40 protein-coding genes and 3 pseudogenes (2 of these 43 running past the window's edge) are annotated in these 57,671 nt (G+C 45.7%); 19 read left to right on the top strand and 24 right to left on the bottom strand.

Features of this window, described 5'->3' with window-relative positions:
• The 7 genes from ABK01_RS07595 to ABK01_RS07570 all read left to right on the top strand — a co-directional run.
• Positions 1-1,172: the 3' portion of a hypothetical protein gene (locus ABK01_RS07595; protein ID WP_253675210.1), read on the top strand. 1,141 nt of this gene lie to the left of the window's left edge; only the last 1,172 of its 2,313 coding nucleotides appear in the window; the start codon falls outside the window, past its left edge; the stop codon is at positions 1,170-1,172.
• A 51-nt stretch (positions 1,173-1,223) separates the two neighbouring features.
• Positions 1,224-1,856: a TetR/AcrR family transcriptional regulator gene (locus ABK01_RS07590; protein ID WP_253675208.1), complete on the top strand. Its 633-nt coding sequence runs from the start codon at positions 1,224-1,226 to the stop codon at positions 1,854-1,856.
• 189 nt (positions 1,857-2,045) lie between these two features.
• The gene (locus ABK01_RS07585; protein ID WP_253675207.1) at positions 2,046-4,439 is read left to right on the top strand and encodes an efflux RND transporter permease subunit; all 2,394 of its coding nucleotides are present in this window, start codon (positions 2,046-2,048) and stop codon (positions 4,437-4,439) included.
• 92 nt (positions 4,440-4,531) lie between these two features.
• Positions 4,532-5,317, top strand: a complete 786-nt coding sequence (locus ABK01_RS07580) for an outer membrane lipoprotein-sorting protein (protein ID WP_253675206.1) — start codon at positions 4,532-4,534, stop codon at positions 5,315-5,317.
• Between the two features lie 455 nt (positions 5,318-5,772).
• Positions 5,773-5,898, top strand: coding sequence for a hypothetical protein (locus ABK01_RS11710; RefSeq protein ID WP_256481829.1), 126 nt, complete (start codon positions 5,773-5,775; stop codon positions 5,896-5,898).
• Between the two features lie 280 nt (positions 5,899-6,178).
• Entirely contained in the window at positions 6,179-6,694 is a 516-nt protein-coding gene (locus ABK01_RS07575) for a hypothetical protein (RefSeq protein ID WP_206181821.1), read from the top strand.
• Positions 6,695-6,785: 91 nt separating this feature from the next.
• A complete protein-coding gene (locus ABK01_RS07570; protein ID WP_253675205.1) occupies positions 6,786-8,372 on the top strand; it encodes a hypothetical protein in 1,587 nt (528 codons plus the stop codon).
• Between the two features lie 503 nt (positions 8,373-8,875).
• On the opposite strand, the gene ABK01_RS07565 is transcribed toward ABK01_RS07570, so the two are convergent.
• From ABK01_RS07565 to ABK01_RS07550, 4 genes are all read right to left on the bottom strand, one after another.
• Positions 8,876-11,164 carry a methyl-accepting chemotaxis protein gene (locus ABK01_RS07565; protein WP_253675203.1) on the bottom strand — a complete coding sequence of 763 codons (2,289 nt, stop codon included), beginning with the start codon at positions 11,162-11,164 and terminating at the stop codon, positions 8,876-8,878.
• A gap of 120 nt (positions 11,165-11,284) precedes the next feature.
• On the bottom strand, positions 11,285-12,052 hold the full coding sequence (locus tag ABK01_RS07560; RefSeq protein ID WP_253675202.1) for a hypothetical protein: 768 nt from the start codon (positions 12,050-12,052) through the stop codon (positions 11,285-11,287).
• A 24-nt stretch (positions 12,053-12,076) separates the two neighbouring features.
• Positions 12,077-14,062, bottom strand: coding sequence for a transketolase (tkt, locus tag ABK01_RS07555; RefSeq protein WP_253675200.1), 1,986 nt, complete (start codon positions 14,060-14,062; stop codon positions 12,077-12,079).
• Positions 14,063-14,077: 15 nt separating this feature from the next.
• Positions 14,078-15,079, bottom strand: a complete 1,002-nt coding sequence (locus tag ABK01_RS07550; RefSeq protein ID WP_253675198.1) for an AAA family ATPase — start codon at positions 15,077-15,079, stop codon at positions 14,078-14,080.
• Between the two features lie 189 nt (positions 15,080-15,268).
• On the opposite strand from ABK01_RS07550, the gene ABK01_RS07545 reads away from it, so the two are divergent.
• On the top strand, positions 15,269-17,302 hold the full coding sequence (locus ABK01_RS07545; RefSeq protein WP_253675197.1) for an InlB B-repeat-containing protein: 2,034 nt from the start codon (positions 15,269-15,271) through the stop codon (positions 17,300-17,302).
• 204 nt (positions 17,303-17,506) lie between these two features.
• Here ABK01_RS07545 and ABK01_RS07540 read toward each other — a convergent pair whose 3' ends face one another.
• The 12 genes and pseudogenes from ABK01_RS07540 to ABK01_RS07485 all read right to left on the bottom strand — a co-directional run bounded on the left by ABK01_RS07540 (position 17,507) and on the right by ABK01_RS07485 (position 30,590).
• Positions 17,507-17,650: a hypothetical protein gene (locus ABK01_RS07540; RefSeq protein WP_206181113.1), complete on the bottom strand. Its 144-nt coding sequence runs from the start codon at positions 17,648-17,650 to the stop codon at positions 17,507-17,509.
• A gap of 71 nt (positions 17,651-17,721) precedes the next feature.
• Complete coding sequence (locus ABK01_RS07535) at positions 17,722-18,861, bottom strand: vWA domain-containing protein (RefSeq protein WP_253675195.1); 1,140 nt, start codon at positions 18,859-18,861, stop codon at positions 17,722-17,724.
• Between the two features lie 19 nt (positions 18,862-18,880).
• Positions 18,881-20,761 carry a RelA/SpoT family protein gene (locus tag ABK01_RS07530; RefSeq protein WP_253675194.1) on the bottom strand — a complete coding sequence of 627 codons (1,881 nt, stop codon included), beginning with the start codon at positions 20,759-20,761 and terminating at the stop codon, positions 18,881-18,883.
• Positions 20,762-21,259: 498 nt separating this feature from the next.
• Positions 21,260-21,811, bottom strand: coding sequence for an Rpn family recombination-promoting nuclease/putative transposase (locus tag ABK01_RS07525; protein WP_253675193.1), 552 nt, complete (start codon positions 21,809-21,811; stop codon positions 21,260-21,262).
• Positions 21,808-22,245, bottom strand: coding sequence for a hypothetical protein (locus tag ABK01_RS07520; RefSeq protein ID WP_230974307.1), 438 nt, complete (start codon positions 22,243-22,245; stop codon positions 21,808-21,810). Before ABK01_RS07520 ends, ABK01_RS07525 begins: the two co-directional genes overlap by 4 nt.
• Positions 22,246-22,360: 115 nt before the next feature.
• Positions 22,361-22,759, bottom strand: a complete 399-nt coding sequence (locus ABK01_RS07515; RefSeq protein WP_230974308.1) for a class I SAM-dependent methyltransferase — start codon at positions 22,757-22,759, stop codon at positions 22,361-22,363.
• A 156-nt stretch (positions 22,760-22,915) separates the two neighbouring features.
• Positions 22,916-23,050 (bottom strand): annotated as a pseudogene (locus tag ABK01_RS07510) (peptide chain release factor 1); the annotation flags it as partial.
• A 381-nt stretch (positions 23,051-23,431) separates the two neighbouring features.
• On the bottom strand, positions 23,432-25,648 hold the full coding sequence (locus tag ABK01_RS07505; protein ID WP_253675192.1) for an Ig-like domain-containing protein: 2,217 nt from the start codon (positions 25,646-25,648) through the stop codon (positions 23,432-23,434).
• A gap of 487 nt (positions 25,649-26,135) precedes the next feature.
• Positions 26,136-27,224: a peptide chain release factor N(5)-glutamine methyltransferase gene (gene prmC / locus ABK01_RS07500; protein WP_253675191.1), complete on the bottom strand. Its 1,089-nt coding sequence runs from the start codon at positions 27,222-27,224 to the stop codon at positions 26,136-26,138.
• A gap of 4 nt (positions 27,225-27,228) precedes the next feature.
• The gene (prfA, locus tag ABK01_RS07495; RefSeq protein ID WP_253675189.1) at positions 27,229-28,296 is read right to left on the bottom strand and encodes a peptide chain release factor 1; all 1,068 of its coding nucleotides are present in this window, start codon (positions 28,294-28,296) and stop codon (positions 27,229-27,231) included.
• Between the two features lie 125 nt (positions 28,297-28,421).
• Positions 28,422-29,318, bottom strand: a complete 897-nt coding sequence (locus tag ABK01_RS07490) for an ankyrin repeat domain-containing protein (protein WP_253675188.1) — start codon at positions 29,316-29,318, stop codon at positions 28,422-28,424.
• A 39-nt stretch (positions 29,319-29,357) separates the two neighbouring features.
• Complete coding sequence (locus ABK01_RS07485; RefSeq protein ID WP_253675187.1) at positions 29,358-30,590, bottom strand: cation:proton antiporter; 1,233 nt, start codon at positions 30,588-30,590, stop codon at positions 29,358-29,360.
• A gap of 529 nt (positions 30,591-31,119) precedes the next feature.
• Here ABK01_RS07485 and chvE point away from each other — a divergent pair.
• The 11 genes from chvE to ABK01_RS07430 all read left to right on the top strand — a co-directional run bounded on the left by chvE (position 31,120) and on the right by ABK01_RS07430 (position 48,512).
• The gene (gene chvE, locus ABK01_RS07480) at positions 31,120-32,199 is read left to right on the top strand and encodes a multiple monosaccharide ABC transporter substrate-binding protein (protein WP_212564738.1); all 1,080 of its coding nucleotides are present in this window, start codon (positions 31,120-31,122) and stop codon (positions 32,197-32,199) included.
• 81 nt (positions 32,200-32,280) lie between these two features.
• Positions 32,281-33,840 (top strand): multiple monosaccharide ABC transporter ATP-binding protein, encoded by a 1,560-nt coding sequence (gene mmsA / locus ABK01_RS07475; RefSeq protein ID WP_305880057.1) that lies wholly within the window; start codon positions 32,281-32,283, stop codon positions 33,838-33,840.
• Positions 33,833-35,017 (top strand): multiple monosaccharide ABC transporter permease, encoded by a 1,185-nt coding sequence (gene mmsB, locus ABK01_RS07470; protein ID WP_253675186.1) that lies wholly within the window; start codon positions 33,833-33,835, stop codon positions 35,015-35,017. Before mmsA ends, mmsB begins: the two co-directional genes overlap by 8 nt.
• A gap of 47 nt (positions 35,018-35,064) precedes the next feature.
• Positions 35,065-36,549, top strand: coding sequence for a xylulokinase (xylB, locus tag ABK01_RS07465; RefSeq protein ID WP_253675184.1), 1,485 nt, complete (start codon positions 35,065-35,067; stop codon positions 36,547-36,549).
• Between the two features lie 48 nt (positions 36,550-36,597).
• Positions 36,598-37,935, top strand: a complete 1,338-nt coding sequence (gene xylA, locus ABK01_RS07460; protein ID WP_253675183.1) for a xylose isomerase — start codon at positions 36,598-36,600, stop codon at positions 37,933-37,935.
• Between the two features lie 3 nt (positions 37,936-37,938).
• A complete protein-coding gene (locus ABK01_RS07455) occupies positions 37,939-38,976 on the top strand; it encodes a LacI family DNA-binding transcriptional regulator (protein WP_212564742.1) in 1,038 nt (345 codons plus the stop codon).
• 143 nt (positions 38,977-39,119) lie between these two features.
• Positions 39,120-39,764, top strand: a complete 645-nt coding sequence (locus ABK01_RS07450) for a DUF4912 domain-containing protein (RefSeq protein ID WP_230974312.1) — start codon at positions 39,120-39,122, stop codon at positions 39,762-39,764.
• Positions 39,765-39,837: 73 nt separating this feature from the next.
• Positions 39,838-41,418: a 1,4-alpha-glucan branching protein domain-containing protein gene (locus ABK01_RS07445; protein ID WP_253675182.1), complete on the top strand. Its 1,581-nt coding sequence runs from the start codon at positions 39,838-39,840 to the stop codon at positions 41,416-41,418.
• Positions 41,419-41,460: 42 nt separating this feature from the next.
• The gene (gpmA, locus tag ABK01_RS07440; protein ID WP_253675181.1) at positions 41,461-42,204 is read left to right on the top strand and encodes a 2,3-diphosphoglycerate-dependent phosphoglycerate mutase; all 744 of its coding nucleotides are present in this window, start codon (positions 41,461-41,463) and stop codon (positions 42,202-42,204) included.
• A gap of 77 nt (positions 42,205-42,281) precedes the next feature.
• On the top strand, positions 42,282-45,164 hold the full coding sequence (gene uvrA, locus ABK01_RS07435; protein WP_253675180.1) for an excinuclease ABC subunit UvrA: 2,883 nt from the start codon (positions 42,282-42,284) through the stop codon (positions 45,162-45,164).
• A 21-nt stretch (positions 45,165-45,185) separates the two neighbouring features.
• Positions 45,186-48,512, top strand: a complete 3,327-nt coding sequence (locus tag ABK01_RS07430; protein WP_253675179.1) for an LPS-assembly protein LptD — start codon at positions 45,186-45,188, stop codon at positions 48,510-48,512.
• 25 nt (positions 48,513-48,537) lie between these two features.
• On the opposite strand, the gene ABK01_RS07425 is transcribed toward ABK01_RS07430, so the two are convergent.
• From ABK01_RS07425 to loaP, 8 genes and pseudogenes are all read right to left on the bottom strand, one after another.
• Positions 48,538-49,293, bottom strand: coding sequence for an ABC transporter ATP-binding protein (locus ABK01_RS07425; protein ID WP_253675178.1), 756 nt, complete (start codon positions 49,291-49,293; stop codon positions 48,538-48,540).
• Positions 49,294-49,552: 259 nt separating this feature from the next.
• Positions 49,553-50,446 carry an Rpn family recombination-promoting nuclease/putative transposase gene (locus tag ABK01_RS07420; protein ID WP_253675176.1) on the bottom strand — a complete coding sequence of 298 codons (894 nt, stop codon included), beginning with the start codon at positions 50,444-50,446 and terminating at the stop codon, positions 49,553-49,555.
• A gap of 222 nt (positions 50,447-50,668) precedes the next feature.
• Positions 50,669-51,434 (bottom strand): annotated as a pseudogene (locus tag ABK01_RS11815) (hypothetical protein).
• Positions 51,435-51,610: 176 nt separating this feature from the next.
• Complete coding sequence (locus tag ABK01_RS07405) at positions 51,611-53,779, bottom strand: InlB B-repeat-containing protein (RefSeq protein ID WP_253675174.1); 2,169 nt, start codon at positions 53,777-53,779, stop codon at positions 51,611-51,613.
• 183 nt (positions 53,780-53,962) lie between these two features.
• Positions 53,963-54,118, bottom strand: a pseudogene (locus ABK01_RS07400) (ATP-binding cassette domain-containing protein); the annotation flags it as partial.
• A gap of 359 nt (positions 54,119-54,477) precedes the next feature.
• A complete protein-coding gene (locus ABK01_RS07395; protein ID WP_253675171.1) occupies positions 54,478-55,917 on the bottom strand; it encodes a C69 family dipeptidase in 1,440 nt (479 codons plus the stop codon).
• Positions 55,918-55,968: 51 nt separating this feature from the next.
• Complete coding sequence (locus ABK01_RS07390) at positions 55,969-57,465, bottom strand: polysaccharide biosynthesis protein (RefSeq protein WP_253675169.1); 1,497 nt, start codon at positions 57,463-57,465, stop codon at positions 55,969-55,971.
• A protein-coding gene (gene loaP, locus ABK01_RS07385; RefSeq protein ID WP_253675168.1) for an antiterminator LoaP crosses the window boundary here: on the bottom strand, positions 57,449-57,671 show its 3' portion. The gene runs 338 nt beyond the window's last position; 223 of the gene's 561 nt are visible here — the last part of the coding sequence; the start codon falls outside the window, past its right edge; it ends in the stop codon at positions 57,449-57,451. The genes ABK01_RS07390 and loaP overlap by 17 nt, the downstream gene beginning before the upstream one ends.

The following is a 57,671-nucleotide window of genomic DNA, read 5'->3' as shown; positions in this document are numbered from 1 at the left end:
GCGAGGTATTGAAAAGCTATCCCGCGCGTTCGGCGCTGTTTGCAGGGAAGATTACGGATAGCCTGCCGGTATGGATTGAAAAAGGGGACGCACGGCGAACATGGCATTTGTGTCAAGGTGATAAAAAATCCCCCGCTTTTAGCCTTCCGCATCCGGCAGCAATTACGGCAGCGCGGCATGTCGATGCGGCGGTTGTAATCGGAACCGATGACGGTAGGCTATACCGTTTAACACAAAACAGCGATGCGACTGTTTCGCTAACGGAGCTGAACATCGACGCTTCAATTCAGGTCAGCGATATGTGCACGAAGGATTCCAAAATCTATATGCTGAGCGGTTCGACACTCTATGCCGCCGCTTCTCCGGCGGATAAGCCGGCGCCTGTTATCCAATCCGTTTCGGGCGAACGGTGTACCGTATACGGAAACGGCTTTTTGTTTTGGTCAGCGGAAAAAAATGCGCCGCTGTATTATGCAGAGGAAGGGCAAACGCCGACTATTCTCTACCGCCCGCGGGAACGGCTCAATTCGGTTTCTGTGTATAAAGATACCATCGCAGCTGTGCGGGCGTTTAGCGGACTCGTTCTATTGAACGGTAAAAACGGTGCACAGTTGTTCACATATCAAGCAGCCGGATTGCAAGATGCAGTACAAGTTGATGACACATTCGTGCTTATTACCAAAAGTACGGGCGGTGTTATCCGTCAACCGCTCCTGCTGATTGACATCAGAACGAGCGAAACCATCCCGCTTAATATGGACGGGGACATTGCGTTTTCCGCACAGGCAAATAACAAGGTACCCGATACATTTTCATGCTTTCGGTTAAAAACGGAGAAAGCGGCGCAAACCGATTTAATGACGATGAAAATCGATACGGCGCATCCCGCCCGCAGCGCTTTTACCGCGGCGCTTTCGTACGGTGATGAAAACTTACAAGCCTCGCTCTACGATGATGGATACGCCGTGCTCACCAACCTCGGGAAAAATCAACTGAGCTATTACGATAAAAAGCGGAGATCGATTCGGCAGCTTCCGCGGGACTATGCGTTATCCCGCAAGGCGTTGATGACGGATACATACATTGTCAGCGTGAATTATGACGGATCCCTTTCGTGGTTTAACCGCCGGACGATGCAGTTGTTGCAGCATATCCCGCCGACTAAGAATTGAGGTTGTGGAAGTTGCCTCTTAACAATTTGCAAATACTAACCTATACTATCAGTGATGAAAGAATCGAGAAAAAAGCGCAATACTTATACTGAAATTCTCAAAAATGCAAAAATGGAATTTTTGCGAAAAGGCTTTGGAAAAGCGTCGATGCGCTCAATTGCGGCAATGACAGGAATAACCGCCGGCGCTTTGTATAAACACTTTCCGTCAAAGGCTGCAATCTTTGAAGCACTGGTGCAGCCACTTATTGCGCAAACATTAAGTATCGGTACCGATTTTTCCGAAATCGTGATTGATCTATTCAAGGCAGAAAATAACACGGCAATAAAAGAGGTTATACGCACATCGATATGGAATTTATATAATCTTGTTTATAACCGCTTTGACGAATTTAAGCTGTTGTTTAATCGTGCTACAGGAACAAAATATGAAAATATCCGCCATGAATTTGTAATGGCGGATGTTGCAGCATGTAAAAAATTCATCGACGATTTTAAAAAACATGGAATCAATATCCGTCCTTTAAGCGACGACCAGCTTCATTTGATTTACAGCACTGCCTTAACGCCGTTTTTTGAGATTATAACCCATGAATATTCTTATGAAAAAGCTCAAGGATTTATCGATATATTAACCGATGTCATGTATTTCTGCTGGAATAAAATTATGCAGCCGGAAATATGATCAAGGTAATGGCCTCAGATTGTTTTAACGGATCCGAAGAATAACTAAATCGCAAATTCAATCGCACCTATTGACAATTTTTAAGGGAATTCTATACTAAAACAGTAAACAATGTTTACTGTTTTTTCATCATAGTATCTGCAAAACAACGGAACTGGTGTTGCAGGTCATTTATAAGAGGTTCATACTATGAAACTTGAAGGGATGCATCTATTCTTTAAGAAGATTGCAGAATTTCAATTAAAATACCGCTGGCTTTGTTTGGCTTTGCTTGCAGCGGTAACAGTTGTAGGGCTTTTAGGCGTAAAAAGTTTTAAGGTCGGCTCGGCTGATGAAGACGAGTTTTTAACCGTAAAAGAAAGCACAAAAAAGAATGATGCGCGGTTTAAGGAATTGTTCGGCAGCAATGATTCGATTGTGCTGCTCTTTGAATCAGACGATGTATTTAAGCTGGAGGTGCTCCAAGCGATTAAAGATATCGGCGCCGAACTTTTGGAAAAAGTACCGTATGCGGATTCCATTACCTCGATTACCGATACGGATATTACCGTTGGTACGGAAGAGGGGATAGAAGTTACCAATCCGTTTCGGGACGGTATTCCCGACAATCCCGAAGCATTAAAAAAAGCCAAAGACTTTATCCTGTCGCGCAAGTCGATTGTCAATAAGCTTGTAACGCAGGATGCTACGGAAACGTGGTTGGTGCTGTCGCTTAAAGCAACGCCGCCTGAAGAAGTGTGGAGTAAAACTTCGACCAAGGCGCCGATGTACGTTATCGGAGATGCTGCAATCGATATTGTAACCGACCCTAAATATCACAGTGCTGCGTACACAATAAAACCTGCGGGGCTTCCCTATACCGAAACGGAAGAAAAAGTAGTGATGAGGCGCGAGACCACAAAAAGCGTGGGCTTGAGTTTTCTCTGTATGATTATCTTGCTCATCATATTTACCCGCTCGCTGCGCGGAACGATTGTACCGCTGTTCGCAACCTTCTTCGGTATTACTACGGTACTCGGCTTTATGGGATTTTTGCATATTTCGGGAAAGTCGGAGATGATGTCGGTTCCGATTGTGCTTGCGATGGCGCTTTCGGTCGGTTACTCAATTCACCTTGTCAATTCATTTAAAACAAGCTTTTATGAACTCGGTAAACGGAAAGAGGCTGTTATCGCTTCGATTGAAAATACCGGTTGGCCGCTCTTTTTTACCGTCGTTACTACCGTTGTTTCAGTCCTTTCGTTTTTGACAACCGACCTTCGCCCCATGCGCTGGATGGGAGCCGCAAGCGCCGCGATGGTATTCGCTGTGTATATTTATGTAAGCGTGTTAATCCCGATTTTGATGAGCTTCGGTAAAGATATTGAAGCCGGTAAAGATTCGGCACTCGCTCATACAAAAAGAGCTGCACGTGCGCAAAAATTGGATAAATGGTTTGAACGCTTCGGACATTCCGTTATCAAAAGACGCAAAACGATCATCGTTGCATTTACGCTCATCACTGCAGCTTGTATTCCGGCGTTGTTCAAAATCGATGTCAACATGGATAACTTTAAATTTATGGGTTTGCGCATTCCGTATATCAGGCGCATCTATCAAATTACGCAGTCGCAGCTCGGTTCCTATTTTAGTTACAATATTATGCTCACCTTTGATGAAGATGATGCAGTCAAAAATCCCGATGTGCTTAAAAAACTCGATAAACTGAGTACACTCATCGGGACGTTCAGATTAACAAAAATGAATAACGGTGTGCCGAAGATATTCTCGATTTTGGATATTGTCAAAGAGATGAATCAAACGATGCACTCCGACGATCCTGCGTTTTACACAATCCCCGATGACGAAGACTTGCTTGCACAGTTGTTGTTCTTGTACGAAATTTCAGGCGGGCAAACATCGCGTTGGGTTGACGAAGAGTTCCGTACGCTTCGTATGTCGATTGATGTTGCCTCGTATGATGCGAACGAGCTTGCGGCAAATCTGAAAACTATCGAGCAAACATGTGCGGAACTATTTCCGCAGGCGGACTGTCATTTACTCGGAGCAGCCGTGCAATTTGCGGAATTGAACAATAAAATCGTATTCGGCGAGCTGTACTCATTTTTAACTTCGCTCGTTGCGATTGCAATTTTGATGATGCTCGTATTCGGCAGTGTGAAAATGGGACTCATCGGGCTTATCCCGAATATCTTTCCCGTTCTTGTCATCGGTGCGATTATGGGTTATCTCGGTATTTCGCTGGATCTTGTGACGATGGCAATTATGCCGATGATTCTCGGTATTGCCGTTGATGATACCATTCATTTTACTAATCATACCAAGTATCTTTTTGAAAAAGAAAAATCTTACGAACACGCAATCTTCGGGACGTTCTATTCCATCGGAAAAACGCTTGCAATGACAACGATTATTTTATCGGCTACGTTCTTAGTGTATCTGATATGTAAGATCGATGCGTTTTTGCGTCTCGGTGTATTGGCTGCCGTTGGACTGTTATCCGCACTCGCTGCCGATTATTTTATGACACCGGTTCTGATCTACATCAGCAAACCGTTTGGAAAAGAGGAAGCTAATGGGTAATGCGTAATTGATAATTGGTAATTAAAGCGATTTACGTGCAGCAGTAATTACCAAATACGCATTACAAATTACCAATTAAAAGAGGAGCATATATGAAAATTATAAAACACGTAATTGCGTTGACTGTATTTGCAGCGATGGCCGTAAGCTTTGCTTTTGCACAAGAGTTGACGGGTAAAGAGATTATGCAAAAAGTTGATAAGCGTGAAAAAGCGACAACAGATTCGTTTACGATGCGGATGACGCTGATCAATTCCGGCGGTAAAAAGCGTGTCCGCCAAGTTATAGCGTATTCAAAGGATTACGGCAGCGAGAAAAAAACAGTGATGGTGTTTATGCTGCCTGCCGATGTGAAAGGAGTCGGCTATCTTTCTTTCTCGTATGATGATGTGTCAAAAAGCGATGACCGTTGGCTCTATATGCCTGCGCTTAAAAAGGCGAAGCGCATTTCCGGCTCTTCAAGCCAGGACTATTTTATGGGTACCGATTTTACCTACGATGATATAAGCGGGCACAAGATCGACGACTACACATATACGCTGCTTGCAGAAGAGACAATTGACGGGAAAAACTGCTGGAAAATTGAATCGGTTCCGGTGAAAAAATCGATGTATTCAAAGTATGTTTCGTGGATTGATAAGGAATCGCTGGTGCAGGTAAAGGCGGAATTTTATGACGAACAAGGAACACTGCTGAAAGTGCTTACGGTAAGCGGTATAGAAAAAAAAGACGGCTTTTGGACTGCCGGCAAAATGGAAATGAACAACCTGCAAAAAAAGCACACAACCGTTATCGAAACGCTCAAGCACGAGTTCAACAAAAACATCCCCGATTCGTATTTTAGGGTGAATTCATTAGAAGAAGGCAAAATCAGGTAATCCTTTTGAAATATGCGGGGCATCTGCGTTGTCGCTTAACAAAAAACAGTCCTCGACGTACAAAAAGTACGCCTGCGGGTGTTTTTTGTACGCTCCTAGCATCTGCACCGCCTATTTCAAAAGGCTGACGGAAGGGGGCTTTTCTATATGCCGCTACTGACAATCCTCAACGTATCAGAAGCGGCACGGACGCCGCTGGTTCTATGCAGTAACAAGTTTGCTTGCAAACTTGCAGCTCAAAAATGTACACGGATGTACGTTTTTGGGCGAGGATGGCGGTGGTTCTAATCAGTAGCGTGTTTGCCTTGCAAACACGTAGGTAAAAAATGTACAGGGATGTACATTTTTTACCGTGCCTGCGGTTAATTTTTTCTCGCGCCTCGGATCTACACCGTCTATTTTCAAAAGGCTTACGGAAAGGGTTATTTTTTATATGCTGCTACTGAAAATGTTCAATGTATCAGAAGCGGCACGGACGCCGCTGGTTCTATGCAGTAACAAGTTTGCTTGCAAACTTGCAGCTCAAAAATGTACACGGATGTACGTTTTTGGGCGAGGATGGCGGTGGTTCTAATCAGTAACGTGTTTGCCTTGCAAACACGTAGGTAAAAAATGTACAGGGATGTACATTTTTTACCGTGCCTGCGGTTAATTTGTGCTCGCGCCTTGTAGTTTCAGAACGGACACGGATGTCCGTGGTGTGAGGCAGTAGCGAGTTTGCAGTGCAAACTCGTCGTTGAACAGTGTACACGGAAGTACACTGTTCAACAGGCTATTTCAAAAGGCTAGCGGAAGAGAACTTTTCGAAAGGGTTGTTTTCTATATGCTGCTGGTGAGGTAAAAACAGAGGGAATGATTTAGATGGATATAATCAGGGCAGTATTGGATGGTATAGCGATGGCAGCCATATTTAACGGTTCGGCGGCGGCTCTTGTAATAGCAAACCCGAGATATTTGATGGATTCATATCCTAAGGGGATTCAAAAAGCTGCTCCTGAGCCAATGAATAAGAAAGAAAAACGGGTAAATAAAATATTTACGGTGATAGTAATGGGAGCGTGCTGGCTTTATGGAGTAATAAGCGTATTGCATGGCGGAATTCATACGTTTAGGGCATTGTTTTGGACTGCATATATTCATTGGATTATTGTGAATTTCGGCGATTTTTTCTTGTTGGATTGTCTTTTATTCCAAAAGTGGACTAAGCTGATTGTCATTCCGGGAACGGAAGATCACCCAACCTATCAAACAAAAAATTGGATGAAGGTTATCGGAATACCGGAACATTTTTTATTGTGGCCGTTTATAACGGTTCCGCTTTTTTCTTTAGTTCAAACAGGTATTGTAATGCTTATACAATTTTTGTTTTCTTTCTAAGGCTTACATAGAAAGTACATTGAGAAGCGGAAATACGGACAACCGGTAAATTAATAGGATACTGCTATCGAAAAGAAGGAGTAATGACGATATGAACACAATACGGAAATACGGACAAGCATTTTTGTCAGGAGCTATTATTTGTTTACTGTTTTTTGCAGTACTGTTTCCGTGCAGTGCGCAGGAGGCAGCAGTCATAGACGGAAAGGCAGGAACAGCTCAAGCAGCGGATTCGTCTCCCGGTACTGGCTCTGAATCACCAACCGCCGATGCCATAGTCGGCAATTCAACAGATGACGAATTTTCCGATGAATCGGAAGATGACGGCGCAAAACCGATCTTTACGGTAAGCGGTAAAATTGAAACGCTGCACGGCGTCCGTTGGAACGACGCTAAAAAAAATCTCGAATACGGAGCGTCCCGTTCTATTGCACAGATGAAAGGCGAGGTCTCCGCCGGTTCTTCTTATGCAGTTATTTCCGCTGCTGCCGAATACAATTACCGCAACCCTGCGCGCACCGGCTTCCGGCTGAACGAAGCGTATTACCGTTATTCGAGTGAGATATGGGATATCAGTGTCGGGCGGCAGGTTATTGCGTGGGGACAGGCGGATGGGTTTAAGCTCACTGATGTATTAAGCGCGCGGGACAGCTCGGAGTTTATCGCCTTTAGCGGTGATGATGCGCGGCTTCCGTCTGATAGTATCCGCCTGCGTTTTTTCCACGATCTGTTTACGTTTGAAGCGGTTGCCGTACCGTTTTTTACACCGAATAAACTGCCGCGCTTCGGCTTTGAAGACGGTGCAAAGAACGGCCTCTACTATATCGACACGCCGGATACCTATAAGACGGCGATTGGTTCTATTCCGGTTAAGTACACAAAGACGGGAACAAAACCAAAGATGTTTACCGACACCGAAGCTGCCGCTCGTTTTTCGTTCTTTTTACCCGGCATCGATTTTTCCGTTTCCGGCTTTTACGGCTGGGATAAAAATCCTCGTTATGTAAAAAGCGGGTATGCAAAAAAGGGTTTGTTTAATCCAGCCGGTACACATCATCCACTTTTAAATCCATACGTACCGAAAGAACTGCACACCAATTTAAATGAAGAGTATTATCGTATCGGGATGGCAGGCATAGATGCGGCGATTCCTGCAGGCGATGTAACAATCAGGTTGGAAACTGCGTGGGTAGGCGAACGATACTTTGAACCAAAAGAGATGCTGTCATCTTTGCCGATTGCACAACTTATGGACAAAACTTCCGGTGCTGATGTTCCGATAATTTTTAATGCTCCGGTTAAAAAACACCAACTGCTGATGCTTGCAGGTATTGACTGGATCAAGAGTTCGTGGACGCTGAGCGCTCAGTATTTTGAAGACCTTATTCTCAATCATAAAGACGATATAGAGCGTCCGATGCACAAGGGCTTTGTCAGCCTCAATGTAAGTAAAACATTTTTACGCGATACGCTGAAACTTTCGGCAAGCGGCGTTATCGATATAAACTACGGCAGCACATCCAGCACCTATTCGGTTAGCTATGCCCTCACCGATAATATCAATTTTGCACTCGGCGGGGATGTGTACACCAAAGGCTATGACGGCAAGGGCGACTTTGCAGCCTTACACAAAATAAGCGCTGTGTGGCTGAAAGGCACGTTTATTTTCAGCCACTAAAATGGCGCGGCTGAAAAACACTGCGAGTTTGCTAACCGCAAACTCGATGATTGACATATGCGCGTTCCGCGCACGAATGCAACAGTCTTCGAGAATTGATATTCTCTCAACTGTTGCATTTTAAGGGGACGTTTATTTTCAGCCACTAAAATGGCGCGGCTGAAAAACACTGCGAGTTTGCTAACCGCAAACTCGATGATTGACGTATGCGCGTTCCGCGCACGAATGCAACAGTCTTCGAGAATTGATATTCTCTCAACTGTTGCATTTTAAGGGGACGTTTATTTTCAGCCGCTGAAATAGCGCGGCTGAAAAACACTGCGAGTTTGCCATTCGGCAAACATCGTAGATTATATGTGCGCTATCGCGCACTAATTGAACAACTTCCAAAATTGACACTTTGTTCAGTTGTTCAATTTTAAGGGACGTTTACGTGGTAGAACATGGGCATCTCTAGAAACTCAGGTATAGTTTTAAGAGATGCCTTTATTCGTTTCGGCTATTTATTCATTCGTTTTTATGTTTTGCAGATGATCAGTGTGCGTAATCAGTGCATTGAGCGTACCGATCGATTCGCTCGTTTCGGCTTCTACTCCGCGTGTTGTCTGAACTGCATCATTTAAGCTTTTGATATTTGTGAACATAGCCGCTATTTCCGTATGTACTTTTTCGGTTGCTTGCAATAAACTGGTAAAACTTTCATTGATTTTGTTTCTTAGTTCAGATACCTCGGTTTGTTCCTCTTGTACATCAACGGATTGATCAGCCAGCGATTGCATAGCGCTGTTCATTTTTTCTGCCTGTATATCGACGTCTTTTAAGAAGGATGAAATATCTCCTAGTATCGTCTGGAAATTATTGACCTGCGTATTGATATTGTCAAAGCTTTTTCGCAATACATCCGAAGCTTCTGCAGAGTCTTTAATGCTTTTATTGATATGCTTTAAAATCTTACCGGTATTATCAGCTTCATACGCAGAGTTTTCTGCAAGTTTTCGTATCTCATCGGCAACGACTGCAAATCCTTTTCCCGCTTCTCCGGCATGGGCAGATTCTATTGCCGCATTCATAGCCAATAAATTCGTTTGCTCTGCGATAGCGGTAATAATTTGGTTTGTTTCCAGTAGGCTTTCAGAGCTTTCATAAATCGCATTGATAATATCTGTAACCGTTATTAAATGATGTTTACCTGCATCGCTTGCTTCACGGATGTAAGAAAAGTTATGATTTATTTCGTTGAATTTTTCTGTTAGTCCGTTAGTAGCATCGTTCAACTGTTTAATCTGCGTTACCGTTTCTTCTGCCGCATCCGATTGCCGTTCAATTCCTTGCCGCATCGTATTCAAGAAAGCGTTAAAGCTGTCGGTTGCATTTTGTGTACTGCGAAGCTGATTACTTTGTTCGGACATTTCAGATTTTAATGTTTGCACTTGAATCGATAATGCCTGCATTGCCTGTTCTGCTCCATCCATGTTTTGTGACAGAACTGTTCCTTGTTGTTGTAGTTTATCGCTGGTGTGTCTAATTTCATTAAATAAAAGCGTTTTCTGTTTGTCGGAAGCCGACAGCTGTATTTTTATCTCCTCACTTTGACGGTTGTAAGTGTGTGTTTTCCATGCAAAACCGAATGCCTGCGCTAATAAAAATGCGGAAAAACCGAACGGTAGTAAATTTCCTGTCGATACAATCATCATACTGTAAAACAAATCGTTTAATGTGAAAATCGTCAGAATGAGAATGCCGATAACAATAAATATTGCACCTTCCCGTTTACGTATGAGCAGCTTGATGATCAAATAAATGACATAAACGATAATCATAACAATCACCAATTGATGAACTTGTATGAGCTTTCCGTAGATATAAGACGGCGTTACACAAATAAAAGCAGTGTATGCCAATGCCTCGATCATAATAATACGGTTGATAATTTTATGAGTATCTTTAGGATAGAGCGCAGCAAAATAACCGACTACGGAAAAACCGAGTAATGCAAAGGTCAGGTAGTCGATTTTAGTATCGATGTTCCACGATAAAGAAGAAAAAAGGATTCTAAAAACAGGTCCCTTTACCATATTGCGGAGAACGACGAGAATACTAAAGAACACGAACCATAGGATACTTTTATTATCAGGCTGAAATAGATAAAGCGCAAGGTGATACAGAATAATTGCGACACCAAAGCCGAACACGAAAATCTCAATAAAAAGGAATGCTAAATCGGCACTGTCGGCTTTTGCTTTTGTCGAAAATTTAATGGTTTGGTAAATACCTCCGCGTGAATGGAAAAAGTTTGAAACTTGAATAGCCATGCATACTTCGGTTATGTCTTTCGGAATATAATAGAGAATATTTGCTTCGCCGCGGATCGATGTTTCTCGTGAAGACCCGACTTGTCCCGAACGTGCTTGCAGCTCTCCATTTACATAGAGACTCCATGCGGAAACCGGAGAAGAAAATTGTATTGCTAATTCAGGATGCCGTTCCGGTAATAAAATCTGCAGAGTATAAGTACCGTATCCGAACGCAGACATCTTTGTTCCGTCGGATAAAACGGTTGTGCTCCATTCTTTAGGACATTCGATAAATACCGTAGGGTTACGTACATCTTCCGGTGAAGAAAGTAACTGACGATTATAAAATCCCATCTTACCGCTTATCGCGATACTTTTCGCATCATTGAAGTTGTTCCGGCGGAGATCAAGTATTCCATTTTGAATGGTTTCGGCAAAAGCAGGCACAAAGCATATACTCAAGACTAAAAGCGCTGTAAATTTTTTTATATGTTTCATTCTCTCTCCTTTTAAATTTACCAAGACTGCATAGGGTGAGCAGCCTTGGTATGTGTTCGTTAGCTAAAATGAGATAGCTGTATCAATCGGTGTATCCATGTCGAGCTGCCTTGCGTGCGTTTACGGTTCTATCGGAGTATTTCCGCTATCGAGAATAGCCCATCCACTTGCCTTCGCTTGCTGTAATGCGGCGGCAGAGGGCTTGCCGTTTTTGATTTTATCTTCCACCGCTAAAATGCGTGCTTCGCGGACTGCGGCGCTGTTTTCTGTTGCAGCGGGAAGGCTTTTCAGCAAAGCGTCCATTGCTTCCGTTTCAATTGCGTTCATATAGCACCGCAGCTGTGTGAGTTTTTTACAACCTGATACATCCAGTGCCGATAATCGATTGATGCCGCACCACAAAAGTTCAAGCTGACTCTGTTGTGAAATGTCCAATTTGCTTAAACGGTTATTATAACATTGCAGCCGTTTTAAGTTCTTATTTGCGGATAATTGCAGCTGTGCTATTTTATTGCCTGCGCAGTACAGTACTTCGATATCGGGACAGCGGGAAACATCGATGTTTTCTACAGTGCCGTTATCTTTAATATCCAGTTCGCGGATGTCTCCGGTGAATACGACCGTCGTTCCCGTAGCTTTCAGTAGCTGCATCGGTTTGTCCTCGTTGAGTTCGCGAACAGCATCCGTTCCCTGAATCACTGTTTTATCGGCGCCCTGTACTCTTACCGCTGAGCCGTCTTGTGTTTTTATTCTAATCGATAGCGTTGAGCCTTCGGGAACGGTAATCGTTACGGTTCCCGTTTTTTGCGATGAAGCCGGTGCTGTTGTACAAGCGGCAATCATTACCGCTGCTGCAAGCAAAATGCCTGTTTTTAAAATTGTTTTCATAGATTTTCTCCTACTTGATTTTCACTATTCTTTGATACGAGCGGCAAGCGCTTGAGCGGTAAATCCGAGATGCTCCGCAACTTTTTTCGCAGGGCCAGATTCGCCGAAACGTTCTATCGAAAAAATATCTTTCTCCGGCGACTGTACCCAGCCTTCCCAGCCTTGTTTAACTCCGGCTTCCGCAACTATTACACGGCCGTTGTTACCGACTAGCTGTGCTTTACAGGAAGATGTTTGCGCTTCCAGAAGCTCTTTCGACGGAACGGAAACCACCCGTACTTTTTTCGGGGCTGCAAGCTGAGCGGCTTCGCAGGCAAGGCTGACTTCGGAACCGGTTGCAAGTATCGTTACATCGGGCGTACCGTCCGTATTTTTTACGATATAGCTGCCGGCGGCTTTCATCAGAGCTTTCCACTGAGGTTCGGCTTTTTCCAGTATGGGCAGATTCTGGCGGCTCAGTATTAAACAGACCGGCCGGTCTTTCTGCTCCAGCGCGATCCTCCATGCGACGGCGGTTTCTTCCGCATCGGCAGGGCGGAGTACCAATAGATTAGGAATGGCGCGGAGACTTGCGAGTGTTTCCACCGGCTGATGGGTCGGGCCGTCTTCGCCGACAAAGATGGAGTCGTGGGTCAATACAAAAATAGAAGGGATGCGCATCAGTGCCGCGAGCCGGAGCGCCGGACGCAGATAGTCGGAGAACACGGCAAAGGTTGCGCAGAAGGCGCGGAAACCGCCGTGCAGCTGAATACCGTTGGTAATCGTTGCCATCGCGAATTCTCTGATACCGAAGTGGATGTACCGTCCCTGCGGCGTTGCTGCGGTGAACGATTGGGCATCCTGCAAGGCGACCGCATTCGGCCCCTGCAAGTCCGCCGAACCGCCGACGAGATTCGGGAACGCCTTTGCAAAAGCGTTTAGTGCGGTTTTGGAAGCTGCCCGCGTCGCAATCATTTCATCTTTTTTAAAGGTAGGATCGGCAACGCCGTCGAGTACTGCTTGGTCGATACCGCCTTGTACAAAGCTGCGATCCCATTCTTTACGCCGTTCGGGATAGGCGGCGCTCCACGCGGCAAAGCGGCTATTCCAGTCCGCTTCCGATTGAGCGAATTCCTTTTGCCGCTCTTCAAAATAACGGTAGGCTTCGGGTGCGACAAAGAACTGTTTTGCAGGATCAAGCCCCAGCGTCTTCTTTGCCTGCGCCAGCTTCTCCTGACCGAGCGGCGCTCCGTGCGCAGCAGCGGTTCCCTCGACAGCGGGCGCTCCTTTTCCGATTACCGAATCAAGTATGATGAGCGAGGGGCGTGGATCTTTTTTTGCCTCCGCAGTGAGTTTTTCTATATCGCTGTAGGAATACATCGACCCGTGCAGCACCTGCCAACCGTAAGCCTCGTATCGCTTTGTAACATCTTCGGTAAAGGCAATATCGGTTGAACCGTCTATCGTAATATTGTTTTTATCATAGTACACGATGAGCTTACCGAGTTTCAGCGTACCGGCAAGGCTCGATGCTTCGGAAGAAACGCCTTCCATTAAACAGCCTTCTCCCACCAGCGCGTAAGTGTAGTGATCGACAATGCGGTACTCTTCGGTGTTGAACCGCGCTGCAAGCATCGCTTCGGCGATCGCCATCCCGACTGCGGTAGAAATGCCCTGACCGAGCGGCCCGGTGGTGGCTTCGACGCCGGGTGTCAGTCCGTATTCGGGATGCCCTGCACAGCGGGAACCGATCTGCCGGAATGAGCGGATATCGTCGAGCGAAAGATCGTAACCGGCAAGATGCAGCGCGGCATACAGGAGCATAGACCCGTGCCCCGCCGACAAGATGAACCGGTCGCGGTCTACCCATTGGGGATTTTTCGGATTATGCCGTAAAATTTTTGCGTACAGCATCGCTGCGAGTTCGGCGGCCCCGAGCGGAAGCCCGGGATGGCCGGAATTGGCTTTTTCGATTGCATCGATTGAAAGGCTCCGTATCGAAAGCGCTACGGCGTCAAGTTCTTTATTCATAGTTCCTCCAATATGTTACGGCTGCGGAATAAGTTCGAGCAGCTCGGCGATAATTTCATCTGCACTGATATTTTCCGCGCTCGCTTCATACGAAAGTTTTAAGCGGTGGCGCAGAATAGGGTAGGCGAGAGTTTTTATGTCTTCGGGAAGAACGTAGTCGCGTCCGTTTAAAAATGCCCGTATCTTTGAGCACCGGTAGAGGGCGATGCTCGCGCGGGGAGAGGCTCCAACGGTGATATAGCTGAGGTAACTGCCGCGGGGCAGCTCTTCCCGTTTTTCGATAATGGGACGGGTTGCCGTAACCAGTGAAATAATGTATTCGTGTAAACCTTCGGTGCAGCGGACTGCTTCGGCGCCTCTACGGATGGTATGGAGCATATCGACGGAAAGAATTGCTTCGGTTTCGGGCGCTTGCATTTTTTTTACCGAAGCGGTGATATTCTCGCTTTTCAGCATGATGACGAGTTCATCCGCCGGTTTAGGGTAGGGGACAAAGAGTTTAAACAGGAAGCGGTCGAGTTCTGCTTCGGGAAGGGGATAGGTACCCTCCTGTTCAATCGGATTCTGGGTTGCAAGCACGAAGAACGGTTCGGGGAGGGGATAGCTCGTTTCGCCGATGGTAACCTGACCTTCCGCCATCGCTTCGAGCAATGCGGATTGAACCTTTGCCGGAGCGCGGTTTATTTCGTCAGCCAGCACTACGTGCGCAAAAAGCGGCCCCTTTCGTACCGCAAAGCGATGCGCGGTAGAATCAAAGATGAGCGTTCCGGTAAGATCGGCAGGTAGCAAGTCGGGCGTGAACTGGATGCGTTTGAAACTTAATTGAGAAAGCTCCGCGAAAGTCCGTACCGTTAAGGTTTTGGCAAGGCCGGGCGCCCCCTCCAATAACACGTGTCCGCCTGCAATATAGGCAACAAGAATATCGTCAATGAGCCGTTCCTGCCCGATCACGGATACGGCCATTTGTTTTTTAAACGCAGCAACCCGCTGCAGCGCTTCGGTTTGTAAACTCTCCATATTAAGGGAGTGTACGCATATTTTTCATTCTATGCAAGATAATGTAATTCTGTAACTTCTTATAATCTTATTCCTTGTATGTAGGCTGCATTTTACTTTTAATCATATTGATAGTGTTAGAAAAAGCGATTTTAAAGGAGCCGCGTGTGAAAAAAAAGATTTTTTCCCCTTGTTTTGATTCTTGCCGGTGTGTTTATAATTGCCGGCTGTCGCAATCCTTCTCTGAGGACGTATACGGTAACGTTTAATACGCAAGGTATTGGTACTGCTCCGGCAATGCTTACGGTTGCGGAAGGAAGTAAACTGACCGCAGCGCAGACACCGGCACCTACGGCCATCCCTTCAAATAAAAGCTTTGGCGGCTGGTTTAAAGACACTTCTTGTACGCAGCCGTGGAACCATGCCACCGATACGGTTACCAAAGATATTACGCTCTACGCAAAGTGGCGTAATGCTTCGCCGCTTACTCCAATTGAACCTTCGACGCCGCTATACACGGTAACGTTTAATACGCAAGGTATTGGTACTGCTCCGGCGATGCTTACGGTTGCGGAAGGGAGTAAGCTCACCGCAGCACAAACGCCCATACCGACCGATATTCCTACTGGTAAAGGTTTTAGCGGCTGGTTTAAAGACACTTCTTGTACGCAGCCGTGGAACTATAATAGTGATACCGTTACAGCGGATATTACGCTCTATGCAAAATGGCGTAATGCTTCGCCGCTTACTCCAATTGAACCGTTGTATACGGTAACGTTTAATACGCGCAATCTTACATCACCCCTCACTCCGATAACTGTTATTAAAAATCATACTATCCCTGCAACTGATATACCGAATCCTACGCACCGGACATGGGATTTTTCCGGCTGGTATAAAGATAAAAATTGCAATGCTCAATGGAATACGGCCTCCGATACCGTTACGGCAGATATAACGCTTTATGCAAAATGGACTCCTAAAACTCTTTCAAAACAGGATTTATGGGAAAGTAAGAACACTGAAGGATCGACAAACTATTTTCGAATTCCGGCATTGGCACAGACAAAAGATGGGACGCTGATTGCCGTTACGGATTTACGATACAATCATACTGCCGATATCGGTAAGTTCGGGCCTAATGGGGAATGGGGGCAAGCCTCCCATATTTATCGCGTGGATGTAATAATTAAACGCTCTACCGATAACGGCTTGACATGGGATAGCAGCAGTACAAAAATTACAAATGCACCGGATAATCCCGTGCAATACGGTTATGGAGATGCCGCTATCGTGGCGGATAGAGAGTCGGATAATGTACTGATTATTTGCGCTCACGGGGATACCCGCTACGGACATTATACAGCAGGAAATACAAATACACGGCTTAAAGTTGTTAAGCTCCGTTCCTTAGACGGAGGTAAAACGTTTACACAGCCTGAGGAAATTACGACTTCCATTTACGGTTTAAACGGTAATTGGGGAACGCTCTTTTTCGGTTCGGGGAAGATTATGCAGTCTCGCAAGATAAAAAAAGATAAGTATTATCGTATTTATGCAGCCCTGTTAGTTAAAAAGACATCAAAAGCTCTCTTCGGAAATGCCGTATTGTACTCTGACGATTTCGGTGAAACATGGCAGGTTCTCGGTGATGCAACGGTGTCGCCGATACCGAACGGTGATGAAGCCAAGGTTGAAGAGCTTCCCGACGGTAGAGTATTGCTTTCAAGTCGCACAAAAAACGGACGTCTTTTTAATATCTTCACTTATATAAATGAAGAAACAGCAAGCGGACGTTGGGAAAGCGGACAAAAAGCACAGCTCGGAACGGAACGCGGTACGAATGGTGAAATATGTATTATACAAGCCCGTAAAGCCGATACGAAAGCGCCGGTATATCTTGCATTACAGTCTATTCCCTTATCCTCAAAACCGCACCCTAAGAGCGACGAACCGAACATACGTATGAATGTAGGTATCTATTGGCGCGTAATAGAAGAGAACATCGGTCTTTCGGCATTGGCAGACAGTACCAAGTGGGAAAAATATCAGATATTTACCGGAGAAAGCGGGTATTCGACAATGGTGATGCAGCAGGATCACCGGATCGGTTTTTTATATGAAAAATATGACCATATTACTCATTCTACAGATATGAATGACGTATACGATATCCGCTATGAGACTTTACCTATCAGCACTATTACTAACGGCGAATACGAAGCGGCGTTTTTAACGGAGTAGCAACATAGTTTCCGTAAGCCTTTTGAAATAGACTGTCCGGAAGTGTACCTCCGTGTACAACTGCTTAACGACGAGATTTGTGCATAACACAAATCTCGCTCCTGTATAAAACCACTGCCATCCTTGGCAGTTCTGAAGATGTTAGGAGCGTACAAAAAACACCCGCAGGCACGGTAAAAAATGTACGTCCTGTACATTTTTTACCTACGTGTTTGCTGCGCAAACACGCTGCTGCGTAGAACCACCGCCGTCCATGGCGGTTCTGATACGTCGAGCATTTATTGCAGAAGCGGCACGGATGCCGCTCGTCGTAAACAGTAGCGATGTTTCGGCACCGCCGAAACTCACAGTCAAAACTATACACGGATGTATAGTTTTGACGATGCGACAACGCAGATATGCCGTATATTTCAAAAGGTCTAGTAGGTTTTATTATGCGGCAGTATAATCGGGAACAGTTTTACGTCTTTTGACTTTGCCGCTTCGATAACGCCCTCTTTCGTAATTGAACCTTGAGGGCGGGGATGGGGTGGCGCATCACCGATAAGGATCAGTTTACGGTCGGTATCCGCATCGGTGCGCCATTCAAGGTCGAGTCCCGCGTCGATGCCTTCGTAAACCGCTTCGGGGATGTCGCGGCCGCCGAATACGCTAAAGCTCTTGAGCGCAGCGGAAAAACGATCGATGTCCGAGGTAAAATCGGTTGCGGTTTTAGTCAAAAAATCATCATAGTAGTCTTTATATAGGACAAGCCCTATCCGGTAGGAATCATATTTGGGAAGTACCTTTTTCAACGAAGCCGCAAGCAGCTCTCTGACTTTTTTTATATCATCCTTCATACTTTCGGTTGCATCGATGACAAACACCACATCGAGTTTTTTGTGTTTCTTCGGCGTCAGAATTACTTCAATTGAGGGCATAATACCGTCGACGTTTTCAGAGTAGATCAGTTTATTGCCGCTCAAACGGGCAAGTTCCGAAAAAGAAGCGGCGGCCGGTTCGCTAAAGGCCGGATCATGTACTTCCTTAATTGATTTTTGCGTTACACGCAGTACGAAGGGGTTATCGCTAAAGGAGCCGGTATAATCGGCATACGGCTTTTCAAATGCGCGGATATTAAAAAATGTGCCGTCCAATACCTGTACTTCGCCGTGTCTGTCCCATTCATAGCCGTAACAGATAATGTACGGTACCCAAATATGAAATGCTTCGCCGAGCGGCGTGTCTTTTTCGGGGCTGGAGTCTATCAGGCTGTAAAGCCGCTTTCCTCGGGTATCCAGCTCTTTGCCGTTCAGGATACGCTTTTCATCGCCGTTAATGCTGTTATATTGGAAATCACGGTAGGCAAAGTTATCGAGCCGATTTTGAGGATCCTTTGTCGTCTCCGTCATCAAGATGGAAGCGATATCGGGCTTTTTTCGAATATAAAAGTGATATCCGGCGCCCTTGGGGTCTTGAATAACCGCAAGATCGCTTTGGTCAAGCTCTAAATCCGCCCCGAATACGGGAAACAGGAATCCGATAAGCGCAATAACCGTAATAATACCGTTCTTTTTCATATCTTTAATATCGAACGGATTACTTACGCGGCTTAATTTTTTTCTGCGTTTTTTCGGGATTTTTCTTTTTGCTTTCCTTTATATCCCACTCAACGTCGATGAGGCGGGCTTCCAAGTCGGGAATTTTTTTGAGGTTGATACAGTTTTTCCGATGAATGATAACGCCTCTGCCGTTGGCGACATAGCCGCAGATGGCGGAATCGGAGGTCGGCTTGCAGCACCCGGCAAAACGTACGGGAAAGTTGGTAGAACCGCCGATGCGTATCCGCAATGCGGGGTTTTTCTTGGGATCCTTTTGAGCTGATTCGCGTTCCCGTTTTGCCGTTTCAGCTTCTTCCGGTGTTTCTTTGGGCGGCCGCGGTGCTTCTTTTGCCGAATCTTCGGCAATATCCGTTCGCTGTCCTTTTTCTTCTTTTTCAGTGTGAAGGAGGTTTTCGTGCAATTGGAGCCATGCGCGGATTTTTTGACGAGCCCGCGTTGTATGGGCGTTTTCGTATTGGTTGTGCGTGGGGTGCGCATTCGGGTGCGTGATAACCTCCACCACCTGCGTGTTTTTGAGCGGGCGAGAAAGCGGGATGATGGCGCCGTCTGCCTTCGCGGATACGAGCTTTTCCCCTATCGACGAATGGATACGGTATGCAAAATCGACGGCGGTTGCACCGGCAGGCAACTCGATAATATCACCCTTAGGAGTAAACACAAAAATCGAATCGCTTAATAAATCGCTTTTCAGTTCCGCGAGGAATTCTTCATTATTAAAGCGCTGTTGTGCGAGCGACTTGACCTGCTGCACAAAAGATAATTCCTGCTCGTTCGCCGTTTTGTTCTTGCTGTGTTTTTTATACACCCAGTGGCTTGCAACGCCGCGCTCGGCTATTTCGTGCATTTCGTGCGTGCGGATCTGGATTTCTAAGGTTTGGCCGCCTTTGCAGATAACGGTGGTGTGGAGACTTTGATAGCCGTTCGCTTTCGGCATCGCGATGTAGTCCTTGAAGCGGCCTTCAAGCGGCTTCCATACCGTGTGCATCAGGCCGAGGATAGTATAGCACTCGTTCACTGTGGTGCATAAAATCCGCACGGCGAGGAGGTCGTACAATTCATCCGCCGCCTTGTTCCGCTTTTTCATTTTTTGATAGATAGACCAAAAATGCTTGGCACGGCTTTGCACCTTAACCGTGATTCCCGCTTTCTCCATCGTTTGATAGATGGTTTTTTCGGCGCTCTGCAAAAAGGCTTCCCGTTCTTTTTTCTTTGCCGCAACAACGGTTTTTATCTGATCAAAGGCTTCGCGGTTGATGTATTTGAGGCTTAAATCTTCAAGCTCATTTTGAACGGTGGAAATACCCATCCGCTGGGCAAGCGGCGCCCAAATTTCACTGATTTCGCCGGCGATACTGCGCTGCCATTCCGTAGGGTATTCGGAAATATAGCGAATCTTATTGAGTCGATCGGCGAGTTGGACAATCATAACCCGTAAGTCGCTTACGAGGGAGAAGAACATTTTGCACACGGTATCGGTATGTTCTTTGCTTTTGCCGTACAGCTTTACGTCGGAAAACTTTGCCGCCGCATTCAAAATATCTGCCGCCGTATTTCCGAATTGAGCACGCAGTTGCTCATCCGGTAACGTAAAGCTGCCGTCTTCGCTGTAGAGCAGCGCGCAGATGATGCTTTCGGAATCCATTTCAAGCGCGGCAAGGCTGTGCGCCATGCGCAGTGAATGGGCGGCGTCATGCGGAATAGGGGCGTCTGCTGCCGTATCGGGTATACGGTTTGCAAGCAAAAGATTCCACGCCGCGGTAATCCGGGCGGCGTCTTCAGGACTTTCCGCTTCCGCATAACAGGGATACTGCGCAAAAAAATGTTCAAGACTGCTTAAGTTTTCAACTTTTTGTATCATCGTCTACAACCTCCGGGCAATCACAGCAGACTCCTTTTGCAAATATACGGCGCATCTGCGTTGTCGCTACGCCGAAATAAATGCTCAACGTACAACAAGTACGCTTCCGCTTTATTTCGGCTAGGCTCCTAGCATCTACGCCGTCTATTTGCAAAAGGTTTTTCAGTACCGCCATGGATGGCGGTGGTTCCATACAATAGCGATGTTTTGTGCGTGCACAAAACTCGCCTTCAACTGATGTACAGGGATGTACATCAGTTGAAGATGGTTCAAATGGTCTCACAACCTCAATTATTTTGCGGTCTTGATCAATTGGTCTGCTGTGATGCCCCTTCGTTTAAAATAAACTGCGGAAAATTTTGGAAAAATTTTCCGCAAAAGGAATGCAACCGTACCGAAGGCCTCTCATCAAACAATATACGCCTTTGCACATTGCTTGATGGCGGATTTGCCGCAAATCAAATTCACTGTTGTTTAGTACGCCCGCAGAATTTTGTATTAAGATAGAGCGATTGCTTCCACTTCCTGTATGGTTAGGTCGGTAGCTTGTGCAATTTTTTCGGTTGATAACCCCATAGCGAATAAGTTCCGTGCCGTTTCGAGGGCTTTTTGATAGGAACCGCGTGCTTCACCTTCGGCAAGACCTTGCACAATACCTGCTTTCCATCCATCATTTCTCGCATCACGCTCGATAGTATTCACTAACATATACTCCCTCCTCAATTCTTCACTTGCCTTTACTTCCTTGATTCGACGCTCCAGTCTTTGGATAAATTCGTCATCGCTGACTTTTCCGTTCATGTACTCTAAAAATATTTTCAGTTTTTCATTCTTTTCGTGCTCCGCCGCTTTACTGTTTATAATGATCTTTGTTATCCCATCGCCCAGTTCTATCCGATTATCTTCACTGCATATCGTCTTAAAGGTATAAACTGGCAGTGTTTTTTCAAGATAGTCAAACGTGCAGAAAAAGAGTATAAACGTATCGGGCAGACTTTCGTATGGTTTGCTCTTCCCCAATATGCTAACATCAATGGCTGCTTTCGTCAAAAGTGTACATCCTTGTACACTTTTGACGGCGAGTTTCGATAAATCGAAACATCGCTTCTGCTTAATACGCGCGGCATCCGTGCCGCTACTGAAAATGTATCACAGTACCGCCAAGGATGGCGGTGATTCCATGCAGTAGCGACGTTTTGCCGAACGGCAAAACTCGTGTTTTCCGATAGACACGGATGTCTATCGGAAAACGACATTTCTATGTCGTAAATGCGCCCCTTGCAATCTTTTGCCCATACGTCAAACCGAACCCCCTTAGCTCGTCCTGCGTCATCTATTGTCTTTTGTAATTCTATTTCGGTTATGGTTTCTACTTTTCCCTGTAAAACACGATTTAAAAGCGTTTTGCAAATTTCAGGATCTTCCATTACACGATAGAACATATAATCGTCGGCTATGGTTAGTTCGTCAAATTCTTTTTCCACAGTATATTTCTCCTGCCTTTCTTTTGTTATTATAGCATAAAAAGAGATGGGGACAAGCTGTTTTATTCTGAAATAACATGAATGAGTAGATCTCTTACACTGTGCGCTATGAGAATTATATTGTCTGATTCGGTTGCTCCGATACGCCCTCGATTAGTCTGTCTTGGCCTGCTAAGTCCTGATGGATACGGATGTCCGAAAAGCCTGCGGTTTCAAAGAGCCGACGGGCGGCTTGGGCATGGTATTCTCCTACCTCGCTTAACAGGACGCCGTTGCGGTTTAGGACAGTACGGGTATTATTTGTCAAAATCCGTATAAAATCAAGACCGTCGGAGCCGCCGTCGAGGGCTAATGCCGGTTCATTCCGCCCGTCTTTGAGTAGTTCCTGCGTCAGTGCGGAGGGTACATACGGCGGATTGGCAGCGATGAGGTCGAAACGGAGATTATTGGGGAGCAGGGAAGATGGAGAGCGTGATTCACTAACACGGGCGATGGTTTCCGGCAATGTGTGCATATCTCCTTTGGTGATGTGCAACCGGGTTTGTGTTTCAGCCGACAGGAGCCGCTGTGCATTGAGGCGGGCTATGGCGAGGGCTGCGTTTTCAGTATTGCCGACTGCATAAACAAATCGACGGCGTAGCGGCGGGCATCGGCGACGGTAAACATCCGGTTATGCTTGGGCTTTCATCATTTGCTCGCGGGCGGCGATGCAGAGCGCTTCGACGATTTCGTTGAGGTCTCCTTGCATAATCGCATCGAGCTTGTAGAGGGTTAGGTTAATCCGGTGGTCGGTTACACGGTTTTGCGTTCGGTATAGATAACCGTCAGCACTTTGTTGACCATGCCGATTGTTTTGTACCGCAACTCGTCTATGGAAGAATGGAATAGTCACTGACTATGCCGTCCGTACAAAAAACGCTGATATCCAGTTGTGCAGGGGATGGAGCGCTGTCTTCTACCCTAATGTGCGCAATCCTTCCTGTGTTGTAAGGGGGACATAGGGGGGAGGTACTACCAACAAAGTTTCGCAAAATAAATCTAAGGAAGACCTCTAAAAAACTGAGGTTTTTAGAGGTTCCCTAAAAAAACTTTTATCCGAAAAAGTTTCCTCCCGCCCCTAAAAGCGGGGCTTGGGGAAGCCTCCCCAAATTCCCCTTATGCCCCCAGCTCTTGCTGGGGCGGTGCCTTACTCAAGCTCGTCCTCATGCCCATGCTCATTTATTTTATACATATTCCAGTGTTTATTGTCTTTTGCGTTGTCAAAAGCGGCTTTCAATTCAGGCGGAGCGGTAAAGTCCTTGTGATTACCCTCGGTTACGCCCGTTTGTTCGGTGTAAAGAAAACACAGTGAAGGATTGTGCAGCGATTGGAGCTCCGGTAAATCGTTCAACAGTTTTGTCATCACTTTGGCATTCAGCTTGTTGCCGTAGCAACGCAGCCATTCCAAATCCCTTAATCCTTGCACATTAAGGACGGTAAACTGATTACGATGGCACTCCAGACGTATCAAAGCGGTTAAGCCTTGCACGTTAAGGGACGTAAGCTCATTGTTCTCGCAGTTCAGCCATTGCAATGCGGTCAAGCCTTGTACATCAAGGGCACTAAGCCGATTGTTGCCACACTTCAGTAATTCCAAAGCAGTCAAGCCTTGTACGTCAATGTCAGTAAGCTGATTGCTGTCGCAGTACAAATCTTTCAAAGCGGTACATCCTTCTACATTAAGGGACGTAAGCTCATTGTTCTCACAGTTCAGCTCTTGCAATGCGGTTAACCCTTGCACGTTAAGCTCGGTAAGTTTATTCTTGTTGCATTCCAACTTTTGCAAAGCGTTTAAGTCTTGCACGTTAAGTAAAGAAAGTTGATTGTCGAAGCAGAGCAGCCTTTGCAATGCGGTTAACCCTTGCACGTTAAACTCTGTGAGATTATTGCTGTAGCATTCCAATCTTTGCAAAGCGGTTAAGCCCTGCAGGTTAAGAGAAACAAGCTGATTGTCGCCGCAGATTAGCCTTTGCAATGCGGCACACCCTTGCACGTTAAGGGCGGTAAGTTTATTTTCATAGAGCTCAAGCTCGATGATGTTTCCTTCGAGTATGACGGCGGTGTCCGTTGCATTCAGTGTGGTTTCACTGTCGTTTGCAAGCGTTGTTACGGTGCAGCCTGTCACTTTTATAGGATTCCCGTCTTTAGTTTTTGCCTTAACTTTGATGTCTTTTTTGTCGGGGCTGAGGGTAAGAAATGCCCCTTCCGGCACGGTGATGATGCCCGAAGCTGCTTCTTTTCCGCTCAAGTTGTCTTTCACTTTTATGCGCGTGCTTCCTACGCCCACGCACTGCACCGCCGCCTCGCCCGTGGCGTCGTTAAGAGCCACGCTTATGACGGCAGGGTCTTCCGGCTCTGCCGTGTAGTTGCCCGAACCCGCCTTGACGAGCTTATAGGTAAAACTTTCCGTCTTTCCTTTGGTAAAGGCTTGGCTTTCAAGCTCGAGCGTATTGCCCACATATTTGAACTTTACTTTGACCGTTACCGCAGCGCTCACTTCCACCGTTGCCGTCGGGCTTCCGGCAGTGCCGCCTGATTGCAATGCAGTTTCAGGCAAAACCTGCCACGCATCTACGGCAAACTGAGCGTCGGGCTTTGCCGTAAAGGTGAGGGTTTTATGCAGCTCAACGCTTGCAGGGCTTACCGTTATGTCGGCTTCCGTGCCTTCGACCTTTGCCTTGAGCGTTCCGCCCTGAACTCCCGCCTCCGTGTTCTCTACGCCAAAAGTGACTTCGTGGCTGATGTGCTTAAAGCTCACTTTGACTATGGCGGGCTTTGTTACGGTGAGTGTGTAGGTTGTGCCGGTTCCCGCTTCGGGAGCGTGCACACCGTCAAGCGTCCACTTTTCCACCGTGTAGTTCGCCTCGGGCACTGCCGTAAAGGTTACGGTCTTACCCTGTTCTACTTGAGCCCCCGTCTTGAGCTCGATTGCGCCTGCTCCCTCGCCCACCTTTGCTGTAAGCGTGCCGTGCCCGCCTTCCACACTAAAAGTGATCTGATATTTTGGCGGTGTTACCGTTACAGTACAGTCAGCTGTTTTACCGCCGTCTTCGGTTGTTACGGTAATTTTAGCTATTCCAACTTTTTTTGCCCTTACCGTACCGTCTTGATTTACTTCCGCAACTTCCTTATTGTCGGAACTCCACGTTAGTTTTTTGTTCGCTGCGTTTTCAGGGTTCACCTTTGCAGTCAGTTTCTCGGTTGTTCCTTCCTCAAGCGTCAGCGCAGTTTTATTCAGCGTTACCCCTGTTACCGCTACCGGCGTATCTACAGTTTGCTTACAGCCAACTACTAACGCCGCAAGCATCAGTACCGCTGCTATTCCGCTTAAAAGCTTTCCGTTCATTAATTTTATATTTTTCATCTGCAATATTCCTCCAAAATTATCATTGTTGAATAGTCAATATTTGTAATTTGTAATGCGTAATCAATTTGTAATTGGTAATGTGTAATTTGTAATTCAATTACCAATTACCAATTATCCATTACTCATTACAAATTGAATAAATTACCCGGAATCGAACCAAATCGCTGCTCCGCTTTTGCGGTAATACGTACTGTTAATGATGTGTATCAACTGAAAAAAGCAGATAAGATGATGCCGTTTCGTTTTTGTTGATAAAAAAAGATGATGAGTTTTACGTTGAAAAAATGATGAAAAACTATCTAGTGCTGAGTTGCTGAGTTGCTGAGTTGCTGAGTTGCTGAGTTGCTGAGTTGCTGAGTTGCTGAGTTGCTGAGTTGCTGAGTTGCTGAGTTGCTGAGTTGCTGAGTTGATTATGACGTCACTTGCTATCATGTCAAGCCCCTTTTGCAAATATGCGGGTATCTCCTTCGTTGCTGCGAAAAAACTAATTCAGAGCATCCGGTTTCCGGCAGCTTCGTTCCGAATGTCCCGTCAGGGATAGCGAAAAAGTAACCGGCTTTTGAGACACCCCCGGTTGCTCCGATACGCCCTCGATTAGTCTGTCTTGGCTTGCTAAATCTTGGTGGATACGGACATCCGAAAAACCTGCGGTTTCAAAGAGCTTGCTTGCGGCTTTGGCATGGTATTCTCCGACCTCGCTTAAAAGGACGCCGTTGCGGTTTAGGACAGTACGGGTATTATTTGTCAAAATCCGTATAAAATCAAGACCGTCGGAGCCGCCGTTGAGGGCTAATGCCGGTTCATTTCGGCCGTCTTTGAGCAGTTCTTGCGTCAATGTGGAGGGGACATACGGCGGATTGGCAGCGATGAGGTCGAAGCGGAGAAGATCGTGGGGTAGGGGCGGGGAGAAGATTCCTCCGGCGGTTTCGGAACAGCGGCTTTCGCCCGATCGCAGCAGCTTCTGAAAGCGGGTGATGGTTTCCGGCAATGTACACATATCTCCTTCGAAGATGTAAAGCCGCCTTTGAGTTTCCGCTGGAAGGAGCCGCTGTGCATTGAGGCGGGCTATGGCGAGAGCTGCGGGGGAAATATCGGCGGCAATGCAGCATATATTTCTGATGCCTTCCAATTCTAGCGTATGTAAGATGGATATTGCAACGCAGCCCGATCCGGTGCAGGGGTCGAGTATGAACAAGGTTTGATCCTGTCGGAGAGCCGCCGCTTTTTCTCTTATGATAACAAGGCTCCGCTCTACCAGCAGTTCGGTATCGGGCTTAGGGATAAGCACATCGGGGGTAACCTGAAATGAAAGCCCCCAAAAGTCTTTTTCGCCGGTGATATAGGCAATGGGTAAACCGGTGCAGCGCCGCTCTGCCGCCGCGCAAAAGGCTTCCCGTATCGGGGAGATATCGGCGTCATCATGGGCAAAAAGCCATGCCCGCGGCTTATTAAGAAAGCGCTGCAGCAGGACATCCGCATCGAGCGTTAAAGACGAGCGGGGCTGCGTTTTCAGTATTGCCGACTGCATAAACAAATCGACGGCGCATCGGCGGGCATCGGCGACGGTAAACATCCGGTTATGCTTGGGCTTTCATCATTTGCTCGCGGGCAGCGATGCAGAGCGCTTCGACAATTTCGTTGAGGTCTCCCTGCATAATCGCATCGAGCTTGTAGAGGGTCAGGTTAATCCGGTGGTCGGTTACGCGGTTTTGCGGATAGTTGTAGGTACGGATGCGCTCCGAGCGGTCGCCCGAACCGACTTGATTTTTTCGGTCTTCCGCCCGCTCCGACTGCTTCTTCGCCTCCTCCATGTCGTAGAGGCGGCTCCGCAAGACGCGCATTGCCTTTGCCTTGTTTTTAATCTGGCTCTTTTCGTCTTGACAGATAACGACAAGACCGGTCGGAATATGGGTAAGCCGCACGGCGGAGTCGGTGGTGTTGACGCACTGACCGCCGGGACCTCCTGCGCGCATAACATCGATGCGCAAGTCTTCCTGCTTGATAACGATTTCCGTTTCCTCCGCTTCGGGTAAAACCGCAACGGTTACCGCACTTGTGTGGATACGCCCCGAACCTTCCGTTTCCGGTACGCGCTGTACGCGGTGCACACCCGATTCATAGCGGAGACTTCCGTACACATACTTGCCCGAAATGGACAGTGTTACTTCTTTAAATCCGCCTAGTTCAGTTTCGTTGGAAGAAAGAATTTCGTATTTCCAGTTTTTCAGTTCCGCATAGTGCGTGTACATTTTTAACAGATCCGCTGCAAAGAGCGCCGCCTCTTCTCCGCCGGTACCGCCGCGTATTTCCATAATGATGTTTTTTTCTTCCAGCGGGTCGGGCGGAATGAGCAACACTTTCAGGTTGTTCTCGCTTTGCTCCAGCTGAGCTTCTAAGTTATGCAGCTCTTCCCGCGCCATCTCTTTCAGCTCATGGTCGGTTTCTTCCTGCATCATTGCGCGGGTTTGCCCGATGTCGTTCTCCAACCGGAGATACTTCGCATATTCATCCATCAGCTTTGAAAGATAGGCGTGTTCCCGCATCGCTTCCTTATAGCGGTTTTGATTTTTAATCAACGCAGGGTCTTGTATTTCTTGTTCCAATTCTTTCCAACGAACCGATAAACTTTCAAGTTTTTCTTTCATAATCATTCACCTTATAATGCACTTTTAGCCGAATAGAACGGCTGATAATCTTGAGGGACATTAGACCTGTTCAGAAACGGAAGTTTCCAAACAGGTTTATTGATAATGATAGTGTCGGAACGCAGCTAAGGCTGCTGCATGGCTTCTAAAATTTCTTTATTGTTGAATAGTTTTGCATAACCGAGTGCGGACATGCCCAGCCGGTCGGCGATATTCCAATCGGCATGATGTTCTATGAGCAGCTTTACCATAGGGATATCCTTTCTACCGACAGCAAAGATTAATGCTGTCTGACCGTCCTTGCTCTGAATATTTGTATCCGCATTTTTCGAGAGAAGCAATTTTGCGGTTTTTAAATCACCGATTTGAGCAGCTTCCATCAATGCCGAATAGGAACGGTCTTCGGAACAGAGATTGATCTCTGCTCCATATTCAAGCAGTAATGAGGCAATTTCATAATGTGAGTCTCTAATTGCGAGTGAAAGTACAGGGGTGCCGCGCGTGTCTCGCTGCGAAGCATTATAGCCTGCCTCTAAAAAGAGCCGGACAATTTCGTATTTGCCTTCTTCTACTGTTTCTGTAAAATTCGACTCACAACAAGGAAAGCCGTTATCCAGTAACTGTTCGCGGGCAATTCGCTTGCGTTCTACTAGTAGGAAATTATGTTGTTCTTTAATAAAATAATCTTCAAATAGATCAAGCGCCAGAGGAATGATAAATTGTTTGCAGCTTTCCGGCAAGGATACGGCATTTTCTTGTCCAAGTGTTAAGATAGGTAAATTTTTTCCGATACCAAGACCTAAAAAGAAAATAAATGCAGGATTGAGCGTGGACGTATGCTTACCAAAAATAAATAAAATATGTGAAGCATCATGCAGCAATACGGTGGGAGAATAGCTGCCATTATCCCAAATTGTATCGACTTGGCGATATACAACATCACATTCATGCGATTCAATGATATGAGCGGCGGTTTCGGATATTTTTTTTCCCGTTTTTTCATACAGAATAACGACTTTCATAGTAATTGTCAGGCAGTATAATGTAAAACGTAAATCATTTCAATGATTTTTGAAAGTCTGAGGTTCAATTGAGCCTGAGCGTATCAGCGCTATCTTCGCCGTTACCGGCCCCATTAATTCATATAACACCGAAGATGCTAAAATGATGTTAAACAGGATGAGACCGTCTTTTTCCGGCAACATTGCTTTTCCCATAAATGCAAGCCCGATGGCAACACCTGCTTGCGGCATCAGCGCAAACCCCATATTGTCCGTTATCTTCTTATCGAGTGACAGCATTTTACACGATGTGTATGCACCGATGTACTTTCCGATTATCCTGATACAAAAATACGCAACTCCGATAATCCCCGCCGTTACAATAATGGTGAGATCCATATTCATACCGGAGATGATAAAAAAGCTGCTCATCACCGGAGGAGAAAAATTATTCATTTGGTCGAACAGGGTTTTATCATTTGTCCGGTTGTAATACACTGCGCCGCACACCATACAGGCAAGCAGCGGGCTTACCTCGAAGTATGAGCAGATGCCGGAAATTAAAAAAAGGAACGCGACAGCTAAAATCAGGCGATTGTCAAAGCTCCGTTTTTCCGTAATGAGAAACTCCATACACAGAGCGGTCATGAATCCCAACATCAGCATTGCGGCATTAAGAGCAATCGGCTTCACAATGCTCATAATATTAAACACAGCACTGTCCTGTGCATTGACGACGGCAACCATGATACTGAACACAAAAAGACAAACAACATCGTCAAAAGCAGTGATATGCAACAGCAGATCGACAAACGGGCCTTTTCCATTGTATTCCTTTATCGTCATAATAGTGCTGGCGGGAGCGGTCGCGGTTGCAATCGCACCGAGTAAGAGTGAGAATGAAAGCTTCATTTTAAAGACAAAGATCATAACGACGGTAACCAAGCATCCCGCTAACAGAGATTCGCAGAGCGTGATAAATACGATATTCCGGAATTCCTTTCTGCCGTCGCTCCGTTTAAAGTAGCGCCCCATATCAAAAGCGATAAAACTGAGTGCGATAATCGAAATAACGTCCAAGTTGACGATAAAATGCCGGTGAATTAAATGCAATCCGCTTGGGCCAATCAATATTCCGGCAAGAATATAGCCGCTTACCTTCGGCAGTTGGAGCTTTTTTGTGAATCGAGTGACCAAAAATCCGCTTATCAATATCAGCGCAAAGGATATCAGGATTGTGGTAGGTAAATTGAGGTCTTTAACAATGTTGTAAATAAAATCGATTATATCCATCTTTTTTGCTCATCTTTGATACGCATAGGTGCGTCGCCGAAAGGGCGATTGTGAATTTAGCGGTGTTCCATACTATAGTATATACCTAAAAGACGCAACCTCCTTTTGAAATATACGACGCATCTACTGCGTTTCTCTTATACTGCTGATTTCACTATTCTCTTTATCTTTTTTCCCCATAAAACCGATACATAATTTATATCCATAATGCTCGAGATATCCTCCGCTGTTATATCATATTTAGGCCCCCTTTCTCACAATGAGCTTATAAAATTACTCCATTCTTTTGCGATGACGCATGAAGTGGAGTGATACAATAAAAGTGCAGTACTAAAATTGCCGAAAAAGAGAGGAGGAAGGACAATGAAACGGTACGATCAGAATGGAAAACGATAGGGTAATTCGGGACAAAATGTATAAATTATCAATACATTTCCTTGACAATATGTCGAAAGCATTGTAGAATAATTAAAACCGTGCTCGAGCACGGTTTGATATTTTCGATTAGATGTTTTATTAGGAGGAATGTATGAAACGGAAAATCGGTATAGCTCTTATGGTCTTTATGACCGGAATAGGAGCCTTATTTGCGGGGGGCACAACAGAAACGTCGGAAGCACCCAGAATAGGCGTTTCCATGCCTACAAAGGATCTGCAGAGATGGACTCAGGACGGCGACAATATTAAAATGTTGTTGGAAAAATCGGGCTACAAAGTCGATTTGCAATATGCAAACAACGATATAGCCGTACAGGCATCTCAAATTGAAAATATGCTGACTAAAAACTGCAAAGTAATAGTTATAGCAGCAATCGACGGTTCATCGCTCACGGAAGTTCTTAAAACCGCCAAAGAAAACGGCGTTCCCGTTATTGCTTATGACAGACTTATTATGAACAGCGATGCGGTACGCTATTATGCAACATTCGACAACTACAAGGTCGGTCAATTTCAGGGAGCTTACCTGCGCGACACGCTTAAATTGGACACGGCAAAAGAACCTGTATACATCGAATTATTTACCGGCCCCACAGACGATAACAATGTGAACTTCTTTTTCCCGGGTGCAATGGATATTCTAAATCCTTACATCAAAAAAGGCGTCTTGGTCGTCCGTTCAGGACAAACCGAAAAAGCTCAGGTTGCAACACCCAACTGGTCGACTGAAGAAGCTCAAAAAAGAATGGAGAATTTGATCAGTGCCTACGGTTACGGTCCGACAGGCACAAAACTGCACGCGGTATTATCATCAAACGATTCCGTTGCGCAGGGTATTACCAATGCACTTGTTGCGGCCGGATACACGAAGGAAAACTTCCCGCTGCTTACGGGACAGGACTGTGATATTACTTCGGTAAAAAATATGTTGAAAGGCCGTCAGAGTATGTCGGTATTTAAAGATACCAGAACACTGGCAGGTAAAGTATCGGAGATGATTGACGCTCTCGTAAAAGGAACAAAACCTCCGATTAACGACACAAAAACATATAACAACGGTACCGGAGTTATTCCTTCATTTTTGTGCGAACCTGTTTTTGCAACAATCGATAACTATAAAAAGTTATTGGTTGAAAGCGGCTATTATACCGAAGCGCAGTTGAAAAACTAAAACCGATTCGTGTTGAGGTCTTAAACAGTGCCGATAAACTGTCGGCACTGTTTTTAGATTGCGATTAAGTATGAAAACAAAATGGAGACTGTTTTGACGGAAACGCTGTTGGAAATAAAAAATGTTACAAAAACATTTGCAGGTATAAAAGCTCTAAATGACGTCAGTCTGAAAATTGCCCGGGGTGAAATCCATGCTCTCGTAGGTGAAAATGGTGCCGGTAAATCAACACTGATGAATATTTTAAGTGGCATTTACCCCTACGGTACCTATACCGGTGATATACTATATGAATCCGAACGGTGTATGTTCCATTCGGTAAAAGACAGTGAACGTAAAGGTATCGCCATTATTCATCAGGAATTGGCTCTTGTTCCCCACCTCAGTATTGCTGAAAATATTTTTTTGGGAAACGAGCAAGGAAAATCATTTAAAATTGATTGGGAAAAAACCTTTGCAAAAGCCGATGCGCTGCTTCGGACGGTAGGGCTGCATGAATCGTCACGGACGCTGATTAAAGATATCGGGATAGGCAAACAGCAATTGGTTGAAATTGCAAAAGCTTTGGCAAAAAATATTACGTTTCTCATTCTTGACGAGCCGACAGCTTCGTTAAACGAAACGGATTCACAAAAATTATTACATTTATTACTTGAATTTAAAAAGAAAAATATAGCGTCAATTATTATCTCACATAAATTGAATGAGGTATCCTTTGTTGCGGACAAAATAACCGTTATCAGAGACGGCTCTGTAATAAAAACTTTTGATAAAAAAATGGATGATTGCAGCGAAGATCTAATAATCAATGCAATGGTCGGTAGAAATCTGTCGGAACGTTTTCCGCCGCGCACACCTTGTATAGGGGATATTCGGTTTGAAGTAAAAGACTGGACGGTTGAACATCCCCTGTATGCGGAACGGGAAGTATGTAAAAATATCAATATCAATTTACGCAAAGGTGAAGTTGTCGGTATAAGCGGTCTTATGGGAGCGGGGCGAACGGAATTTGCAATGAGTGTATTCGGACATTCCTACGGCGCAAATATCCGTGGACGGATTTTTATAAACGGGAAGGAAGTCCGGCTTAAAACCGTAAAAGATGCAATAAAACATGGAGTGGCATACGTAACGGAAGACAGAAAGGGCAACGGCTTAATTTTACATACAAGCATTTGCAAAAATACAACTTTGGCAAATATACGGAAAGTGAGCCGCCGCAATGTTATCCAAATCGATAAAGAACATGAGGCTGCACGGGAATGCGTTGAACAACTCAAAACAAAATGTACGGGAATAGAACAATCCGTAGTAAATTTATCGGGAGGGAATCAGCAAAAAGTATTACTCGGCAAATGGATTTTTGCCGAACCCGAAGTGCTGATACTCGATGAACCCACGCGCGGTATAGATGTGGGTGCAAAATATGAAATTTACTGCATAATAAACCGCTTGGCCGCAGAAGGAAAATCCATATTGATGATTTCTTCGGAACTGCCGGAAATTTTAGGTATGTGCGACAGGATTTATGTTATGAATGACGGTAAAATTGTGGGAGAAATTCCGCGGGAAGAAGCTTCACAAGAAGCGATAATGGCTTGTATCGTCCAAACGAAAAAGGAGAACACAAATCATGCTTAATACTCTTTCGATCAAAAATATATTGAAAAAAAACACAATGTTTATAGCGCTCATTGCATTGATGATTTTATTTCATGCCCTGATCAGTTTTGCAGATAGCGGTTCCTTATTTGCCCCGACAAATATTTCAAATATTATAAGTCAAAACTCTTATGTTGTTATTTTAGCAACCGGAATGCTGCTCTGTATTCTCAGTGGCGGCAATATCGATTTATCGATCGGTTCAATTGTCGCACTTATCGGGGCATTAGCTGCCCATTTAATTATTCTTTTACATTGGAATATATATGTCGTGATGATTTTATGTTTATTGGCCGGTACGGCAATCGGAGCATGGCACGGCTTTTGGATTGCATACATACGCATCCCGGCATTTATTGTAACATTGGCAGGTATGCTTTTATGGAGGGGCGTTGCCTTAATTATTCTTAACGGTTTAACTTTGTCACCGTTTCCGGAAAATTATTTACGTTATTTTACCGGCTTTATTCCGATAACAAAGGATAAAGGGTTGATATTTTCCGTAACAGTCGGAACGGCAATTTTATGCTGTCTCATTTTCATTGCAAAGGAAATTGTGCAGCGTATACAAAAAAAACAAAAAGCATATTCAACTGAAAGCTTCGGAATATTTCTTATACGCATTATTCTTATTCCTGCAATTGTATTGTTTTTAGCAACACTGCTCGGCCGCCATAAAGGAATACCGGTGATTTTAATTCTTTTAACCGTTGTTGTTCTTGTCTATACCTACATTACTCAAAATACGGTGCCGGGCCGGTATTTGTATGCAATGGGCGGTAACGAGCGAGCGGCTAAGCTGTCGGGCATTGATACAAATAAAGCGTTGTTTTTTGTATATGTAAATATGGGATTTCTTTCAGCCCTTGCCGCTCTGGTTTGTGTCGGCCGCTTTAATTCGGCAGCGCCTACGGCTGGTATGAATTATGAACTCGATGCAATCGGTTCATGTTTTATTGGAGGAGCATCGGCATACGGCGGAACGGGAACGGTCGGAGGAGCGGTTGTCGGAGCTATTTTTATGGGTGTTTTGAACAACGGAATGTCCATTTTAGGTATAGACTCGAACTGGCAGAAAGCGGTAAAGGGACTGGTGCTTTTAGCGGCGGTTGCTTTTGATGTCCTTTCAAAACGTCGCGAAAAAAGCTCAGTCTAATCCGTAAAAACAGACTGCAAATGAGTACCAAAGAGGACAGGGGAAATATGAACATAGTTGCCGGTATTGATTTAGGAACGCAAAGTTTAAAAGCGGTTTTATACGATTACGAACAAAAACGTATTGTCGCACAAGCATCCTGTCCTTTGGATTTGATTTCCAAAGAGGACGGAACCCGCGAACAAAAACCCGAATGGTACGATGCGGCATTAAAAAGCGTCTTTGAAAAACTTCCGTGTGAATTGCGTTCGCAGATACAGGCCGTCGGCGTCTCCGGTCAGCAGCATGGCTTTGTCCCTCTTGATAAAGACGGACAAGCTCTTTATAACGTAAAACTGTGGAACGATACGTCAACCGCCGAAGAATGCCGCATCTTAACCGATAAAGCAGGAGGTAATGCCGAAGTTATAAAAGAAGTCGGCAACCTCATGTTACCCGGCTTTACTGCTCCCAAGATATTGTGGTTAAAAAAACATTTTCCCGACGGATGGAAAAACGTGCGCTATATTTTGCTTCCGCATGATTACATCAATTACGTACTAACCGGAAGCTATGTTATGGAAGCTGGAGATGCCTCGGGGACAGCGCTGTTTAACCCTGTAAAACGCAGATGGTCGCGTACACTCTGTTCTCTTATCGATGAAGGCTTATACGATTTACTTGCGCCTCTTATCGCTTCGGATACAAAAGCCGGAACGGTATCGCAGAAAGCCGCCGGTCTTTTAGGGATTCCTGAAGGTATCCCGGTTTCTTCCGGCGGCGGGGATAATATGATGGGGGCAATCGGGACGGGGACGGTTAGCGACGGCTTTTTAACGATGAGTATGGGGACGTCGGGAACACTCTACGGTTATTCGGACAAGCCCATTGCCGACCCCGAACGCGGTTTGTCAGGCTTTTGTTCTTCAACGGGCGGATGGCTTCCGCTTTTGTGTACGATGAACTGCACGGTTGCAACCGAACAAATCCGTTCTCTCTTCGGTTTACCGGTAGCCGAGTTCAACCGTCTTGCCGCAGCGGCTGAGCCGGGCGCTCAAGGAGTACGGGTTCTTCCTTTTTTTAACGGAGAGCGTACACCGAATTTACCGAAAGGAAGGGCAAGCATCACCGGTCTTACGATGACAAATTCGAATAAGGAAAACATCTGCCGCGCCGCAATGGAAAGCGCTGTCTTCGCCCTGAAAGGAGGTTTGGACGCCTTTAAAAAATTGGGTTTTGAACCGAAAGAAATACGGCTTATAGGCGGCGGTGCAAAAAGTCCCTTATGGAGGCAAATCGCCGCAGATATTATGAATGTGCCGGTCAGCGTTCCCGTATCGGAAGAAGCTGCCGCAATGGGCGCTGCCGTACAAGCGCTGTGGTGTCTTGAAGGCGGTACGCCCGAGCGGATAAAGAGCCTTTGCGCTGAACACATTCAGTTGAGCAAAGAAAAATCGGCGGAACCGGGCAGCGCAGTTTGCGAATATGAACAGGCGTACCGCGATTATAATGAGATTTTGGAGCAGCTGACGCCCCTTTATGTATACGGCTAAATTTTTTGAAAGCCGACGCTTTCTGCAAAGATTTTTATAGGAGGTTATATGTCATATTTTAAAGGAAGTACCGAATACTTTCCCGGTATCGGTAAAATAAGGTTTGAGGGGAAACAATCGAAAAACCCGCTCGCATTTAAATACTACGATGAAAATAAAATCGTTTTAGGTAAGCCGATGAAAGAGCATTTGCGTTTTGCAATAGCCTACTGGCATTCTTTTTGCGCTGCAGGAGAAGATCCATTTGGGGCGGGAACAATGAAGTTTCCGTGGAACAGCAGCACGGATGCGATGACAAACGCCGAAAATAAAGCGGATGCGGCTTTTGAATTTATTACTAAAATCGGAGCGCCCTATTATTGCTGGCATGACCGGGATATAAGCCCTGAAGGGAAAAGTCCTGCCGAAAGTGAAAAAAATCTTATAAAAATTACCGACGGTCTGTATGAGCGGCAAAAAGAAACCGGCGTAAAACTCTTGTGGGGGACGGCCAATGTATTCAGTAATCCGCGCTATATGAACGGAGCTGCGACAAACCCGCAGTTCGACATTGTAGCCCATGCTGCAGCTCAGGTGAAATGCGCAATAGACGCAACGATAAAGCTCGGTGGACAAGGCTACACCTTTTGGGGCGGACGTGAAGGCTATATGTCATTGTTGAATACCGACATGCAGGCTGAAAAAGAACACCTCGCCCGTTTTTTAACGATGGCACGCGATTATGCGCGTAAGCAGGGCTTTACCGGCTGTTTTTATATCGAGCCGAAACCGATGGAGCCGACAAAACATCAATATGACTTCGATGCGGAAACAGTGATAGGCTTTTTGCGTACCTATGGTTTGGAAAAGGATTTTAAACTGAATATTGAAGCAAATCACGCAGAGCTTGCAGGACACGACTTTTACCACGAATTATCGGTATGTGTTGATGCGGGGATGCTCGGTTCCATCGATGCAAATCGCGGTGATAGCCGAAACGGCTGGGATACCGACCAATTCCCTTCAAGCATATATGAAACGACGTTAGCTATGCGGGCGGTGCTGCGTATGGGCGGCTTTAAAACGGGCGGCTTAAACTTTGATGCAAAGCGCAGAAGAAACTCGACCGCACCGGAAGACTTATTTATCGCACATATCGGCGGTATGGATATGTTTGCACTGGGCTTGGAAAAAGCTGCCGCCCTTATTGAAGACGGGCGAATCGATGCATTGGTTAAAGAACGCTATGTATCTTTTGCAGAGGGAAAGGGCGCCGAATTTGCGGCGGGCAAAATGACCATGGAAAGTCTTGCTGCCCTTGCCGAATCCTATGATACGGTGCATCCTGCCTCGGGTAAACAGGAATTATACGAAAACATTCTCAACGAAGTTATTTTTAACGGATAAACGGTGTCGGTTACCATAAAAGATATCGCGGCGGCGGCGGGCGTTTCACGGGGGACGGTAGACCGTGTACTGCATAAACGTATGGGAGTAAATCCCGAAGTCGCGCAAAGAGTCCGCCTCATTGCCGATGAAATGGGATTTGCACCGAATATGGCAGGAAAAATTCTTGCCGCCCGTAAACAGCCGATAAAATTCGGCTGTTTACTTCCCGATGTGGGAAATCCTTTTTTTGACGGTATTATTGCCGGTTTTCACCGCGCAGAAAAAGAATTAAGCGATTTCGGAGTGTCCCTTCACATAGAACATATAAAAGGATTTGATATTGCTACGCATATTCATACGATTGAAAAATTAGCTTCCATGAACCTTTCAGGTTTATGTATTGCCACTATGGATATACCCGAAGTTCAATATACCGTACAAACTCTTATCGAAAAAGGAACACCGGTTATCAGTGTCAATACCGATATTCCTGATACCGATCGTCTATGCTATGTGGGCCCTGATTATACGAACGGAGGAAACACCGCCGCCGGTTTATTGTCGTTGTTAACAAAGAGCGAATTGAACATTTTAATAGTTACCGGCTCTTTTCATATTCGCGGCCATAATGAACGCATTCAAGGCTTTATCCAAGGTTTAATTGAAAGAAAATCTTCTTATACGGTTTTAAGTACCTTTGAATCACTTGATGACGATACGTATGCATACGAAACGACAATGAGCGCATTGGAAAAATATCCGGAAACAAACTGCATATTTATTGCCGCCGCTGGGGTTGAAGGGGTCTGTAAGGCAGTCGATCGATGGCATAAAGATTCGGAAAACAGAAAAAAGCCCTCTATTTTATCATTTGACGATATTCCGGCAACAAAGCGTTTGGTGAAAGACGGATTTATTGATTTTACCATTTGCCAGGAACCTGAACAGCAAGGATATATGGCTGTTTCAAAATTGTTCTCGTATTTAATGGCCGAAAAAAAATGCACCCCGCAGGATTATATAACGTCTACAATTATAAAAATCAAAGAAAATATATAGGGCACATCTCGTCATTTAATGCTGCTGAGCAAAATATTGAGCACTTGTACTCCAATGCTCTGCGCCGTATATTTTCAAAAGACTTGAGTCTTGACATAAATATGAATATTTTAGATGATGCCGCAATGGAGAGTGGGAGTGCGGTGAAATTTACCAGATCTTATTTGCAAACACTGTCAACGGATGCGCTCTTTACATTGGCAGACCAATACGGGCTTTTTTTGTCGTCGGATTTGACGCGGCATCTTTTGATCGGTGAATTGCTCGATCTTGATGATGGGTTTGCGAATGATGAATACAGTGGTGATTCCATTGCGGCGGCTATAAAACCTCATGAGGCGGCATACAGTTATAACCTGACCGAAATACGGGTTCTCTTAAAAAATCCGCTGTGGTTTTTTGTCTTTTGGGATTTCCATAAACGCCTTTTTACCGAATTAACGGAGGAAAAAGATTTTTCTTTTTTTTCACTGCGAGTGCATTCCCTCGATCCTGAGAACACTTCAAAATCGTTGGATTTTTTTGATATACAGGTGCTCAAGGAAGACCGCAGGCATTATGTGCATGTCTCTTTTGACGAATACCTGCATCGTATCGATTTAATGGCTCATTTTACGAATGGCCGTGAGCAGATATTAGCGCAATCGAATATCGTCGGTATGCAGCGGAAGAATATTCCGCAACGGCTTTGTATTTCACAAAATGCGGTGGATAAGATAATCGGTTTATCGGGATTGGCTGCTTTAAAGAAGTCCCACTTTCAGCATTACCGGCAGGCATTTAGGTAGAAAAATGAGCCTCAAAGAGCTTCGGTTTTTAGAGGTCTCCCCGTGTTCGACGAATCTATATTCGAGGTACCCGATGATTAAAAAAACGTTACTTTTTATTTTTCATGCTCACGTACCGTATATCCGCCATGATGATGAGAACGAGTTGCTTGAAGCGGCGCCGTTATACGAAATGATGTCATACGGTTTTTTACCGTTTTTACGGATGTGCAGCTGTTTGGATGCTGATGCTGTTCCGTTTAAGTGTGCGTTGGTAATTTCTCCGCTTTTGTGCGAAATGCTGAAGTCCCCTTTATGTCAAGAACGATACGGTGCATATTTGGATCGGCATATCGCATTTGCTCAACAGGAATTGAAACGGGCGGCAGGATTACCTCGGGAAGCTCTTGTGCGACAGTACCTTGAGTTTTTAACGCTGAATCGGGAAGATTTTCATGTTCGTTATAAAAAAGATATTTTAAGCGGAATAAATTTTTTTGCAGACAAGGGATATATTGAGCTGCTTGCAACATCGGCAACGCCGTGCTTTTTCCCGTTTTATCAGGATATGCCGGAAGCGCTTACCGCACAGATTGAACAAGGTCTCAGTAGTTTTCGGGAGCATTTTGCAACGGTGCCTGCAGGATTTTGGTTTCCGTCAATGGGGTATGACACGGGGTTAGACAGCATTATCAAATCGTATGGCCTCGATTATACCGTATTGGAAAGCCAGAGTTTCTTATTTGCCGACCGACCGCCGGTGAATGGCGTCTTTTCCGCAGCAATGGGAGAAAGCGGGCTTTCGTTTTTGGGAAAAGACAGCGCCGCATGCGCCGATATTGCGCATCCCGGAACCGGTTTTTATCTGCACCCCGATTACCTCGATACCGATAAAGATGCAGGGTTTGAACTTGATGGAAAAGCGCTTTCCCCTTTGTTCGATGTAAAGGAAGGCCGACGTACAACAGGCTTTTGTTATCACCGGCGAGGCGGCGGCGACTATGATGCAACAGTCGGTGCTCTACAGGCGGAACAAGACGCCGAACGGTTTCTTGCAAACCGTGATGCGGTATTAACGGAGGTCGCAAAACTGCTTGATATTGCTCCCGACCCGCTCTGCTCCGTTTCCGTGCTTCCGCTTCGCTTTCTCGGAAAAACGTGGAAGGAAGGAATACTCTGGTTGGAATCGGTCTTCCGCAAACTTGCACAGCGGCACGATATGCAGTGCGCCTTACCTACCGAATACCTGAAAAAGGTGCGGCGGATACAGAGCATTAATCCTTTTTATGCTTCCAACCTGCCGAGCGGATATGCGGATGAACTGATAAATAGCTCAAACGATTGGATGTTTCCCCGTATTCAAAAGGCTACCGAACGGATGATCGACCTTGCAGGGCGTTTCCCTGATGATCAAGGTCTTAAAGAGCGGATGCTGAATTTGGCTGCGAAGGAGCTGCTGCTTGCGCAGTCGACTGATTGGCCGCTGATGGCGGATGCTCAAACTTCTGCCGAATACGCTGCTGCACAGTGCGAAGAGCATCTTGCTACTTTTACCGATGTGTATGATTCGCTCGGTTCCGGCTCGATCGGTACTGATCGGTTAATTAAAAGAGAAAAGGAATATCCGATATTTTCGGATATGAATTACCGTTTTTTTATAAGGAAATCCCGATAAAGCCTGTTTGCAGATAATCGGAATTGCCAAGGGGGGTAAGGAATGAAATTAGTGCTTATACGGCATGGTGAAAGCGAGTGGAACAAGTTGAACCTGTTTACCGGTTGGACTGATGTGGAATTGTCGGACAAGGGCGTAGAGGAAGCAAAGGAAGGTGGAAAGGCGCTTGCCGCAGCCGGTTTTGACTTTGATATCTGCTATACCTCATACTTAAAACGGGCAATCCATACGCTGCAATTCGTGTTGGATGAACTTGACCGTAACTGGCTTCCTGTCGTTAAAACATGGAAGCTGAACGAACGGCATTACGGCGATCTGCAAGGATTGAACAAGGCGGAAACAGCTGAAAAATACGGAGAAGCGCAGGTAAAGATTTGGCGTCGCTCTTTCAATATTGCGCCGCCCGTCCTTTCGGAAGACGATGCACGCTGCCCGTATCTTCAAACGGCATACCGCGGTATCGACAAGGCGGAACTGCCCCGTACCGAAAGCTTGAAAGATACCATTGCACGGGCTGTTCCGTATTTTGAATCGGTAATTAAAAGGGATATGCTGGCCGGTAAGCGTGTATTGATTGCCGCACACGGAAATTCGCTCCGTGCACTCATTAAATACTTCGAGCACCTCAGCGACGAAGAGATTGTGCAGGTAAATCTGCCTACCGGTATCCCGCTTGTTTATGAATTTGATGTTAATTTTAATGTGATGAGCAAGGCCTATTTGGGCGATCAAGAAAAAATTAATGCCAAGATAAACGCGGTAGCGAATCAAGGCAAAGCAAAGTAAATGCAGGATGCCGTTAGTCGCAGATTAAATCTAAGGAAAACCTCAAAAAACTGAGGTTTTTAGAGGTTCCCTCTAGTATGCAAGAAAATGAAGTACAGAACCGTGCGCACGCCAATAAACTGATTGTTAAAGGTGCGCGCGAGCACAATCTCAAAAATATCGATGTGGAGCTGCCCCGCGATAAGCTTATTGTGGTGTCGGGGCTTTCCGGTTCGGGAAAAAGCTCCCTTGCCTTTGATACCATCTTTGCCGAGGGGCAGCGGCGGTATGTGGAATCCCTTTCGGCGTATGCGCGGCAGTTCTTAGACCGTATGGATAAACCCGATGTCGATTATATCGAAGGCTTGTCTCCGGCTATTTCCATAGAACAAAAGACCACACACCGTAATCCGCGCTCGACGGTTGGTACGGTAACGGAAATTTACGACTACTACCGCCTCCTGTATGCCAGAACGGGGCATCCGCATTGTCCGCAGTGCGGGAAAGAGATTCAGGAGCAAACGGTTGATCAAATTATCGATGCGATTATGAGCTGGGAAGACCGTACCCGCGTTCAAATCCTCGCGCCGATTATCAAGGGCAAAAAGGGCGAACACCAGAAGATTATCGAAGACGCCCAAAAGGCGGGTTTTCTCCGTGCGCGCATCGACGGACTGACGGTTAATTTGGAAGACGGCGTTAAGCTCGATAAACAAAAAAAACACACCATAGAGATTGTCGTAGACCGTATTCAACTGTCTGCCGATGTCCGCAAACGGCTTTCGGAGTCGGTGGAAACTGCGTTGGAAAGTTCCGGTGGGACGCTGATAGTGTTACGGCAAAAGACTGCGGATGATCCGATAACGGAAGTGTTCTTTTCGCAAAAAAATGCCTGTCCCGATTGCGGTATTTCGATGCCGGACTTGCAGCCGCGCCTTTTTTCGTTTAACAACCCTTACGGCGCCTGCCCCGAGTGTACCGGTCTGGGGCATAAGCAGCGTTTCGACTTTAAGCTGATGGTTCCCGATACCTCGCTGTCCTTTAACGAGGGGGCGTTCTTGCCCTACAATCCCGATTCTGCGTGGAACCGCACTCGCTTTGAGTCGCTTGCCCGCCGCTTCGGTTTTTCACTCGACACACCGGTAAAAGATTTATCAAAAAAAGATTTAAAGATTATCATGGATGGTTCCGGCCTTGAACCGATTGAATTTGTGTACGAACGGCAGGACGGGTCGGGTAAGTCAAAGTACCGCCGTCCGTGGCTCGGTATCTATGCCGATATGCAGCGGCGCTACAATGAAGCGTATTCGGCAGCGCAGCGGGAATCCTATGAAAAATACATGGCGGTTACAACGTGCGAGCACTGTGGCGGTAAGCGTTTAAAGCCCGAAGCCTTGGCCGTTACCGTCGGCGGTAAAAATATTTACGAGTTAAGCAGCCTTTCCGTCGGCGATTCAATTACGTTTTTTGAAAAGCTCAAACTGACCGCCACGGAAAAGACCATCGCCCATCAGATTTTAAAAGAGATAACCTCCCGTCTCCGGTTTATGAAAAATGTGGGACTCGACTATATTACCCTTGAACGGAAGGCAGCGACGCTGTCCGGTGGGGAATCGCAGCGGATACGGCTTGCAACCCAAATCGGCTCCAGCTTAATCGGGGTGCTCTACATCCTTGACGAACCGTCCATCGGATTGCACCAGCGGGATAATCAGCGGCTGATCGACACGCTGCTATACCTGCGCAACCTCGGCAATACGCTCATTGTAGTAGAACACGACGAGCAAACCCTCCGCATCGCCGACTACATTGTCGACCTAGGCCCGGGCGCAGGGGTGCACGGCGGCGCTGTCGTAGCGGCGGGTACACCCGATGAGGTGATGCAGGTAAAGGAAAGCCTTACAGGTCAGTACCTTGCGGGAACGCTCTGCATGGAACTCCCCGCAGAACGGCGAAAAGGGAATGGCGCCTTTTTAACTTTGCAGGGAGTAACCGAGCATAATTTAAAGAATGTTTCGGTTTCCATCCCGCTCGGAGCCTTTACCTGCATCACCGGCGTTTCCGGTTCGGGAAAGTCCACACTCCTTTCGGATGTGCTGTACCCCGCCGTGTCCAACGCGCTGATGCGCAGCGGTCTGCCGGAGGGCGCATACAAAAAGATAAAAGGGCTTGAACATATCGATAAGGTTATCAATATCGACCAAAGCCCGATCGGCAGGACGCCCCGCTCAAACCCTGCGACCTATGTAGAGGTGTTCACCGCGATCCGCGACCTGTTTGCAAACTTGCCGGAATCGAAGGCGCGGGGCTATAAGCCGGGGCGGTTTTCGTTTAATGTGCGGGGCGGTCGCTGCGAGCACTGTCAGGGCGACGGCGCAATCGCAATCGAAATGAACTTTTTACCCGATGTGTATATCACCTGCGACGTGTGCCGTGGGAAGCGGTTTAACAAAGAAACGCTCGATGTTCGGTACAAGGGAAAGAATATTGCGGATGTACTTGATATGACCATCGAAGAAGCCGCCGAGTTCTTTGCTCCCGTGCCGCAGATCGCCCGCAAAATGCAAACCCTCCTTTCGGTAGGGCTCGGCTATATCAAGTTAGGACAGTCGGCGCTTACCTTATCAGGCGGCGAAGCGCAGCGGGTTAAACTGGCGCATGAGCTTTCCAAGCGCTCGACAGGGAAAACGCTCTATATTTTAGACGAGCCGACGACGGGACTGCATTTTGCTGATGTTAAACAGTTGATGGAGGTTATCCAGCGGCTGGTGGATCAGGGAAACACCGCCCTGATGATCGAGCATAACCTTGACGTCATCCTGCAAGCCGACCACATTATCGACCTCGGTCCCGAAGGAGGTTCCCACGGCGGTACCGTTATTGCTGAAGGCACGCCGGAAGAAGTTGCCGAAGTGAAAAATTCGTATACGGGCTTTTACATCAAAGAGATGCTTGACCGATATCGGCAAAAAAGCTCATAGGTTTTTATAGACATCCGTATAATGAAAAAGTCGCTTGTTTCCGTTTTTTGTCTTTTGTTATTCATTCTCTCTTCTCCCTCTGCGCAGATTGCGAAAGAGCCGAAGGTTATTACCATCAATTCCGTGCGTGTAATGGAGATATTCAAAAAAGAGAATAAGGCGCAGTATCGCACCGAACCGGATAAAAACGATGAGGAAGCGGATATAAATAGCAGCGAAGATAAAACGGAATCTCCGACAGAACAAACCGCCGGTACGGAAAATATCTCCGACACTCAGACATCGGTAACAACCGAAGAGGCGCAAAAAGCCGTTGAGGAAAAAAAAGACGACATTATTGTGTTTACCGGCGGTGTTTCTCTTTCGGTAAAAGACGGCTCTACCGTTTCAACAATCGAATCGGATAAATTAGTGTATAATCGCTCTGAAAATACGATTGAGGCGGAAGGGAATGTCCGGTATAGCAGAAAGACCGGTGGTTCCGATGGCGCAGAAGAATTTATCGGCGAATTGCTGCTATTCAATATCGATGAAATGGAAGGTATATTCCTCGACGGTACGATTAAACAGGCACCTCGGAAACAAGGTCAGAACCCTTTTACTATTCAATCGGCAACAGTCGGACGCGATTCAAGCGGTGCAACAGGATTTAAAGATGCCGTACTAAGCACAAATCCCGATCCGGACGAAGAACCGCTGTGGTCTATCCGCGCAAGCCGGATTTGGATGTTGCCGGGTAATGAACTGGCTTTTGCTAACGGTTATTTTTCTATTGGCATTGTACCGATATTGTATCTGCCGTTTTTTTATCATCCTGCCGATGAAATGCTTTTTCATCCCGTGTTCGGTTTTCGCAATAGGGAAGGGTACTTTGTACAAACGACAACGTATTTACTTGGACGGAAACCGCTCGATACCGATTCAAAGAAATCAGGTTCATTCTCCAATTTTATGAAAAGCGATCGACTGAAAAAACAAGAACGGATTGGTTTGTTTTTTAAGAATCTGGAAGAAGATGCACCCGATATCAGCCCTGCATATATTAAACTGATTGCAGATACCTATTCACAGCTCGGCGGTTTAATCGGCATAGACGGAAAGACAATTCCTAAAAACACACCGATTAGAGAACTTGATTTTTCACTTTTTTTGGGAATGTCTCGGACACTCTTTCCTCTGAAGAAAATCGGCAGTGACGGTATTTCACATACTACTTATGATACACATGGGAAAAGGCACTACAATAAAAGCTTTTTTCTGGGAAGACAGTTACCGTTTCGATACAGAGCGCATATCAATTTTGGAATTTCTCAGGCGCCGTTTCAACTTTCGATAAATATGCCCTTTATTTCCGACCCTTATTTTAAGAAAGATTTTTTTGACCGATCGGAGGATATGAATTGGTTTAATTATCTTTTGAACAAAGAAAAATTAGCAAAAGGAACCGATATAGGATCGGAAAGTTCTTATTCATGGAAGCTTAACGGTTCTATCCGTCCGTCATTTAAGAAAATCAGCCCATGGATTTCTTCATTTAATCTGGATACCGCATCACTGACCGTTAACTTTTCTTCAAAAGAAACAAACCCGAGAGCTGTCGGTGAAGAAGCGTATGCGCCACAGCGGTTTTTCTTTTATCCGTCGCTTTTTAAGCCGGAAGGAAAAATTTCAATTTCAGGAACACTGTTATCCAATACTATGTTTAATAGAGCGCCGGCAAAAAAAATTCCTGATGTGGAAGGTATTGCTTATCCGTTTATAACACAGGATAAAACATCATCGGATACGTCGAAAAATGAAAATACCGATTCGACACAGGCAGAAAATCAAAAAAAAGACAAAATGGAATTTCTTGATACTTTTATTCCGGTATTTAAGCCGGTATACGGTACGGAATTCGATCATAGTATTGAATATTCACTCAGTTATTCAGGCGATTTTTCTGCATTACAGGAAACAACCTTTGCTTCTTCTCAGTGGAAGAATCCCGAAGACATAAAATGGAAGGACTATGAATCGCGATATTATCAATTGAAGGGGAGCGCCGGTTTAAGGGGGACGCTATCCTATTCTCAAAATCTTATTTCGCTCTCGAGTAACCTTATTGTTTCGGGAAATTATCAGCGGCATCCTTGGACACGGGATGTGAGTAAACAGCCTATTTTAGAACTCAATAACTTTAAAGCGAATGTATACACGTTGAAGAATGAAAACTCAGTAACCGTCAATCCTTTTGTGTATACCGATTTATTTAAACCCATATCGTTTAGTTGGAGTATCACGGAAATTTTAGCAAAAAATACATTTACCGGTACTTATAGTAATCCTCAATGGGAGACACAGAAGATAAAGTGGAATAAAGATTTTATCACTGCCCATACGGGATCGGCGGTATTCGGTGTTATGCTTGCGGAAAAGTATACGCAAAAAATTACTTTTTCTATAAACCTGCCGCCTCTTTTGCAAGCCTATAGCACTTCGCTCAATGTGTCATTTCCTTATGGAACCTTAGCTGCTTCGACAAAATTGTTTGAGAAAGAAAAAACGAAAAAAAAATGGTTCTGGGAGCCGTTTAAAATGGAACTGAATTGGACATTGCCTTATAATATAAAAACAGCACAGACATATATTTATAATATTGAAGATAAAAAGAATGAACGGCTGCATATCACCTTTGGATGGAAATATATTTCCGCCTTTTATACCCAAAGCACGGAAGTACCGCAAAAACTTTTACCGGGAAGCGGATGGGTATTGGACGGTACGGAAAAACGGTTTATTCCCTTTGCCTTTGGATTTTCATTTTCCAATGCTTCCAATCCCTTTACTATCTACGCATGGAAAAACCGTATCAAAATACAGCTTGGATTGTCGTCAACCTTACAGTTTAATTTAGTCCGTATTACCGACAGCTATTTTACGTTTGCACCTAAGATTATTTTTAATATTCATGAATTTTGGGATCTTTCTTTCGGCTCATCAAGTAGAAATAATGTTATTGCGCGGTATTTTCAAAAAGCACTCAATTTGCCGGTTGTTATTCCCGGGAATACCAATATACTTACCGATTTGGCTCAATCATTTTATTTTTGGGATAGAGCAAAACGCGAAGCGTCGGGGTTTAAACTGCAATCGCTGGATATAGGCTTTACCCACTACCTCAAGGATTGGACATTAAAACTCAACTGTGAAATCAAACCTCAGTTAAAAAATAATGGCCCTCGTAAATATTATGAATTTAGTCCGACAATAACCTTTGCTGTAGCATGGAATCCCATCGGGGATATAAAAGTTGAAGCAAAAAAGAAAGAAGGAAAATTCTCCGTCGAGCGCGGCGAAATACAATAAGGTTGAGCGCTTTTTGCTTTTTCATTTACAAAGGAGTAACGGTTGCGGTACCTTTTTCTTTTTCCGTCATCATAAGGAACAATCGCTCAAGCGAATCGTTTGTGCCGCGCTGTGCTTGCAGTTCAGGCAGTGATCCGCAAAACAGCATCTGTCCCTTGTTGATAATCGCGAGTTTATCGCATACCTTTTCGGCAATTTCCATAATATGCGTGGAAAAAAACACCGTCTTTCCCGAATCGGCGTAGCTCCGCATCAGAGTTTTCAGGCGGAACGCGGATTGAGGGTCAAGCCCGACAATGGGTTCATCCAAAATCCACAATTCCGGCTGGTGGATAAGGCTTGCCGCAATGAGCAGCTTTTGCTTCATTCCGTGCGAAAAACTCGCGATGCGCGTGTTCAGTACCGTATCGATTTCAAAAAGCGCAGTATATTCCGCAATCCGCTTCTGCCGCTCTTCGGTTGAAACACCGTACACGTCTGCGACAAAGTTGAGGTATTCAAGCGCTTTAAACTGCACAAACACTTCGGGATTGTCCGTTACATAACCGATCTTTCGCTTTGCTTCCAGCGGATACTTCAGTATATCGGTACCGCCGATGAGAATATCCCCCGAATCGGGCGCAATGACACCGGTGATCATTTTGATGGTCGTCGTTTTTCCCGCCCCGTTCGGCCCCAAAAAGCCGAAAATCTCTCCGGTTTTCGCCTCGAAAGAGAGGTTATCAACCGCCTTTCCCGCCGACCGTCCATACGTTTTTGAAACATTTCGTATTGTAAGCATCTTGCCACCTTAGTTAATTGATAATTTGTAATGGGTAATGTGTAATTTGTAATTTGTAATTACTGTATACTGTGCTATCTATAAGGTGGGGGAAGTCTCCCCCTGAGCTCCGGCTCTTGCCGCCTTCTCTGTCGTATCGGAGCAAGGATTTTCGGTTCCCCTCAAATCTTGCTTCTTTTTGGTACAAGCGGCGGCAAGTATCCTCCGCTACCCCCTCTTTTAATAATTGGTAATGGGTAATTAAATTAAGAATTATGAATTAGTTCAGGTCTTCTATTTCTTCATGGGAGAGACCGGTCATCTTTGTAATCATATCAATATCAAAAGCTTCAAGCTTCATTAGTTTTGCCGTTTCGAATGCTTTTTGGCGGGAACCTTGAGATATTCCTTGAGATATTCCTTGAGATATTCCTTGGGCAAAAGCTATTCTGCCTGCTTCTTCTCTCTGTACTGCAATATCCGTATCATAGTCATATTCGGCTATTAACATGTTGATTACCTCCCGTGCTTTTCTTTGTAAATATTCTTTTAGGATCCCTTTTTCTATACATATCTTTACTGCATTAGTAAAGCCGTTTTCAGGGTCGAGTTGTGTTTGGATTCTCACTTCTTCTACAAACAGGCTGTATTCGTCGAGCGTTTTACACGTCTTGAGTATTTCGCCACCTTTATCTTTATTTATATTCAGTACCCGTACTGTCAGCTCCAGTGGTACCTGTTCAGGTTTTGTAATAAAAGCATCGGATAGTTTGAGCGTTATCGTTTCCGGATAATCTTCTATGCCATTGTAAAATACATAGAACTCAGGTGTCGGTATTTTTGATAGTGTTCTTAAATACCTGTCGGTTGGTTTTTGCAGTTTTTCATACAGTCTTGCGATGTATTGTAAAAAGCGTAAGGGCATATTCTCGTTTATTGTCGATTGATGTTCTGCCAATACAATAATCTTATCGTCTACAAGGCAGGAAACATCATTAACAATGTTCATGTACATTATATTATCAAGCCTTATATTTTCTACAGGACAGGAAAGCGGTAAATTAGTATGATGCAAGGCATTGTAAAGAGATAAAAAGTTTTCTTTAGCCTTTTCATCTTCACTGAATAGGTCAACGAATACCGAATCTTTGTATTTTCTGTTTGCTGTAGTCATAGCGGTTTACTCTTACAAGCGGTATTATAGCACAGATTATAGGATTTTGAAATAGGATTTTGAAATGGAATTGTTGAGTTAAAACGGTTGCTATGGTGTTTTTTTATAACAACCATAGCATAAAAGATCCCTCTGGTGTGGGATTCATAATTACCCATTACCAATTAAAGGAATTATCAATTATCCATTGTTTACCTATCACCGATTGATTACTGCGCACTTCTAAAGCTTTTCGATTTCTTCAACAGAAAGACCTGTTCCTTCGGCTATTTTAGCAATGTCGATTCCAAGGCGCTTAAATGCTACGGCCGTTTCACGCTTCGTTTGGTATGAGCCTTCTGAGAAGCCTCGCTCAATTCCTTGTTCAATTCCTTGTTCAATGCCTTGCTCAATGCCTCGTTCAATGCCTTCAGCAAAGGCGATTTCATGTTCTTCGGCTCGCTGTACTGCAATATCTGTTTCATAATCATATTCTGCCAGTAACAATGTTTATTACCTCCTCTCTTTTGAAAATATATGGGGCATCTACTGCGTCGTACGGCAAAAAAGTATCCTCAACGTATTAAAATACGCCTGCGGTACTTTTTTGCCTAACTCCTTGTATCTACACCATCTATTTCCAAAAGGCTTTTCAGAACCGCCACGGATGGCGGTGATTCCATACAGCAGCGAGTTTTTGCTTTAGGCAAAAACTCGTAAGCAAAGACTGTACAAGGATGTACAGTCTTTGCGATGGCATATTCTCGTTTATTGTCGATTGATGTTCTGCCAATACAATAATCTTATCGTCTACAAGGCAGGAAACATCATTAACAATGTTCATGTACATTATATTATCAAGCCTTATATTTTCTACAGGACAGGAAAGCGGTAAATTAGTATGATGCAAGGCATTGTAAAGAGATAAAAAGTTTTCTTTAGCCTTTTCATCTTCACTGAATAGATCAACAAATACCGAATCTTTGTATTTTCTGTTTGCCGTACTCATAGCGGTTTCCCTCGCTTATTGCAGTATAGCATAACTTACTCGGATGTTCAAAGAGATCGAATAGGGGAAGCCTTTTCTTTTTTTCGATAAAAAGAAAACTCTTCCCCTCTGACCCCATAATCCACAATTATCAATTACACATTACAAATTACAAATTAAATCCATTCCCCATTCTCTTAAATGTCTATCCCGAATCCGAAGTGACCCGCTTTTTGCAGCTTCCAGTGCTTTGCTTTTGCCCCCTCAAAGGCTTTTTTAAGGCTTTCGGGAGTGGTGAAGTTTTTGCAGTTACCATCCTCTACCTGTGGATTATAAACACCAGGCTGAGCATAAAGTATAGCCTCTGCACCGTCGCTTACCTCACGGGTCGGCAAATCGTTAAGGAGCTTTGTAAACACATCGGCATTAAGCTTATTTTGGTAGCATATCAGCTCTTTCAAAGCGGTGCAACCTTGCACGTTGAGGGTCTTGAGCTGATTCTCAGAGCAGTCCAGCTTTTGCAAAGTGGCTAAGTCTTGCACGTCAAGGGCAGGAAGCTGATTGTTTTGGCAGTAAAGCTGTTGTAATTCGGTTAAGCCCTGCACGTCAAGGGTCTTGAGCTGATTGCCTCCGCATTTCAGTTGTTGTAATTTGGTTAGGCCTTGCACGTTAAGCTCAGGTATCTTATTGACATTGCAAATAAGCTCTTGCAATTCGGTTAAGCCTGACACGTTAAGCTCGGCAATCTTATTGTACCGGCAATTAAGCACTTTCAAGGTGGCACAGCCTTGCACGTTAAGCTCAGATATCTGATTGTTGATGCAGATAAGCTCTTTCAAGGCAGTGCAGCCTGACACGTTAAGGGTGCTAAGATTATTGTCTTGGCAGTAAAGCTTTTGCAATTTAGTTAAGCCTTGCACGTCAAGCTCAGGTATCTGATTGTACTGGCAGTTAAGCTTTTGCAATTTAGTTAAGCCTTGCACGTCAAGCTCAGGTATCTGATTGTACTGGCAGTTAAGCTTTTGCAAGGCGGTACAGCCTGAGACGTCGAGGGAGGCAAGCGGTCTGTTACCGAATTCTTCACCGCTACAGTCAAGCTCGATGATGTCTCCTATGAGGGCAAGCTTTCTCTCTGAGTTTGTTACGGTCAGTGTGGTTTCTGTGTCGTTTGCAAGCTCATTCACGTTGCAGCCTTCCACTTTTATGGCAGAGCCGTCAGCCGTCTTTGCCTTCACCTTCACGGTGTTTTTGCCCGCTTCAAGGGTGAGGAGGGCTTTTTTTGGCTCAAAGCTTACGGTGATTGTTGCAGGCTTTGTTACAGTAAGCGTGTATTCCGTGTTTGTGCCTGCTTTGGCGATGGCTGTTCCGTCAAGCGTCCAACCCTTTACACGGTAACCAGCGGCCGGCGCCGCCGTAAAGGCTACGGTTTTGCCGTGCTCAACGGTTATGGGACTCGTTTCCGTTTCCGCTACGCCGTCCGCCTTTGCTTTAAGCGTGCCTCCGGCGCCGTCTACGCTGAAGGTTACGGGGTATTTGTTTATCTTCCACTGTGCCGTGTATTCCGTATTTATGGCGGGGAATGCTAAAGGGGAAGGCGGAGCGGGAGACCATCCTTTAAAAGCGTAACCCTCTCGTTCGGGAGCGGGTGCGGTCAAGGCTGTTCCGTATTTGCCTGTTTTTAGGATATCGGCCGTATTGCCGCTGACATTGCCGCCTGCAAGTTTAAAGGTTACGTTCACCGTATTGCGCTCGTAATAGAGTTCTACGACGGTGCTGCTGTCAGCATTTATCGTACCTTCTGTCTGTACGGTGTTGTTTACTTTGGTAAGCGCAGACTTGTAGGTAAAGCCTTCGTAAGCTCCGCCGGTTTTCGGCGTGTATGCGGCGTTTGTTCCGACCGTACCGTTTAAGTTTTCGGTTTCCGTCGGTTCTGCAGGATAGCCGCCGTCTATTTTTTCCTGATAGTGTTTTACCGTATACGAAGCTCCGCCTGCAAGAAAGCTTACCTTAACGGTTAGCGCTTTTGTTACGGTGCAGGTATAGGTGTTTGACGTACTGCCTGTAACAGCGGAGCCGTCTGCCTTCCACTCTTTTACCGTATAGCCTGCATCCGGCGTTGCCGTAAAGGTTACGGTTTTATTCGCTTCTACTTCGTTACCGCTCTTTATTTTCGTTTCACCTATCTTTGCGGTAAGGGTGCCCCCACCCCCGTCTACGTTGAAAGTTACCTTGTATTTGGCCGTTACCGGCTTATTTCCGTTTGCATTGGGGCAGCCGGTAAAAAGCAGTGTCAAAAATGCAGCTATGATGAGCGCCGCGGCTCCTCTCAAGGTGTGCGCCTTTTTGCCGATTCTCAATTTTGTCATATAAACCTCCTATATTCAATGTGTAATGGGTAATTCATAATTCTTAATTACAAATTATCAATTAACAATTATCCATTATGTATGATAGTATGTATAATAGAAAAAATCTTCTTAATAAAGCAATTTTAATGAAAAAAGAACTCTGGTTGCTTAAAAAGAACCATGGTTACAGTAAAAGATCGTAAGGGCGGTGATCATTTTGATGGTCGTCGTTTTTCCCGCCCCGTTCGGCCCCAAAAAGCCGAAAATCTCTCCGATTTTCGCCTCAAAAGAGAGGTTATCAACCGCCTTTCCCGCCGACCGTCCATACGTTTTTGAAACATTTTGTATCGTAAGCATATTTTTTACCTTCCCTAAAATGCAACAGTTGAACAAAGTGTGAACTTTGGAAACTGCTGCATTGGTGCGCGGAACGCGCATACGTTAATAAGCGAGTTTGCGTTAAGCAAACTCGCCGTGTTTTTCAGCCGCGCTATTTCAGCGGCTGAAAATAAACCTTCCATTTGTGCAAAATTTTATCTAAAATTTTGCACAATTTTTTTCAGAAAAAGGGCAAACGCTTTAGACGAGTAAATATAAATCGCAAAATCAGGAGGTTGGGCAAGCATTTGAACCGCGAAGAGGTTCAACTCTGCTTGAACAGCTTCCTGATTTTGCGGGGAAATTTAAAAAGCGTCTGATGCGTTTGCCCTGAGTTTTTACAGGTTCTTATCCATTTTGAAGCTGAGCTTTGAGTAGTTAAATGATTCCAGCATCAGCTGCGCGATCAGGTCTTTGGTCTTTTTGATGACATAAGCGGCGGTCTTTTCGTTTTCCGCGGTGAGGAATTCGGTCAGTTTTTCTCCGGTCAGGGCTTTGCCTGCTTCGGTAACCTCATAGATTCGTTTAAACCCGTAGGTTTGCATCTCGTTCAGATAGGTTGTATTTGCGTCGCGGAATGTCGGATAGCGGTTTTCGGTCAGGAATCCGAGGATTTTAAACAGCCAATAGGCGTTTTCGAGCGAAACGGTCGCCGTCTTTTTTTTATAGATTTTCGGTGTGTCGTTGATATTGGTAAAAAACGGCACATAGGGGGTAAAGGCGGTGGTGCCGAACGCGAGCCACTGAATAGCAGCCATGCCTTCCGGTACGCCGGAACGCAGCTGGAGGATATGGGATTCCGCCGTGCGGGAAAGGGAGATGCCTCTAAACCGTGTTTTCTCATAGTCGGTTCCCGCTTTGCCGAGCGGATCGTAGACGGTTTCGTTATAATGCGAACTTAAGATATACTGAACATCCTCTACCGAAATCAGCCTGCTCGCCTTTCGTATAAACGGGATATCGTTGGATACGGGGCTTTGCTCTATTTCGGGGTTCAGATATTTTTGTGCGAACCATGCGCGCGGCGTGTTGTACACACGGTCTTTCTCGGTTGAGGTACCGAAAATATGCCGGAAGTTAAAGCCTTCGCGGTCGGGGTTAAGCTTATGCGCATCGACAAATGCCTGAATGCCGTCCGCCCACATAAAATCACGCTCGTTTGAAAAATCGATGGTTTCAATACAGACCTGATTAGGTGCAACCGCATAGCAGTCATCGGGGATGCGCTGCGCGACCCAGTAATGTCCGCACGGGATTTCCATATACCATGCTTCATCCGCATCGGCAAAAAGAATTCCATTGCCTTCCGCCGAACCGTACTGCGCAATCAATTTTCCTAAAAAGGCAACACCTTCCCGTGCGGAATTGATAAACGGCGCTACGATGTTGTGGATGGCATCTTCTCCGATGCCGTCCGGCACGAGCGGATCGAACGCAAGCACGCGCGGATTGCCGTATACGCTTTCGGTGGAGCTGACGGCAATATTCTTTTCGTTGATGCCTGCTTCTCCGTATTCTCCTTCATCGCCCTTCAACAGCTGAAATGCCTGAGGTGTAGCAGTACAGCGGAGCGCCTTCTCCGGCAGCGCAACGGTAACGCCGGTGTTCTTCGACGTATAGGTACGGTCTTTTACCTCGCTTGCGGGCATCACGGTAAAAAGCTTAACCGAAACCGCTTCGTGAAAGTCCTCGTTACGGGCAATCATCACCGAACCGTCAACTGAGGCCTTTTTACCGACCAGTACGGTGGTACAAGATTGATGATGTGTGTTGTTCATATAATGTAATCTCCTATAAAACCTTTTAGATTTAATGTGCGAGGAGTGCTTTTACCGAGCCTCTCTCAATGACTGACATGCGTCGCAGAGGATACGCGTCAGGTATTCTTTATTCCGATAGAGCTCCGGATCCCCCGAAGGACAGCATACGGGATACAGGGCTGTAAGCAGTTTGCTAAGGGTATCGCGGCCGTATTCTTCATGGTTTTGGAGACGGAGAATTTTAGGATAATCGGTCGGCTCGGTATACTCCGTTTCCGAAGTAAGCGGCTCTTCCAGCCGTTCTCCCGGTCGTACCCCGATAATTTCTATTGGTATGTCTTTTTCCGGCTCATAGCCCATGTACCGTATCAGTTGACGGGCGGTTTCCAGAATATTGACCGGCTCGCCCATATCCAGTAGGTATGACTGCCCGTTGATGCCCACTCCGCCCGTTTGCAGTACCAGCGAGCAGGCTTCGGGTATGGTCATAAAAAAGCGCATCATATCGGGTGAGGTTACCGTTACGGGGCCGCCTTTTTTTACCTGCTCCACAAAGAGCGGAAAAATCGAGCCGCGCGAACCGAGTACGTTTCCGAACCGGACAAACATATAGGCATAGTCAGCGCTGCCGTATTTTTCTTTGACCCGCGCGGCGGCATCAAGCACCATCTTTTCGTTGAGCATCTTCGAGACCCCGTAAATCGATACGGGATTAACCGCTTTATCCGTCGAGATAAGCACAAAGCGTTTAACACCGTTTTCGATACAGGCGTCGAGCAGGTTCTTGGTACCGAACACGTTGTTTTCGATGACGGCGACGGGGTTCGCTTCCATCAGCGGTACATGCTTGTAAGCCGCCGTATGGAAAACAGCATCGCAGCGGAGCTTCCCGATGATATACCGCATATACTCGCGGTCTTTCAGCTCGCCCACGATGGGTACAATCGTCGCCTTGTCGCCGACCCCTTCTTCCTGTAAGAGGCGCAGCTCCTTATCGATTTGGTAGATTGAATTTTCCCCATGCCCGAATAAATAAAGCCGTTCGGCGCCGCCTGAAAGGAGCTGTCGCGCCAGTTCGCTGCCGATGGAGCCGACTGCGCCGGTAATCAGTACCCGCTTTCCGCGCAGATAGGCAAGGCTGTTTTTTAAGCTGATTTTTATCGGCGTGCGTCCGAGCAAGTCTTGTGGGTTTATCTCCCGTGCTTGCACGAGATGCGCATTGCCGTCCACAATCTGAGAAATGCCGGGCAGTAATTTGATAGTGGTAAAGCCCGCTTCTTTTACAATCGCATAGATTTCGCGCAGCCGCTCTGCCTTTATGCTCGGAATGGCAATCAACAGTTCATCGCGCGCCTCCACTCTGATAAGGCGGGCAACATCTTGAATCGGACCGAGCACCGGTATCCCTTCAATCTTACTGCCGATTTTCTGCGGATCGTCATCAAGGAATGCTGCGACGCGGCCGAATACGCCCTTTCGTTTTATCTCATGGGCAATCATGGTGCCCGCCAGCCCCGCCCCGATAATATACACGGTCGGCTGCACTTTATTACTTTGCGCTGTCATCTCTCCCCTCCAATTTATATGAACCGAAAGCTGCCGACTCTATAACATCAAAAGCCAAATCGATGGGAAAGCTGTCGGTGTACATGTCGAGCAGTACCTTAGCCCGTTGCTTTCTTCTATCAACTTTGATAATTTTTCCTTCAAGCCCTTTCAGCGCCCCTTCGACGACGCATATCCGTGCATTCGCGTCGAAGTATACTTTAGAC

This window comes from Treponema sp. OMZ 305, from assembly GCF_024181325.1.
GTDB lineage: Bacteria > Spirochaetota > Spirochaetia > Treponematales > Treponemataceae > Treponema.
The sequence above is the reverse complement of the archived record's forward strand: the minus strand, read 5'-3'. Positions and strand labels throughout refer to the sequence as shown.

Bases quoted from the DNA above. Each gene is read 5' to 3' on its own strand.
- ABK01_RS07585 (WP_253675207.1), top strand. From the start codon at position 2,046: ATGAAACTTGAAGGGATGCATCTATTCTTTAAGAAGATTGCAGAATTT.
- ABK01_RS07580 (WP_253675206.1), top strand. From the start codon at position 4,532: ATGAAAATTATAAAACACGTAATTGCGTTGACTGTATTTGCAGCGATG.
- ABK01_RS11710 (WP_256481829.1), top strand. From the start codon at position 5,773: ATGTATCAGAAGCGGCACGGACGCCGCTGGTTCTATGCAGTAACAAGT.
- ABK01_RS07575 (WP_206181821.1), top strand. From the start codon at position 6,179: ATGGATATAATCAGGGCAGTATTGGATGGTATAGCGATGGCAGCCATA.
- ABK01_RS07570 (WP_253675205.1), top strand. From the start codon at position 6,786: ATGAACACAATACGGAAATACGGACAAGCATTTTTGTCAGGAGCTATT.
- ABK01_RS07565 (WP_253675203.1), bottom strand. From the start codon at position 11,164: ATGAAACATATAAAAAAATTTACAGCGCTTTTAGTCTTGAGTATATGC.
- ABK01_RS07560 (WP_253675202.1), bottom strand. From the start codon at position 12,052: ATGAAAACAATTTTAAAAACAGGCATTTTGCTTGCAGCAGCGGTAATG.
- tkt (WP_253675200.1), bottom strand. From the start codon at position 14,062: ATGAATAAAGAACTTGACGCCGTAGCGCTTTCGATACGGAGCCTTTCA.
- ABK01_RS07550 (WP_253675198.1), bottom strand. From the start codon at position 15,079: ATGGAGAGTTTACAAACCGAAGCGCTGCAGCGGGTTGCTGCGTTTAAA.
- ABK01_RS07535 (WP_253675195.1), bottom strand. From the start codon at position 18,861: ATGAAAAAGAACGGTATTATTACGGTTATTGCGCTTATCGGATTCCTG.
- ABK01_RS07530 (WP_253675194.1), bottom strand. From the start codon at position 20,761: ATGATACAAAAAGTTGAAAACTTAAGCAGTCTTGAACATTTTTTTGCG.
- ABK01_RS07515 (WP_230974308.1), bottom strand. From the start codon at position 22,759: ATGCACACATTGCCGGAAACCATCGCCCGTGTTAGTGAATCACGCTCT.
- ABK01_RS07505 (WP_253675192.1), bottom strand. From the start codon at position 25,648: ATGAAAAATATAAAATTAATGAACGGAAAGCTTTTAAGCGGAATAGCA.
- prmC (WP_253675191.1), bottom strand. From the start codon at position 27,224: ATGTTTACCGTCGCCGATGCCCGCCGATGCGCCGTCGATTTGTTTATG.
- prfA (WP_253675189.1), bottom strand. From the start codon at position 28,296: ATGAAAGAAAAACTTGAAAGTTTATCGGTTCGTTGGAAAGAATTGGAA.
- ABK01_RS07490 (WP_253675188.1), bottom strand. From the start codon at position 29,318: ATGAAAGTCGTTATTCTGTATGAAAAAACGGGAAAAAAAATATCCGAA.
- ABK01_RS07485 (WP_253675187.1), bottom strand. From the start codon at position 30,590: ATGGATATAATCGATTTTATTTACAACATTGTTAAAGACCTCAATTTA.
- chvE (WP_212564738.1), top strand. From the start codon at position 31,120: ATGAAACGGAAAATCGGTATAGCTCTTATGGTCTTTATGACCGGAATA.
- mmsA (WP_305880057.1), top strand. From the start codon at position 32,281: ATGGAGACTGTTTTGACGGAAACGCTGTTGGAAATAAAAAATGTTACA.
- mmsB (WP_253675186.1), top strand. From the start codon at position 33,833: ATGCTTAATACTCTTTCGATCAAAAATATATTGAAAAAAAACACAATG.
- xylB (WP_253675184.1), top strand. From the start codon at position 35,065: ATGAACATAGTTGCCGGTATTGATTTAGGAACGCAAAGTTTAAAAGCG.
- xylA (WP_253675183.1), top strand. From the start codon at position 36,598: ATGTCATATTTTAAAGGAAGTACCGAATACTTTCCCGGTATCGGTAAA.
- ABK01_RS07445 (WP_253675182.1), top strand. From the start codon at position 39,838: ATGATTAAAAAAACGTTACTTTTTATTTTTCATGCTCACGTACCGTAT.
- gpmA (WP_253675181.1), top strand. From the start codon at position 41,461: ATGAAATTAGTGCTTATACGGCATGGTGAAAGCGAGTGGAACAAGTTG.
- uvrA (WP_253675180.1), top strand. From the start codon at position 42,282: ATGCAAGAAAATGAAGTACAGAACCGTGCGCACGCCAATAAACTGATT.
- ABK01_RS07430 (WP_253675179.1), top strand. From the start codon at position 45,186: ATGAAAAAGTCGCTTGTTTCCGTTTTTTGTCTTTTGTTATTCATTCTC.
- ABK01_RS07425 (WP_253675178.1), bottom strand. From the start codon at position 49,293: ATGCTTACAATACGAAATGTTTCAAAAACGTATGGACGGTCGGCGGGA.
- ABK01_RS07420 (WP_253675176.1), bottom strand. From the start codon at position 50,446: ATGACTACAGCAAACAGAAAATACAAAGATTCGGTATTCGTTGACCTA.
- ABK01_RS07405 (WP_253675174.1), bottom strand. From the start codon at position 53,779: ATGACAAAATTGAGAATCGGCAAAAAGGCGCACACCTTGAGAGGAGCC.
- ABK01_RS07395 (WP_253675171.1), bottom strand. From the start codon at position 55,917: ATGAACAACACACATCATCAATCTTGTACCACCGTACTGGTCGGTAAA.
- ABK01_RS07390 (WP_253675169.1), bottom strand. From the start codon at position 57,465: ATGACAGCGCAAAGTAATAAAGTGCAGCCGACCGTGTATATTATCGGG.